At 68.3% G+C, this 54230-nt stretch carries 63 protein-coding genes and 1 tRNA gene (2 of these 64 cut by a window edge); 37 read left to right on the top strand and 27 right to left on the bottom strand.

Annotated elements, in window-relative coordinates; translation table 11 throughout:
- Together gfcR and G9C85_RS13330 are read right to left on the bottom strand one after the other, a co-directional pair.
- A protein-coding gene (gfcR, locus tag G9C85_RS13335; protein WP_166040724.1) for a transcriptional regulator GfcR crosses the window boundary here: on the bottom strand, positions 1–337 show its 5' portion. 311 nt of this gene lie to the left of the window's left edge; only the first 337 of its 648 coding nucleotides appear in the window; it begins with the start codon at positions 335–337; the stop codon falls past the left edge of the window.
- Positions 334–1401: a glucose 1-dehydrogenase gene (locus G9C85_RS13330; RefSeq protein ID WP_166040722.1), complete on the bottom strand. Its 1068-nt coding sequence runs from the start codon at positions 1399–1401 to the stop codon at positions 334–336. Before G9C85_RS13330 ends, gfcR begins: the two co-directional genes overlap by 4 nt.
- 186 nt (positions 1402–1587) lie before the next feature.
- Here G9C85_RS13330 and G9C85_RS13325 point away from each other — a divergent pair, with 186 nt between their 5' ends.
- The 8 genes from G9C85_RS13325 to G9C85_RS13290 all read left to right on the top strand — a co-directional run bounded on the left by G9C85_RS13325 (position 1588) and on the right by G9C85_RS13290 (position 5512).
- Entirely contained in the window at positions 1588–2892 is a 1305-nt protein-coding gene (locus G9C85_RS13325) for an HAD family hydrolase (RefSeq protein WP_166040720.1), read from the top strand.
- Between the two features lie 65 nt (positions 2893–2957).
- Positions 2958–3677: a DUF2103 domain-containing protein gene (locus G9C85_RS13320; protein WP_166040718.1), complete on the top strand. Its 720-nt coding sequence runs from the start codon at positions 2958–2960 to the stop codon at positions 3675–3677.
- A gap of 84 nt (positions 3678–3761) precedes the next feature.
- Positions 3762–3965 carry a hypothetical protein gene (locus G9C85_RS13315; protein ID WP_166040716.1) on the top strand — a complete coding sequence of 68 codons (204 nt, stop codon included), beginning with the start codon at positions 3762–3764 and terminating at the stop codon, positions 3963–3965.
- 114 nt (positions 3966–4079) lie between these two features.
- Positions 4080–4355 carry a 50S ribosomal protein L37ae gene (locus tag G9C85_RS13310; RefSeq protein ID WP_166040714.1) on the top strand — a complete coding sequence of 92 codons (276 nt, stop codon included), beginning with the start codon at positions 4080–4082 and terminating at the stop codon, positions 4353–4355.
- Positions 4352–4486 carry a DNA-directed RNA polymerase subunit P gene (locus G9C85_RS13305; RefSeq protein WP_166040712.1) on the top strand — a complete coding sequence of 45 codons (135 nt, stop codon included), beginning with the start codon at positions 4352–4354 and terminating at the stop codon, positions 4484–4486. Before G9C85_RS13310 ends, G9C85_RS13305 begins: the two co-directional genes overlap by 4 nt.
- A 13-nt stretch (positions 4487–4499) precedes the next feature.
- A complete protein-coding gene (locus G9C85_RS13300; RefSeq protein WP_166040710.1) occupies positions 4500–4784 on the top strand; it encodes a KEOPS complex subunit Pcc1 in 285 nt (94 codons plus the stop codon).
- Between the two features lie 91 nt (positions 4785–4875).
- Entirely contained in the window at positions 4876–5262 is a 387-nt protein-coding gene (locus G9C85_RS13295; protein ID WP_166040708.1) for a prefoldin subunit beta, read from the top strand.
- Positions 5263–5266: 4 nt separating this feature from the next.
- The gene (locus G9C85_RS13290) at positions 5267–5512 is read left to right on the top strand and encodes a DUF3194 domain-containing protein (protein ID WP_166040706.1); all 246 of its coding nucleotides are present in this window, start codon (positions 5267–5269) and stop codon (positions 5510–5512) included.
- A gap of 76 nt (positions 5513–5588) precedes the next feature.
- Here the strand turns inward: G9C85_RS13290 and G9C85_RS13285 are convergent, their stop codons facing one another.
- Positions 5589–7535 (bottom strand): DUF2070 family protein, encoded by a 1947-nt coding sequence (locus tag G9C85_RS13285; protein ID WP_166040703.1) that lies wholly within the window; start codon positions 7533–7535, stop codon positions 5589–5591.
- 96 nt (positions 7536–7631) lie between these two features.
- Complete coding sequence (locus tag G9C85_RS13280) at positions 7632–8189, bottom strand: GMP synthase subunit A (RefSeq protein WP_166040701.1); 558 nt, start codon at positions 8187–8189, stop codon at positions 7632–7634.
- Positions 8190–8346: 157 nt separating this feature from the next.
- On the opposite strand from G9C85_RS13280, the gene G9C85_RS13275 reads away from it, so the two are divergent.
- On the top strand, positions 8347–8487 hold the full coding sequence (locus G9C85_RS13275; protein ID WP_166040699.1) for a hypothetical protein: 141 nt from the start codon (positions 8347–8349) through the stop codon (positions 8485–8487).
- A gap of 11 nt (positions 8488–8498) precedes the next feature.
- Here G9C85_RS13275 and G9C85_RS13270 read toward each other — a convergent pair whose 3' ends face one another.
- On the bottom strand, positions 8499–9434 hold the full coding sequence (locus G9C85_RS13270; protein ID WP_166040697.1) for an alpha/beta hydrolase: 936 nt from the start codon (positions 9432–9434) through the stop codon (positions 8499–8501).
- A gap of 98 nt (positions 9435–9532) precedes the next feature.
- Positions 9533–10744 carry a proteasome-activating nucleotidase gene (locus tag G9C85_RS13265; protein WP_166040695.1) on the bottom strand — a complete coding sequence of 404 codons (1212 nt, stop codon included), beginning with the start codon at positions 10742–10744 and terminating at the stop codon, positions 9533–9535.
- A 217-nt stretch (positions 10745–10961) separates the two neighbouring features.
- On the opposite strand from G9C85_RS13265, the gene G9C85_RS13260 reads away from it, so the two are divergent.
- The 3 genes from G9C85_RS13260 to rad50 all read left to right on the top strand — a co-directional run bounded on the left by G9C85_RS13260 (position 10962) and on the right by rad50 (position 15633).
- Positions 10962–11240, top strand: coding sequence for a winged helix-turn-helix domain-containing protein (locus G9C85_RS13260; RefSeq protein ID WP_166040694.1), 279 nt, complete (start codon positions 10962–10964; stop codon positions 11238–11240).
- Between the two features lie 215 nt (positions 11241–11455).
- The gene (gene mre11, locus G9C85_RS13255) at positions 11456–12931 is read left to right on the top strand and encodes a DNA double-strand break repair protein Mre11 (protein WP_166040692.1); all 1476 of its coding nucleotides are present in this window, start codon (positions 11456–11458) and stop codon (positions 12929–12931) included.
- The gene (gene rad50 / locus G9C85_RS13250) at positions 12928–15633 is read left to right on the top strand and encodes a DNA double-strand break repair ATPase Rad50 (RefSeq protein ID WP_166040689.1); all 2706 of its coding nucleotides are present in this window, start codon (positions 12928–12930) and stop codon (positions 15631–15633) included. Before mre11 ends, rad50 begins: the two co-directional genes overlap by 4 nt.
- A gap of 65 nt (positions 15634–15698) precedes the next feature.
- Here the strand turns inward: rad50 and G9C85_RS13245 are convergent, their stop codons facing one another.
- The 3 genes from G9C85_RS13245 to G9C85_RS13235 form a co-directional block, all read right to left on the bottom strand.
- Entirely contained in the window at positions 15699–16127 is a 429-nt protein-coding gene (locus G9C85_RS13245; protein WP_166040687.1) for a hypothetical protein, read from the bottom strand.
- Between the two features lie 81 nt (positions 16128–16208).
- The gene (locus G9C85_RS13240; protein ID WP_166040685.1) at positions 16209–16595 is read right to left on the bottom strand and encodes a hypothetical protein; all 387 of its coding nucleotides are present in this window, start codon (positions 16593–16595) and stop codon (positions 16209–16211) included.
- Between the two features lie 57 nt (positions 16596–16652).
- Positions 16653–16832, bottom strand: a complete 180-nt coding sequence (locus tag G9C85_RS13235) for a hypothetical protein (RefSeq protein WP_166040683.1) — start codon at positions 16830–16832, stop codon at positions 16653–16655.
- Positions 16833–17007: 175 nt separating this feature from the next.
- Here G9C85_RS13235 and G9C85_RS13230 point away from each other — a divergent pair, with 175 nt between their 5' ends.
- The 7 genes from G9C85_RS13230 (at position 17008) to G9C85_RS13200 (ending at position 25064) form a co-directional block, all read left to right on the top strand.
- Complete coding sequence (locus tag G9C85_RS13230) at positions 17008–19755, top strand: DNA-directed DNA polymerase (protein WP_166040681.1); 2748 nt, start codon at positions 17008–17010, stop codon at positions 19753–19755.
- A gap of 157 nt (positions 19756–19912) precedes the next feature.
- Complete coding sequence (locus G9C85_RS13225) at positions 19913–20827, top strand: ABC transporter ATP-binding protein (RefSeq protein WP_166040679.1); 915 nt, start codon at positions 19913–19915, stop codon at positions 20825–20827.
- 33 nt (positions 20828–20860) lie between these two features.
- Complete coding sequence (gene sufB, locus G9C85_RS13220; RefSeq protein ID WP_166040677.1) at positions 20861–22291, top strand: Fe-S cluster assembly protein SufB; 1431 nt, start codon at positions 20861–20863, stop codon at positions 22289–22291.
- 16 nt (positions 22292–22307) lie between these two features.
- A complete protein-coding gene (gene sufD / locus G9C85_RS13215; protein WP_166040675.1) occupies positions 22308–23519 on the top strand; it encodes a Fe-S cluster assembly protein SufD in 1212 nt (403 codons plus the stop codon).
- 93 nt (positions 23520–23612) lie between these two features.
- The gene (locus G9C85_RS13210) at positions 23613–24053 is read left to right on the top strand and encodes an HIT family protein (protein WP_166040672.1); all 441 of its coding nucleotides are present in this window, start codon (positions 23613–23615) and stop codon (positions 24051–24053) included.
- Between the two features lie 94 nt (positions 24054–24147).
- A complete protein-coding gene (locus tag G9C85_RS13205) occupies positions 24148–24639 on the top strand; it encodes a ferritin-like domain-containing protein (protein WP_166040670.1) in 492 nt (163 codons plus the stop codon).
- Positions 24636–25064, top strand: coding sequence for a metal-dependent transcriptional regulator (locus G9C85_RS13200; RefSeq protein WP_166040668.1), 429 nt, complete (start codon positions 24636–24638; stop codon positions 25062–25064). Before G9C85_RS13205 ends, G9C85_RS13200 begins: the two co-directional genes overlap by 4 nt.
- 194 nt (positions 25065–25258) lie before the next feature.
- Here the strand turns inward: G9C85_RS13200 and G9C85_RS13195 are convergent, their stop codons facing one another.
- Positions 25259–25540 (bottom strand): PadR family transcriptional regulator, encoded by a 282-nt coding sequence (locus G9C85_RS13195; protein ID WP_166040666.1) that lies wholly within the window; start codon positions 25538–25540, stop codon positions 25259–25261.
- Between the two features lie 127 nt (positions 25541–25667).
- Here G9C85_RS13195 and G9C85_RS13190 point away from each other — a divergent pair, with 127 nt between their 5' ends.
- Positions 25668–26000, top strand: a complete 333-nt coding sequence (locus tag G9C85_RS13190) for a hypothetical protein (RefSeq protein WP_240148869.1) — start codon at positions 25668–25670, stop codon at positions 25998–26000.
- A 40-nt stretch (positions 26001–26040) separates the two neighbouring features.
- Here G9C85_RS13190 and G9C85_RS13185 read toward each other — a convergent pair whose 3' ends face one another.
- From G9C85_RS13185 to G9C85_RS13175, 3 genes are read right to left on the bottom strand one after another with little or no spacing between them, the layout of a single operon-like run.
- Positions 26041–26301, bottom strand: coding sequence for a C2H2-type zinc finger protein (locus tag G9C85_RS13185; RefSeq protein WP_193570713.1), 261 nt, complete (start codon positions 26299–26301; stop codon positions 26041–26043).
- Between the two features lie 4 nt (positions 26302–26305).
- Entirely contained in the window at positions 26306–27697 is a 1392-nt protein-coding gene (locus G9C85_RS13180; protein ID WP_166040664.1) for a hypothetical protein, read from the bottom strand.
- A 13-nt stretch (positions 27698–27710) separates the two neighbouring features.
- Complete coding sequence (locus G9C85_RS13175) at positions 27711–28586, bottom strand: heme-copper oxidase subunit III (protein ID WP_166040662.1); 876 nt, start codon at positions 28584–28586, stop codon at positions 27711–27713.
- Between the two features lie 147 nt (positions 28587–28733).
- Between G9C85_RS13175 and G9C85_RS13170 the strand changes: the two genes are divergently transcribed.
- Positions 28734–29273 (top strand): dual specificity protein phosphatase, encoded by a 540-nt coding sequence (locus G9C85_RS13170; protein WP_166040660.1) that lies wholly within the window; start codon positions 28734–28736, stop codon positions 29271–29273.
- A 59-nt stretch (positions 29274–29332) separates the two neighbouring features.
- Here G9C85_RS13170 and coxB read toward each other — a convergent pair whose 3' ends face one another.
- The gene (gene coxB, locus G9C85_RS13165) at positions 29333–30247 is read right to left on the bottom strand and encodes a cytochrome c oxidase subunit II (protein WP_166040658.1); all 915 of its coding nucleotides are present in this window, start codon (positions 30245–30247) and stop codon (positions 29333–29335) included.
- Between the two features lie 100 nt (positions 30248–30347).
- Between coxB and G9C85_RS13160 the strand changes: the two genes are divergently transcribed.
- The 5 genes from G9C85_RS13160 (at position 30348) to G9C85_RS13140 (ending at position 35492) form a co-directional block, all read left to right on the top strand.
- The gene (locus G9C85_RS13160) at positions 30348–31775 is read left to right on the top strand and encodes a heme o synthase (protein ID WP_166040657.1); all 1428 of its coding nucleotides are present in this window, start codon (positions 30348–30350) and stop codon (positions 31773–31775) included.
- Complete coding sequence (locus G9C85_RS13155) at positions 31776–32450, top strand: hypothetical protein (RefSeq protein WP_166040655.1); 675 nt, start codon at positions 31776–31778, stop codon at positions 32448–32450. It begins immediately after the preceding gene.
- A gap of 196 nt (positions 32451–32646) precedes the next feature.
- A complete protein-coding gene (locus G9C85_RS13150) occupies positions 32647–33459 on the top strand; it encodes a luciferase (protein WP_166040653.1) in 813 nt (270 codons plus the stop codon).
- A gap of 97 nt (positions 33460–33556) precedes the next feature.
- Positions 33557–34318, top strand: coding sequence for a creatininase family protein (locus tag G9C85_RS13145; protein ID WP_166040652.1), 762 nt, complete (start codon positions 33557–33559; stop codon positions 34316–34318).
- Positions 34319–34358: 40 nt separating this feature from the next.
- Positions 34359–35492 carry an FAD-binding oxidoreductase gene (locus G9C85_RS13140; protein WP_166040650.1) on the top strand — a complete coding sequence of 378 codons (1134 nt, stop codon included), beginning with the start codon at positions 34359–34361 and terminating at the stop codon, positions 35490–35492.
- 48 nt (positions 35493–35540) lie between these two features.
- On the opposite strand, the gene G9C85_RS13135 is transcribed toward G9C85_RS13140, so the two are convergent.
- A complete protein-coding gene (locus tag G9C85_RS13135) occupies positions 35541–36164 on the bottom strand; it encodes an Hsp20/alpha crystallin family protein (protein ID WP_166040648.1) in 624 nt (207 codons plus the stop codon).
- The gene (locus G9C85_RS13130) at positions 36161–36319 is read right to left on the bottom strand and encodes a hypothetical protein (RefSeq protein WP_166040646.1); all 159 of its coding nucleotides are present in this window, start codon (positions 36317–36319) and stop codon (positions 36161–36163) included. The genes G9C85_RS13135 and G9C85_RS13130 overlap by 4 nt, the downstream gene beginning before the upstream one ends.
- 158 nt (positions 36320–36477) lie before the next feature.
- On the opposite strand from G9C85_RS13130, the gene G9C85_RS13125 reads away from it, so the two are divergent.
- From G9C85_RS13125 to G9C85_RS13105, 5 genes are all read left to right on the top strand, one after another.
- Positions 36478–38235 (top strand): radical SAM protein, encoded by a 1758-nt coding sequence (locus G9C85_RS13125; RefSeq protein WP_166040645.1) that lies wholly within the window; start codon positions 36478–36480, stop codon positions 38233–38235.
- Between the two features lie 145 nt (positions 38236–38380).
- Positions 38381–38776 carry a TRAM domain-containing protein gene (locus G9C85_RS13120; RefSeq protein WP_166040643.1) on the top strand — a complete coding sequence of 132 codons (396 nt, stop codon included), beginning with the start codon at positions 38381–38383 and terminating at the stop codon, positions 38774–38776.
- A gap of 100 nt (positions 38777–38876) precedes the next feature.
- The gene (locus tag G9C85_RS13115; protein WP_166040641.1) at positions 38877–39635 is read left to right on the top strand and encodes a metal-dependent transcriptional regulator; all 759 of its coding nucleotides are present in this window, start codon (positions 38877–38879) and stop codon (positions 39633–39635) included.
- On the top strand, positions 39632–40378 hold the full coding sequence (locus tag G9C85_RS13110) for a TMEM165/GDT1 family protein (RefSeq protein WP_369680813.1): 747 nt from the start codon (positions 39632–39634) through the stop codon (positions 40376–40378). The genes G9C85_RS13115 and G9C85_RS13110 overlap by 4 nt, the downstream gene beginning before the upstream one ends.
- A 105-nt stretch (positions 40379–40483) precedes the next feature.
- On the top strand, positions 40484–41230 hold the full coding sequence (locus G9C85_RS13105; protein ID WP_166040640.1) for a LysE family translocator: 747 nt from the start codon (positions 40484–40486) through the stop codon (positions 41228–41230).
- Between the two features lie 35 nt (positions 41231–41265).
- Here G9C85_RS13105 and G9C85_RS13100 read toward each other — a convergent pair whose 3' ends face one another.
- Positions 41266–41964 carry an HD domain-containing protein gene (locus G9C85_RS13100; protein WP_166040638.1) on the bottom strand — a complete coding sequence of 233 codons (699 nt, stop codon included), beginning with the start codon at positions 41962–41964 and terminating at the stop codon, positions 41266–41268.
- Positions 41965–42092: 128 nt separating this feature from the next.
- Between G9C85_RS13100 and G9C85_RS19260 the strand changes: the two genes are divergently transcribed.
- Both G9C85_RS19260 and G9C85_RS13090 read left to right on the top strand, forming a co-directional pair.
- A complete protein-coding gene (locus tag G9C85_RS19260; RefSeq protein ID WP_166040636.1) occupies positions 42093–42899 on the top strand; it encodes an alanyl-tRNA editing protein in 807 nt (268 codons plus the stop codon).
- 90 nt (positions 42900–42989) lie between these two features.
- Entirely contained in the window at positions 42990–44018 is a 1029-nt protein-coding gene (locus G9C85_RS13090) for a DUF3179 domain-containing (seleno)protein (protein ID WP_166040635.1), read from the top strand.
- A gap of 136 nt (positions 44019–44154) precedes the next feature.
- On the opposite strand, the gene G9C85_RS13085 is transcribed toward G9C85_RS13090, so the two are convergent.
- From G9C85_RS13085 to G9C85_RS13055, 7 genes are all read right to left on the bottom strand, one after another.
- Complete coding sequence (locus tag G9C85_RS13085; protein ID WP_166040633.1) at positions 44155–44334, bottom strand: DUF5786 family protein; 180 nt, start codon at positions 44332–44334, stop codon at positions 44155–44157.
- A gap of 164 nt (positions 44335–44498) precedes the next feature.
- Complete coding sequence (locus tag G9C85_RS13080) at positions 44499–44852, bottom strand: HalOD1 output domain-containing protein (RefSeq protein WP_166040632.1); 354 nt, start codon at positions 44850–44852, stop codon at positions 44499–44501.
- A gap of 85 nt (positions 44853–44937) precedes the next feature.
- Positions 44938–45600 carry a helix-turn-helix domain-containing protein gene (locus G9C85_RS13075; RefSeq protein WP_166040630.1) on the bottom strand — a complete coding sequence of 221 codons (663 nt, stop codon included), beginning with the start codon at positions 45598–45600 and terminating at the stop codon, positions 44938–44940.
- A gap of 125 nt (positions 45601–45725) precedes the next feature.
- A complete protein-coding gene (locus G9C85_RS18935) occupies positions 45726–45995 on the bottom strand; it encodes a hypothetical protein (RefSeq protein WP_166040628.1) in 270 nt (89 codons plus the stop codon).
- Positions 45996–46159: 164 nt separating this feature from the next.
- Positions 46160–46366 carry a cold-shock protein gene (locus G9C85_RS13065; protein WP_166040986.1) on the bottom strand — a complete coding sequence of 69 codons (207 nt, stop codon included), beginning with the start codon at positions 46364–46366 and terminating at the stop codon, positions 46160–46162.
- 417 nt (positions 46367–46783) lie between these two features.
- Positions 46784–46856 (bottom strand) — tRNA-Gln (locus G9C85_RS13060).
- Positions 46857–46903: 47 nt separating this feature from the next.
- The gene (locus G9C85_RS13055; RefSeq protein WP_166040626.1) at positions 46904–48046 is read right to left on the bottom strand and encodes an acyl-CoA dehydrogenase; all 1143 of its coding nucleotides are present in this window, start codon (positions 48044–48046) and stop codon (positions 46904–46906) included.
- A gap of 145 nt (positions 48047–48191) precedes the next feature.
- Here G9C85_RS13055 and G9C85_RS13050 point away from each other — a divergent pair, with 145 nt between their 5' ends.
- Positions 48192–48812, top strand: coding sequence for a GNAT family N-acetyltransferase (locus G9C85_RS13050; protein WP_166040624.1), 621 nt, complete (start codon positions 48192–48194; stop codon positions 48810–48812).
- Between the two features lie 30 nt (positions 48813–48842).
- On the opposite strand, the gene G9C85_RS13045 is transcribed toward G9C85_RS13050, so the two are convergent.
- Positions 48843–49115: a hypothetical protein gene (locus G9C85_RS13045; protein ID WP_166040622.1), complete on the bottom strand. Its 273-nt coding sequence runs from the start codon at positions 49113–49115 to the stop codon at positions 48843–48845.
- Between the two features lie 132 nt (positions 49116–49247).
- Here G9C85_RS13045 and G9C85_RS13040 point away from each other — a divergent pair, with 132 nt between their 5' ends.
- Together G9C85_RS13040 and G9C85_RS13035 are read left to right on the top strand one after the other, a co-directional pair.
- Positions 49248–50930 carry a methylmalonyl-CoA mutase gene (locus G9C85_RS13040; protein WP_166040620.1) on the top strand — a complete coding sequence of 561 codons (1683 nt, stop codon included), beginning with the start codon at positions 49248–49250 and terminating at the stop codon, positions 50928–50930.
- Between the two features lie 158 nt (positions 50931–51088).
- A complete protein-coding gene (locus tag G9C85_RS13035; protein ID WP_166040618.1) occupies positions 51089–51757 on the top strand; it encodes a sensor domain-containing protein in 669 nt (222 codons plus the stop codon).
- Positions 51758–51791: 34 nt separating this feature from the next.
- On the opposite strand, the gene G9C85_RS13030 is transcribed toward G9C85_RS13035, so the two are convergent.
- Positions 51792–52739, bottom strand: coding sequence for a hypothetical protein (locus tag G9C85_RS13030; protein ID WP_166040616.1), 948 nt, complete (start codon positions 52737–52739; stop codon positions 51792–51794).
- A gap of 84 nt (positions 52740–52823) precedes the next feature.
- Positions 52824–53930 carry an aminotransferase class V-fold PLP-dependent enzyme gene (locus G9C85_RS13025; RefSeq protein ID WP_166040614.1) on the bottom strand — a complete coding sequence of 369 codons (1107 nt, stop codon included), beginning with the start codon at positions 53928–53930 and terminating at the stop codon, positions 52824–52826.
- 122 nt (positions 53931–54052) lie between these two features.
- Between G9C85_RS13025 and mce the strand changes: the two genes are divergently transcribed.
- Positions 54053–54230, top strand: partial view of a methylmalonyl-CoA epimerase gene (gene mce / locus G9C85_RS13020; RefSeq protein WP_166040612.1) — the 5' end (the start) only. It continues 209 nt past the right edge of the window; only the first 178 of its 387 coding nucleotides appear in the window; the start codon lies at positions 54053–54055; its stop codon lies off the right edge, out of view.

The following is a 54230-nucleotide window of genomic DNA, read 5'->3' as shown; positions in this document are numbered from 1 at the left end:
CGACGCTCGTCGCGATCGGCGCGCCGGCCTTCTCGATACCGATCGTGAGGTCCACGGACTCGCCCTCCTTCTCGAGGAGGTCCGCCATCGCGGCGGACATCGTCGACAGCCGCCAGGAGTCCCGGCCGATCGCGGACCAGTCGACGTGGATGTCGTGCGGGCCGTTCGGCGCGCTCGCGCCCGCCGCGTCGTCGTCGGCCGCCGACGCCCCGGATCGTTCGACGAGCCAGGACGCCGTCTCCCGGGAGACGTTCAGTTCGTCAGCGATCTCGCCCTTGCTCAGGCCGCGGTCGGCGAGTTCGGCCGCACTCTCGATGAGGTCGTCGACGTTCTTCATCTGTCCGCGAATTCGACGGCCGTTTTTATAGTGCTGTCGTCGGTGGCGAACGCCGCGTCCAGCTCGTCGAGTCCGTACACGCCGGTGACGAGGCGGTCGAGGACCGCATCGTCGAGCGCGAGCAGCGTCTCGACGCCGGCCTCGAAGTCGCTGACGCCGGAGTTGACGCTCCCGACGAGCGCCTTGTTGTGGAGGACGAGTTCGCGGTGGAGGCGGCCGCCGTCGACCTCGAACTCCCAGTCGCCGGGGACGCCCAGGAGCGCGCCGACGCCGTTCGGTGCGAGCGCGTCGATCGTCTCGAACGCGTGCTTCGCGTACCCGGTGGCTTCGTACACGAAGTCGACGGGTTCGACGTCCTCGGGGAAGGCGTCGACGGGGGACTCGCGCGAATCGACGTACGTGCCACCGATGGATTCGACGAGGTCGATGGTCGGGTCGGGGCGGTCGCGGCGGCCGAGGCAGTAGAGGCGCTCGAAGCGGTCGCCGGCGTCGAGCATCGCGAGCGTGAGGAGGCCGAGGCTGCCGTTGCCGAGGACGGCCGCGCTCTCTGGCTGCCAGTCGAACGCGGACCGGGAGGCGAAGGCGAGGTCGAACGCCTTCTCGCTGATGCTCGCCGGTTCGACGAGGAAGCCCAGGTCGGCGAGCGCGTCGGGGACCTCGACGAGGTACTCGGCGGGGCTGGTGAAGTACTCGCTCATGAAGCCGTGCGCGCCGACGATGCCGCGCTCGTGGTACTGGCCGTCGGGTGCGTAGTCGGGTTCGCCGCGATCGAAGTACTCGTTCTTGCCGTTGGGGCGCCGGCGGACGGTGGGGGCGACGACGTCGCCGACGTCGAGGCCGGTGCCGTTCGGGTCCTCGACGACGCCGACGGCCTCGTGGCCGAGGACGAGGTGGTCGTCGCCGTCGGGGAAGCGGCCGTGGCCGCCCGCGATGACCTCGTGGTCGGTGCCGTCGATGCCGACCCGGAGCGTGCGGACGAGCGCCTCTCCGGGTCCAGGCTCCGGACGGGGTTTCTCGAGGACGACCGGGTCGTCCTCGCCGCGGCGAACTGCAATTGCGTGCATACCGCGACCAATGAGGGCCACCGTCAAAAGATTTATTCTCAACCGAGTAAGTTCTGGTCTCGGGGCCCTGGGCCGTCGAAACCGGCCCCGAAGTCGGCGTCAACCCGCCTGGACCATGCGTAGCCCGTCGGAACACGCGTAGCCCGTCGGGACCACGCTTAACCCGTCGGCGGGCGCGATTCCGGTATGGAACGGTACGACCAACTGTACGCGCTCTACGACGAGTTCGACACCGGCACGCTCCGGGACTACCAGGAGTTCGTCGACGTCTTCCCCGCCGTCGACTCCCGCGTCGCGCTCGACCACTGGCAGACCGCGAACGACGAACTCGACCGCCGGACGGCCGAGGTGCGCGAGCGCTTCCCCGCCGGCGAGACGTTCGCCGAGGTCGCGGCGACGGCCTCCCGCGACCAGGCGTTCACCGCGCTCGACCTCCTCCAGAAGTACGACCGCGCGCCGAACGTCCTCGTCCTCGACGTCGACGAGACCCTCCGCTCGGCCGGCAGTACGGACAACGAGATCCCTCGCGACACCCTGCACGCCCTCACCGAGTTCCACGAACAGGGCGTCCCGATCGTCATCTGCACCGGCCAGACCCTCGAGAACGTCAAGGGGTTCATCACGCAAGGGCTCGGGAGCGAGATCGTTCACTCCGGCGACCTCTCCGTCGTCTACGAGGCCGGAACGGGCGTGTTCACGCCCGGGCACGGCGCGGACACCAAGCAACTGCTCTACGAGGACCTCGGCCCCGACATCCGCGCGGTGTTCGACGACGTCCGCTCGCGCGTGCTCTCGGAAGCCCCCGACCAGCTCCGCACGGGCACGCACCTCCAGGGCAACGAGTTCAACGTCACGCTCAAGCCGAACTTCGAGACCGGTAGCAAACAGGCCAGGGCGGTCATCGACGACGCACTCGCGTACGAACTCGACCTGCTCGGGGACGCCGTCGCCGACGTCGTCGACGGCCACCCCTCGCCCGCGGACGACGTCGAATCGTTCGACGACTGGACCGCTGACGCCGACGACCTCGCGCCGGCGGCGGCGTGGTCGCGGCGGTTCTACGCGGACGCCGACCCCGAGATCCGGAGCGTCCTCGAGGCCGTCGGCGGGTTCCCCGACGTCGACCGAGACGAGATCCCCGACGACGTCGTGGGCGTGTTCGAGCGCGTCGACGTGGCGTACTACGAGGCCGACGCCGCCGAGATCGGGAGCCTGGAACTGAACAAGGTCGTCGGCGTCGAGGCCGCGCTCGACGTCCTCGGCGTCGCGGACCCGTTCGCGCTCGTCATGGGCGACTCGAAGAGCGACCTGCGCGTGATGCAGTGGGCCGCGGAGAACGACGCGGGCATCGCGGCCGCACCGGAGCACTCCTCTGGCGACGTCCTCGAGCACGTCCTCGACACGGACGAACTCGTGTTCGACCAGGGCGCGAGCGCGGCGTTGCTGCGGACGATCTACGCGATGACGCTGCTCGCCCGGCTCGAGGACTGACCGGCCGCGTTCCGGGGACCGACGGGAACGCACTCCTTTTCAGTCCTACCCCCTAATTCGGGGGCATGCGCTGCACGCGGTGCGGGATGGAACTCGAGAAGCCGGGAGACTTCTGTCTCGAGTGCCGCACCGCGAACGCCGACGGCGTGGTGCTGGACGCGGAGCGAGACCGCGCGACTGTGGTCGTGCTCGACGAAGAGGAGATAGTGGGGGAGACGACGGTGACGACGACGCCGGAGGACGGCGAGGAGACCGCGGTAGTGGAACTCCGGAACTTCGCTGGCCGGGTCGCGGACGAGATCCAGCGCAAGCGCCCGGAAGCGGTGTACGCGGCCGGCGACCGGTCGGTCATCCAATCCGTTCGCTCGCAAAGTCACTTCGAGTTCTTCCGCGTCGACGGCGACGACCCCGTGCAGGCGGCGATCGGGAGTCGCGGCGAGAGCGCACTAGAGACCGTGGACGCGGCGCCGCTGGAGAAGATCGGCGGGTCGCACTCGACGCTCGTCGGCGGTCGGACGGGGATGGCCGCCATCCAGACGGTCGCGGCGTACCCACACGTCAAGAAGGTCATCCCGGGTCCAATCGACGCGAGCGGCCGCGGGTCGCAAGCGAGTATCACGGCGAAGGTGACTCGCGCGGACGCGAACGGGAACGTCCGCTTGCTTGTGCGGGACGGCTCCAGCGTGCAGGAGAACCGCATCGTGACGACGGCGGGCGACCGCGACACGGGCGAACGCGTCCGCGAGGACTTGAACGCGGCACTCGACGATGAGGGACTCCGGTAGTCCACTCGAGAACCGGTCGTCGAGCGCCACCAGGCACGTCGAGGCACAAAGCCTTTCACTCGTAATTACATCTAATTAGACGAGATGCGTCGAGCAGACGCCGTCCTCGCGGCCATCCCCGTGATCGTCGTCAGCGGCCTGTTCGTCGACCGCGCGGCCGCCGCCGTCGCCGCCACTCACGAGGCCGCGCCCGACGCCCTGGCCAGCGCGCCGCTGTTCGCGCTCGCACTCCTCGCCGCCCTCGCGCTCATCTGGTACGAGGTCGTCACCGCACGCGCCATCCAATAAGGGCTCCGGTCGCACGACTCCCGGTCACGCGGCCGCTTGCGGGTGGTTCACGCACCGTCGGCGCCGGGACGACTCAACAGGTTTAACTGTGCCACAGCGGTATCAGCGAGTATCATGGCCAAGAAGCAGGGACGTACCGGCAGTGCCGGCCGATTCGGCGCCCGCTACGGGCGCGTGGCCCGCCGCCGCGTCATGGAGATCGAGGGCGAGATGAACAAGGACCACGCCTGCCCGGACTGCGGCGCAGACGCCGTCGACCGGCAGGGCACCGGTATCTGGCAGTGCCAGCGCTGCGGGCACAAGTTCGCGGGCGGCACGTACAGCCCCGAGACGCCCGGCGGCCGGAGCGTCCGTCGCTCCATCCGCGCCGCCCTCGGCGAGGAAGAATGAGCTACAAGTGCTCGCGGTGCAAGCGCGACGTGTCGCTGGACGGCTACGGTGGCGTGCGCTGTCCGTACTGCGGGCACCGCGTCCTCCTGAAGGAGCGCAGTCAGGACGTCAAGACCGTCCCCGTCAACTGACCGCGTTCGGGCGATGACCGACGTCGCCCACGAGACCGTTCTGGAACTCGACTACGACGACGAGTCGCTGGCTCGCATCGTCGAGCGGAGCGTGGCGCGCGAGGTCGACGCGATCGACGACGACCGGTCGCGAACGACCGTCTCGCGCGACGCGTCCGTGGTCGCGTTCGAGGTTACCGCGCGAGACCTCACCGCGCTCCGGGCGGCGACGAACACGTGGCTCCAGCTCGCGGAGGTCGCCGAACGAACCGCCGCGCTCGGGCGACCCGTCGACCGCGCGAGCGGTCGCGAACCGTGACGCGTCGTCGAGTCGCCGACCCGCCCTCGACCGCGTATCGACCGAATACCGAAAGCGGGGGTTTTTCAGGCCGGACATTCTCCCTCAAGGTATGCAAGGCAATCTGCCGCCCGAGGCACAGGAGAAGATAGAGGAACTGCAGGACCTTCAGGAGACAGCCGAGCAGGTCGCTCGCCAGAAGCAGCAGGCCGAGTCCTCGCTCACGGAGGCTCAGACCGCGCTCGACGAACTCGACGACATCGACGAGGACACGACGATGTACCGAGAAGTCGGCGACCTCTTCGTCCAGACGGACTACGACGAGGCCGCGGACTCCCTCGACGAGAAGGTCTCCAGCCTCGAGATCCGCGTCGAGACCCTCGAAAAGCAGGAGGAGCGCGTCCAGACCCAGTTCGAGGAACTCCAGGGCGAGCTCCAGGAGATGCTCGGCGGCGGCCCCGGCGGCGGCGGCCCGATGGGCGGCGCCGGCGGCGCGTAAGCGCATGCCCAGCGACGAGGAGGTCGTGCAGACGGCCGCGCAAGCGGCGGAGGGACTGGTTTTCTCCCGGTTCAAGCGCTCGGCAGTCCGCGACTACGACGTCGAGGTGACGTTCGAGGACGGCGTGCTCGAAGTGGACGTGTGGATCAACGCGCCCGAGGCGGACGCCGACGCGGAGGTCGTCGCGGAGGACGCGACGCTCGCCGCACGCAGCGCGGTCGACGAGTTGTTCGAGGACGAGGACGCCTGAGGGCGTCCGCTTCGTTTCTTCGACGCGACGCTCCGTAGCGTAGCCGCGAGCGACGCCGTCGACCAGATCGACGGATTCAGAGGAACGCGCCGAGCGTGCCGCTCGTGACGAGGAAGATGAGGAGGCTGACGGTGATGGTGCCGATGGTGACGAGGAGTGCGAGCGCGCCGCCGAGGCTCACCATGACGTTCGCGTGACTGGCGAGGGTCTCGGTGCGGTCGTTCCCGAAGACGGTGACGGTCGCGCGCTCGGTCGCCATCCCGGCCTCGACGGGTTCGAGGTCGTCGATGGCGTCGTCGACGAGGCCGCCGACGACGCGGACGAGTTCGTCGGCGTCGAGCGCTTCGCCGACCTGGTTCGAGGCCTCGACCTGGTTCACGATGTGAGTGTCCGTCGTCATGACTTCGGCGTCGTCGACGCGGTCACCGAGTGCCTTCAGCATGCGCTCGCGGAGTCCGGGTTCCATGTTGTTGCCGTCGACGAGCACGTACGCGGTCCGCTGGTCGTCGACTTCGGTGACGGCGACGCGCACCCCGAGGGGGCCGATGCCGTCGAGTGGCTCCCACTTCGTCTCGTCCCACGCGGTCCCCATCCGGAGCGGGTACTGGTCGGCCTCGGCGAGCGCGTCCGCCGCGGCCTTCGACGCCTGCATCATGTCGAACGACCGCTCGCTCCCGGGCGTGACGTGCCCGAGATCCTCGCCCTGCAGGCCGTTGTTGCAGTTGTGCGCGTCGACGAGGAGGACGTTCTCGAACCCGCCAGCGCGGGCCTCCGCGGCGCAGGACAGGCCGACGGCGTAGTCGACGTCGTCCGCGAACTCCGGGCTGTGCGTGGAGACGAGAAGGACGTCGTCAGAAAAGGCTTGCCCGAGTACCTTCGCGTTCCCCTCGACGGTGCGGACGCTCTTCGCCGCCTCGCTCCCGTACTCGATGGCGTCGTAGGCGTCGTTCGCGCGCTCGATGATCTCGTCGACCTCGCGCTCGGTGACGAGGTTGAAGTCGTGTCCGGCGGTAGCGTGCGGCGGGAACGCGAGGCCGTCGGCCGACTCGGCGACGCGGAGCGGGAGGTTCCCGCCGCCGATCTCGCCCATCGGACCGGGGTGGATCATCGGGAGCACCCAGCGCGCCTTCTCGGTGCCGTCCTCACGCCGGAAGGACGTGACGGTGACGGGGACGACCGCCTCCTCGCCGACCTGCTCGAAGAAGTCCTCGAGTTCCGTCGACCCCTCCGCGATGTGTCCGATGAAGCCGGCGACGAAGTCGAGGACGGAGACGCCCATGTTCGCGCGCCACGGCCGGTCGATAGCGTAGAGGAACCCGACGACGGCGACGCCCTGAATGAGGCAGATGACCGCGAGGAGGACGAAGTCGGCGGGGATGACCGCGTACGAGATCTCGACGGGCGCTTCCTCGGGCCGGAAGAGGAACGCCTGGGCGAGCGTGCGGTCGGTGACGCCCCCGGCGGGACTGGATAGGTAGTAGAGCGTCCCGGAGTAGACGAACAGGAAGGCAGCGGCGGCGAGCGTCTGGATGGACGCGGGGATGGCGGCGACGAGCGGCCGATGCCGCGAGATGGCGGTGACGACGAGCAGTCGGAGCGCGAAGATGCTCGCCAGACCGAGGAAGAGGACGTCGAACACGAACCCGGCGCCGAGGGTCTCGGAGGCGAGCGCGATGGCGCCGCCGGCGACGAGGAACGCGACGACGATGACCTCGCAGAGCAACGCCAGGAGCGCGGCGCGATTGTGACTGAGTCGGCCGCCGAGGCGCTGGTCGACCCACGCGGTCCCGGCGCTCGCGAGGATCGTCGGAATGCCGACGAAGAACACGCCCTCGAACGCGTCGTTGAGCGCGACGAGCACGCCTTCGTCGGTGACGAAGTTCGTGCCCGTCGGGTCGATGCCGAACGCACCGAATCCGATGAGTGCGCCGACGACGATGGCGAACGTCCAGCTCGTGTACCAGCGCGGCGCCCGGAAGATGAACCGGGACATGCTCGCGAGGTCGCCCTGCGTCGCCGTCATGTGTTCCCGGAGAAACGTCAGAACGGGATAAGCCTAACTAACCACCGCTTCCCGACGATAGTTGCCTCGAGAGGCACGGTATCGGCCGTTCCGGCCTCAGTCCTGCTCGCAGATGGCGACGAAGTTCTCGAACACTTCCTCGCCCTCCTCGGTGTGCGCGACCTCGGGGTGCCACTGGACGCCGTAGAGGTCGCGCTCGGGGTCGCTCATCGCTTCGACGCCGCAGACGTCGCTCTCGGCGGTCCGCGCGAACCCGTCGGGGACCTCCTTGACTTCGTCCGCGTGGCTCGCCCACGTCCGCGTGTCGGGATGGAGGCTCCCGACGAGCGCGTCGTCGGCATCGAGGATGTCGACGGTGACGTCGGCGTACCCGCCGTACTCGCCGCTCCCGACGCGACCGCCGTCGAGCGCGTGCGCCATGACCTGCATCCCGAGGCAGATGCCGAGGACGGGTCGGTCGTCGTCCAGGTAGTCGTCCGAGCGCCCGCGCCGGTCCATCTCCGGGCCGCCCGAGAGCACGATGCCGTCCGCGTCGACCTCGCCGGGCGGCGTCTCGTTGTCGACGATCTCGACGTCCACGCCCATGTCCCGCAGGGCGCGATGTTCGAGGTGCGTGAACTGTCCGTGGTTGTCGACCACGACGATCCGAGTCATATCGGTCGTAACCGCCCCCCGGTCAAAAGCCGTCCGGAACGCGCCAGCGTCGGCCCCGGGAGCGTCGACAACCGCTCCTGCCCCGCCTAAGACGACAACCGCTCCTGCCCCGCCGAAGACGACAACCGCTAAGGTCCCCGCGTCACACGGTACTTGCATGAACGTCGACCGCTCCGAGTTCGACCATCCGACGTGGATCTCCGCTGGCGCGACCGCCGCCGGCTACGCCGTACTGCTCGCCGTCATGACCGTCCTCCTGTTCGGCGTCCCCTACCTGCTCTTCCTCGCGCTCGGCTGAGCTGTAACGTCTCAGGTTTCTCGCGCTCGGTACTGGCCAGCGGCAGCGTCGAGCGCGTTGCCGGCGTGGTCGAGGACTAGTTCGAGGTGGTCGACGGCGTGCTCGTCGACGTGCGCGTCGGGTAGCACGCGCTCGTAGTACCTCGCAGCCTCGACCGGGACGTTGTCGTCGTCGCGGCCGTGGAGGACTTGGACCGTTGGCCCGACGGTGTACGGGTCGAATCCCCAGTCGGTCGCGAGCGCGTGGTACTCGGCTGCGAGCGCCCGGTGCCCGCCCTCGAGCGCGATCGCGGCCTCGGTCGCGAGGACCTCCGGAACCGTCGCATCGTCGACGACGACGTCGTGCGCGACGGGCGCGTCCGTGAACAACTCGAGCAGGCCGTCGGGGTCCGCGCGGGAGAGGAGCGCGGTCTGGACGCGCGCGGCGAGTGACAGTCCGACGCTCGTCCGGCGAGCGAGGCCGTGCATGACGCGAGCCATCGTCGCCTCGGGGACGTCCGCGTCCGGCGGTGCGAGGCCGGCGAGCAGCGCTGTCCCGCGGACGCGTTCTGGGACGAGCGCCGTGCACGCGAGCGCGTGCGGGCCGCCGGCGGAGAACCCGAGGACGCCCGCCGCATCCACGTCGAGGGCGTCGAGGAAGCCCGAGAAGAGGTCCGCGCTGTCCGCGACCGATCGTTCCGGCCAGGGCTCGGACCCGCCGACGCCCGGCCGGTCCGGCACGAGGACGCGAACGCCGCGCTCGCGAGCGGGCGCGTCGAGGAACGCCCCGAACGCACGCGACCCCGGCAGGCCGTGGAATCCCACGACCGGCACGCCATCGGGGTCACCGAAGGACGCGTACGTCACCGTCCGGCCGCGGACCTCCACGGTCTCGGCCGGACACGAGGCGTCGGCGGCGGCGGTCTCGCGCGTCGTCTCCGCGTCAGCGTCCGCGGCGTCCGAACTCATGACTCGACGTGTCGCGTCAGCAACCAAAAAGCGGTCGGAATCGAGTCGAACCGGACGCGGTCAGGCGAACGCGGTCGCGGGAACCAGGACGAGACTGGTCAGGCGAACGTCTTCGAGACTTCGTCGTCCTCGTCCTCGGCCTGGATCTTCGCCCAGGCCTCCTCGAAGTCGCTGCGCTTCACCGTGGTGCGGTCGTCGCGGATCGCGAACATCCCGGCTTCCGTGCAGATGGCCTTGATGTCCGCGCCCGAGGCGTTCTCGGTGTCCTCGGCGAGCGCCGAGAAGTCCAGGTCGTCCGCGACGTTCATGTTCCGCGTGTGAATCTGGAAGATGAGCTCGCGACCGTCCGCGTCCGGCTTGGGCACCTCGATGAGGCGGTCGAAGCGCCCGGGGCGGAGGATGGCGCGGTCGAGCATGTCGAAGCGGTTCGTCGCGGCGATGATGCGGATCTCGCCGCGGTCCTCGAACCCGTCCATCTCCGAGAGCAGCTGCATCATCGTCCGCTGGACCTCCGCGTCCCCGCTCGTCTTCGACTCCGTGCGCTTGGACGCGATCGCGTCGATCTCGTCGATGAAGATCACGGCGGGCTCGTGCTCGCGAGCGACCTCGAACAGGTCGCGGACGAGCTTCGCGCCCTCGCCGATGAACTTGTGAACGAGTTCGCTCCCGGCCATCTTGATGAACGTCGCGTCCGTCTCGTTCGCCACGGCCTTCGCGAGCATCGTCTTCCCGGTGCCCGGCGGCCCGTACAGCAAGACGCCGCTCGGCGGCTCGATCCCGACGTCGACGAACATGTCGGGGTGCTCGAGGGGCATCTCGACGGTCTCGCGGACCTCCTGCATCTGCTCTTCGAGTCCACCGATGTCCTCGTACGCGACCTCCGGGCTCTGCGTCACTTCCATGACGCGAGCGCGGACGTCCGTCTCGCTGGAGAGTTCCTTGACGATGGAGAGAGAGTTGTTGACGGCGACGCGGTCGTCCGGCTCGAGACCCTCGGACATCTCGTCGGTGACCTCGGTGAGCGCCTCCTGGTTGTTCCCGTGCTGCTTGATGATGACGCCGTCGTCGTTCACTTCCTGAACGGTGGCGACGAACAGCGGGGACTGCTTGAGCTTCTTGTTCTCGTGCGTGAGACGCTCGAGTTTCTGCTGGTACTTGTTGTTCTCGGCGTTGGCGTCGAGGAGCTTGTCCCGCATCTCCTCGTTCTGCGCTTCCAGGACTTCGAGCCGCTCCTGCAGGGCCTGGATCTTCTCCTGCTTGGACGCGTCTTCCGCGTACGGGAAGTCCACGTCTTCCACGGTGTCGGTCATCACCCACTCGTAAGGTACTGATTCTTAAGAGGCTTCGGGTCGGGTGAGAATCCCCGGCCGAGCCCCTGTCGTCGGTGGATAGCGGGGCGAACTGCAGTCGGCCGATCGATGAGCGGGACGCCACCTGAATCCCCACCCGACCATACTGGATAATAACTCAGAAGAATAATCTTACATAGTTAGTATTATTAGGGAGCATTGGTTACTGTGGTGTACGATGAGCACGAACGTGTACGACCAGCGCGAAGACGACGCCGACGAGGAACCCACGGGCTCGTGGGACGACGTGACCGACCTGCCGCCGAGCGCGAAGCTCGTCGCGAAGGTACTCGAGTACGAGGACTCCCTGACCCAGAGCCAGCTCGCCGAGGAGACCCTCCTGCCCGCCCGCACCGTCCGGTACGCACTCAACCGCCTCGAGGACGAGCACGTCGTCGACTCGCGGTTCTCCTTCTCGGACGCCCGCAAGCGCATCTACACGCTCAACGTCGAGTGAATCGACTCCCGGCTCGAGTAAATCGACTGCGAGGAAGAGGAACCAACTGCGCGTAACTGGCCTCGGTCGACCCATAGCACCCTCCTCCCCGGAAGCCCACGCCGCCCAGTCGCGCCCTCACGCCGCCCAGTCGCCTCGCTCCCGACACTCCCGCGATCCTTCACTTCCGCCGTGCTCTGCAAACCCCTTTAGGGGATGCCGGCCAAGGCCGGGGTATGACACGGGTGATTCACACGGGCGACACCCACGTCGGTTACCGCCAGTACCACTCGCCCGAGCGCCAGCGGGACTTCCTCGCGGCGTTCGAGGCGGTGGTCGCCGACGCCATCGACGACGACGTCGACGCTGTCGTCCACGCCGGGGACCTCTTCCACGACCGACGCCCCGGCCTCCGAGACCTGCAGGGGACCGTCGCCGCGCTCCGCGAGTTGCGGGACGCGGGCGTGCCGTTCCTCGCCGTCGTCGGGAACCACGAGAGCAAGCGCGACGGCCAGTGGCTCGACCTCTTCGAGGACCTCGGGCTCGCCGAGCGCCTCGGCGACGAACCGCGGGTCGTCGGCGACACCGCGTTCTACGGCCTGGACTTCGTTCCGCGCTCGCGCCGCGACGACCTCGCGTACGAGTTCGCCGACACCGACGCGACCCACGCGTCGCTCGTCTCGCACGGCCTCTTCGAGCCGTTCGCGCACGCCGACTGGGACACGAAGCGACTGCTGGACGAATCGACGATCGACTTCGACGCCCTCCTCCTCGGCGACAACCACGCCCCCGGCACCGAGCGCGTCCGGGACGCGTGGGTGACGTACTGTGGGTCGACCGAGCGCGCGAGCGCGAGCGAGCGCGACGACCGCGGGTACAACATCGTGAGCTTCGACGCCGACGCGAAGGCCGATGCGGAGAGCGCCACCGACGGCGGGGACGCCGACGCGACCGGCGAGGGCGTCGCGATCAGTCGCCGCGGTCTGGAGACGCGCGAGTTCGTGTTCGTGGACGTCGACCTGGAGCGCGGCGAGGGCACGGACCGCGTCCGCGAGGCCGTCCGCCAGTACGACGCCGACGACGCCGTGGTCGTCGTCACGATCGACGGCGACGGCGAGCCCGTCACGCCAGCGCCGGTCGAGGAGCTCGCGAAGGACGACGGCGCGCTCGTCGTCCGCGTGAACGACCACCGCGACGTCGCCGTCGACACCGAAGCGAACGTGTCGTTCGCGGACCCAGACGAAGCCGTCCGCGAGCGCGTCCGCGACCTCGGCCTCAGCGACGCCGCCCGCAGCATCGACGAGACCGTCCGCGAGAGCAAGCTCGCCGACTCGAACGTCCGCGAGAGCGTCGAAGAACGCGTGCAGGGAATCGTCGACGACGACGACCTCGACGCGTTCGCGCCCGCCCCCGAGGACGCCGACGACCTCGACGTCGACGAAACGGACGACGAACTGGTCGACGCAGGCACCGACTTGGACGACGCCGAAACAGACGACGACGATCCGGACGACGCCGAAACAGACGACGACGATCCGGACGACGCCGAAACAGACGACGAACCGGACGACGACGGCGACGAGTACGCCGAGAGCGAGCCTGCTGCGGCCGCAGCTGCGCCGGCAGCCGACGGCGGTGACGGCGCCTCCGACGGCGACGGCGACGGCGATGGCGACGGCGACGGGCAGTCCTCGATGGGTGAGTTCCTGTGAGGTTCGAGCGCGTCGCCCTCGAGAACTTCAAGTGCTACGCGGACGCAGACCTGTCGCTATCGTCGGGCGTCACCGTCGTCCACGGCGTGAACGGGAGCGGGAAGTCCTCGCTCCTCGAGGCGTGCTTCTTCGCGCTCTACGGGAGCGCGGCCATCGACGGCCCGCGCGAGAGCGTCATCCGCACTGGCGAGGAGGAGTGCGCGGTCGAACTGTGGTTCGAACACGCTGGAGGCCGATACCACCTCGAGCGGTCGCTGAAGGACTACGGCGACCGCGTCAGTCACGACTGCGTGCTCGAGGGGCCCGGCGAGGAGACGTGGGAGGGCGCGACCGCGGTCGACGGCGCGATCGCGGACCTGCTGCGGATGGACGCGTCAGCGTTCGTGAACTGCGCGTACGTCCAGCAGGGCGAGGTGAACAAGCTCATCCACGCCACGCCGACCGAACGCCAGGACATGATCGACGACCTCCTCCAGCTCGGGAAGCTCGAGGAGTACCGGGAGCGCGCGAGCGAGGCGCGCCTCGGCGTGACCGACGTCCTCGACAACGCGACGGGGCGACTCGACGAGCTGGCGTCCCAGGTGGAGGCGAAGGAATCGAAGGACCTCCACGAGCGACTGAACGCACTGGAGTCCGACCTCGGCGAGACGACCGCGGAGATCGAGCGGCTGGAGGACCAAGTCGACACCGCGCGGGAGACGCGCGACGATGCCCAGGCGGTGCTCGACGAGCACGAGGAGAAACGCGAGCAACTCGACGAGATCGAGGCGGACGTCGAGGAGCTCGAATCGACTGTCGCGGCGACGGAGCGCGAGCGCGACGCGTTGAAAGAGAAGATTGCGCAGCGTCGCGAGGCCGTCGAGGAACACGAGTCCGTACTCGAGGACCGACTCGCGGAGTCCGAGCTGGACGCAGAGACCGTGCGGAACGCGGACGGGACGGTCGACGTGGACGCGGTGGCGGTCGAGCGCGACGCGCTCGGCGAGCGCGTGGACGAGCTCCAGGAGCGCATCAACGAGCTCTCCGTCGAGATCGGCTCGGCGAGCGACGAGGCCGAGCGCCTCGCCGAGCGCGCGGACGAACTCGAGGCGGAAGCCGAAGCCGACCGCGAAGAGGCCGACGAGCTCGCGGAGGCGGTGGAGGCGGCGGAGTCGGAGCTGGCCGACCGCCGGGAGAAGGTCGAGGAACTGGGCGACGAGATAGCCGAGGCGAAGGCGGCTTTCGAGGACGCGCCGGTTTCGTTAGGGGAGGCCGAATCGCTCGTGGCCGACCGCCGCGAGGAGCGCGAGGACTTGCGCGGGGAGCGCGAGGACCTGCGCGCGACGGTGGAGTCGCTCCGGGACCGAATAGAGGAGGGCGAGCGGCTGCTCGAGGCGGGGAAGTGTCCCGAGTGCGGGCAGTCCGTGGACGGATCCCCGCACGTCGACTCGCTCGACGAGGACCGCGAGCGACTCGCGGAGAAGGAGTCCGCGCTCGAGGACGTCGAGGGGGCGCTCGAGGACCTCGCGGACGCCCTGGAGGACGCGAAGGCGCTCCGGGAGTCCGAGCGCGAGGTGTCCTCGCTGGAGGACCGCCGGGAGAACGTGCAGCAACTGCTCGAAGAGAAGGAGTCGACGATCGCGGAGAGGCGCGAGCGTCGAGAGTCCCTGCTCGCGGACGCCGACGAGCACGAGGAGGCGGCCGAGGACAAGCGCGAGGCAGCGGCAGCGAAGCGGGAAACCGCCGACGACCTTCGGAGCGACCTCGGGTCGGCGAACGCCGAGAAGGCGGAAGTGACCGATCGCATCGAGACACTAGACGCGGTCGTCGACGCGAGCGAGGCGCTCGCGGACGCTCGCGAGGACGTCAGGCGGTTGCGCGAGGACCGCGAGCAGAAGGCGGAGTTGAACGACGAGCGCCGCGAACGCCTCGCGGAGAAACGCGAGCGGAAGAAGGAACTGGAGGCGGCGGTCGACGAGGACACCGTCGCGGAGGCGCGGGCGGAGAAGGAGCGTGCGGAGACGTACATCGAGAAGGCCGAGGGGGAACTCGACGACCTCCGCGCAACGCGCGACGACCTCCAGAGTCGGCGGGGTGCCGTCGAGAACGAGATCGAGGCGCTCGAGGACCTCCGCGAGCAGCGCGAGGCCGCTCGCGAGCGCGTGGAGGCGCTGGAGTCGCTGTACGACGAGGCCCAGGACCTACAGGAGATGTACGGCGAACTCCGCGCGGAGCTCCGCCAGCAGAACGTCGAGACTCTGGAGCGGATGCTGAACGAGACGTTCGATCTCGTGTACCAGAACGACTCGTACAGTCACATCGAGCTCTCCGGGGACTACGAGCTGACGGTGTACCAGAAGGACGGGGAGACGCTCGACCCGGACCAGTTGTCGGGCGGCGAGCGCGCGCTATTCAACCTCAGTCTGCGCTGTGCGATCTACCGTCTCCTCGCGGAGGGCGTGGAGGGGACGGCGCCGATGCCGCCGCTCATCCTCGACGAGCCGACGGTGTTCCTCGATTCGGGACACGTCACGCGACTGTTGACGCTCGTCGAGACGATGCGGACCGAGTACGGCGTCGAGCAGATCCTCGTCGTCAGTCACGACGAGGAACTCGTCGGCGCGGCGGACGAGCTCGTGCACGTCAGGAAGGATTCGACGACGAACCGGTCGACGGTCGAGGTCGGCGAGGCGCCGACCGCGGACCTGCTCGCGGACGACTGACCGGACTTACTCGCGGACGACTGACCCCGCTCGCTGCCTCGGAACCCACTGGGGGTTCCGGTACCTCAGTTCGCGCCGCGGAGCACGGCGACGCCGTCGCGCGCGAGCTCGGTGGCGTCGTAGCCGCGTTCCCCGGCGACGGTCGCCTCCTCGACGAGGCCGGCGGCGCGGAACTCCGCGACGAGGCCGTAGAGGTCGCTCTCGCAGTAATCGTATTCGTCGAGGAGCGTGCGTGCCGCGAGCGGGCCGCGGTCGACGAGTTCGAGGAGGAGGCCGACGCTCTCGTCGTCGTGGACGGCAGTGAGGACGCGCCGCGTCGGCGCGGGGACGGCTGACGCGGCGACCGCGAGCGCGGACTCGCCGTCGAGTTCGGAGACGGCATCGCGGTCGACGTACCGCTCCTCGCCGGTGTCGGGGTCGGCGACGAGCAAGGAGTCCCCGGAGGCCTTCCGGACGAGGACGTGATTCCCGTCTGGAGTCTCGACCGTTCGCATGACTCGGCGTTGGCGGTGCGAGCGGTTAGGCGTCACGGTCCGAGCCGTTCGCGACCGAGGGATTGGCGCGGCAGTTCGGACTTAGGGAGTGTGCTGTCGGTTCAGGTACCGGTAGAGGAGGAACGCTGCGGCGAGCGCGCCGACGAGCAGCGAGAGCGCGCCGAGGGGGACGTTCTCGTCGAACGCGACGAGCATCGCGCCTAGCGAGAGCCCGAACAGCGCGACGTTCGCCGCGAACACGAGCTCCCAGAACTCCGCGCGCAGGCCCTCGGGGATCTCGTCGGGTTCCGGTGCGTCGGGTGCCTCCGGCTCGATCGAGGGCACTTCCGGCGTCGGGACGTTGTCGGCGGGGTCCTGGAGGGCGTCGCTCGGATCCCGCAGGCCCTCGTCGTCGCCGGCGAGCCGGTCGTCGACGCCGTCGCTCGCCGCGTCCTCGGCGGGGTCGTCCGACGCGTCCTCCGATGGCACTGTTAGTCGCGTCGGCACAGAGTACGAAAAGCGTGTTCGTTGGTGGACGTCGAGCTGTCAGGCTCGCTCTCGGAGCGAGCAGGTCTCGTTGGCTTCCAGCCACGCGAGCGGGTTCTCGGCGTCGTAGAAGACGACCCCGTCGTTCGTCTCGTATGTCTCGATGGACGTCATCTCGTCCGCCTCGGGCTCACGGTCGTCGGCCTGCTGTTCGTCACCGTCTGATGCGTGGTTGGTCAAGCCCGTTCACCTCCAGCTATGGCAAGAACTCACATGCATAAAGGTCTTGTTGCCATCGTCGGGCGGGGACCCGCAAGACGGCGCGGCGATTGATCCGGCGCTACCCGGGGTTCGGTGACCCGCTCGACGGCGCGAAACACGTGAGTTTTTACCGGCGAACGCCGAGAGTGTGGACATGACAGATTCGGACGCCGGACAGCTGTCGTTGACCGACGCCTGGTCGGGCGACGACGACGGCGACCGGCCGGACGAGGAAGCGCAGGTCGTCGCCGACGACGTCTCCAGCGGCGCGTCCGTCGTCGACGCCGAACGCGAAGGCCTGCCGGACGCCGACGAGTACCTCGACGTCGCCGTCACGCAGGTCGACTACACCGTCGACGGCCGCGGCGAAGACGAGGAACCCGTCATCCACGTCTTCGGTCGCGAACCCGAGAACCGCGACGCCGTCCACGTCAAGGTCTACGGCTTCCGGCCGTACTTCTACGCGCCCGTCGAGAACGTCGACGACGAACGCATCGCGGCGTTCGACGGCCTCGTCGACTACCGCGTCGAGGACGACGACGGCGAGCCCTTCGAGAGCATCCGCGGCGACCGCCTCGCGCAGATCTTCGGCCGCACGCCGCGGGACGTCGGGAACGTCCGCGACCACTTCGACCACTACGAGGCCGACATCCTGTTCCCGAACCGCTTCCTCATCGACAAGGACGTCAAGAGCGGCCTCCGCGTGCCTGCCGCCTGGAACGACGACGAGACCGCGATCCGCGTCCACCACGAGGACGTCGCACCGACCGAGGCGACCGTGACCCCGCGCGTGAACACGTTCGACATCGAGGTGTACGACCGGAACGGGTTCCCAGAGGACGGCGAGCAGGAGATCGTCTGCATCACGAGCCACGACTCCTACCGCGACGAGTACGTCTGTTGGCTGCAGATCGCCGACGAGACCGGGGCAACGACGAGCACCGACGCCCTCGACTACGACCCCATCCCCGACGAGATGGACTACCGGGTCGAGACCTTCCAGGAGGAGGAGGCGATGCTCGAGGCGTTCCTCGACTACGTCGTCGAGACCGATCCAGACATCGCAACGGGCTGGAATTTCGAAGATTTCGACGCGCCGTACTTCCTCGACCGTCTCGACGTCCTCGCCTCGCCGACGCACGACTTCGACCTCGACGCGAACCGGCTGTCCAGGGTGAACGAGGTCTGGCGCTCGGGCTGGGGCGGACCGGACGTCAAGGGCCGCGTCGTCTTCGACCTCCTGTACGCGTACAAGAGCCGGCAGTTCACCGAACTCGACTCGTACCGACTCGACGCCGTCGGCGAGACCGAACTCGGCGTTGGCAAGGAGCGCTACTCGGGCGACATCGCGACGCTCTGGGAGGACGACCCCGCGCGCCTGCTGGAGTACAACCTCCGCGACGTCGAACTCTGCGTGGAACTCGACCGCAAACAGGACATAATCGCGTTCTACGACGAGGTCCGCACGTTCGTCGGCTGCAAGCTCGAGGACGCCCCCACGGCAGGCGACGCCGTCGACATGTACGTGCTGCACAAGGTCAACGGCGACTTCGCGCTCCCCTCGAAGGGCCAGCAGGAGTCCGAGGACTACGAGGGTGGCGCGGTGTTCGATCCGATAACGGGCGTCAAGGAAAATGTCACCGTACTGGACTTGAAGAGCCTCTATCCGATGTGCATGGTGACGGTCAACGCCAGTCCCGAGACGAAGGTCGACCCCGATTCCTACGGCGGCGACACCTTCGTCGCGCCGAACGGGACGCACTTCCGGAAGGAACCGGACGGCATGATCCGCGAGATGGTCGACGAACTCCTCGGCGAACGCGAGAACAAGAAGGCGCTCCGGAACGAGCACGAACCCGGCACCGTCGAGTACGAGACCTACGACCAGCAACAGGCCGCTGTCAAGGTTATTATGAATTCGTTATACGGCGTGCTCGGGTGGGACCGGTTCCGACTGTACGACAAGGAGATGGGTGCTGCAGTGACTGCAACGGGGAGAGAGGTCATAGAATTCACGGAGCAGTCGGCGAACGAACTCGGCCATCATGTCGCATATGGTGACACCGACAGCGTCATGATAGAACTGGGTCCGGAGGTGGACACCGAGACGGCCATCGAGCAGTCCTTCGAGATCGAGGAGTACATCAACGCGTCCTACGACGACTTCGCGCGCGACGAGTTGCACGTCGATCTCGACGCCGGCGAGGAGCACCGCTTCCAGATCGAGTTCGAGAAGCTGTATCGGCGGTTCTTCCAGGCGGGGAAGAAGAAGCGGTACGCGGGTCACATCGTCTGGAAGGAGGGGAAGGACGTCGACGACGTCGACATTACGGGGTTCGAGTACAAGCGCAGCGACATCGCGGCGGTGACGAAGGAGGTCCAGAAGGACGTCATCGAGCGGATCGTGTACGGGGAGGACACGGAGAACATTCGCGCGTACGTGAGCGGGGTGATCGACGACTTCCTGGCTGGCGAGTACAGTTACGACGAGATCGCGATCCCGGGTGGGATCGGGAAGCAGTTGGACAACTACGAGACGGATACGGCGCAGGTCAGGGGGGCGAAGTACGCGAACCTCCTGTTGGGGACGAACTTCGCGAGCGGCTCGAAGCCCAAGCGGCTGTACCTGGAGTCGGTGCATCCGTCGTACTTCGAGCGCGTGGAGGACGAACTCGGGCTCGATCCGCGGGAGGATCCGCTTTACGGTGAGTTCAAGCGCGACCCGGACGTGATCTGTTTCGAGTACGACGACGAGATTCCCGAGGAGTTCGACGTGGACTACGAGAAGATGCTGGAGAAGACCCTACAAGGACCGATCGAGCGCGTGATCGAGGCGCTGGGGATGTCGTGGGACGAGGTGAAGACGGGCCAGGAGCAGACCGGGCTCGGGTCGTTCATGTAGCCGGGGACGGCAGCGCGACCTGGAGCGTGCTAGACTATCACGCACTTCGTTTGCTTTTCGGGAAAGATTATTTCTGAGCGAGCAAGCAGAACTGGGTGCGTTACGAAAGCTTGATGGGGCGCACCCACCTGGCTAGACACGATAAGAGGTTCTACAAATGGCACGACTCCAACTCTCACAACTCCACGCGAAAGTGGCGGAGGACGACGGCGAGCAGATCCTCGACGGTGTCGACCTCGAGGTCGAATCCGGCGAGATACACGCCCTCATGGGCCCGAACGGCTCCGGGAAGTCCACGACGGCGAAGGTCATCGCCGGCCACCCCGCCTACGAGGTGACAGACGGCGACGTACTCCTCCACCTCGAACAGGGTGACTTCGGCGAGGACTTCGACATCCCCGAGGACAAGCGCACGTGGGACCTCCTCGAGATGGAGCCCAACGAACGCGCGGCGCTCGGCATCTTCCTCGGATTCCAGTACCCCGCGGAGATCGAGGGCGTCACGATGACGAACTTCCTCCGCACGGCACTCAACGCGAAGCTCGAGGAGCGCGAGGAGCTCTTCGAGGACGACGACGAGGCCGAGGAGGCAGCAGAGGAGGACGTCGGCTACGAGACCTCCCCGATGGAGGGGAACGTCGAAGAGGGCGAGATCGGCGTCGCAGAGTTCCAGGGTCTCCTCCAGGAGAAGATGGAGCAGCTCGACATGGACGAGAAGTTCGCGCAGCGGTACCTGAACGCGGGCTTCTCCGGCGGCGAGAAGAAGCAGAACGAGGTCCTGCAGGCCGCGATTCTCGAACCGTCGATCGCGGTGCTGGACGAGATCGACTCCGGCCTCGACATCGACCGGCTCCAGGACGTCTCGAAGGGCATCAACGCGCTCCGCGACGAGCAGGGCACGGGCGTCCTCCAGATCACGCACTATCAGCGCATCCTCGACTACGTCGAGCCCGACCACGTGCACGTGATGCTCGACGGGAAGATCGCGGAGTCCGGCGGTCCGGAGCTGGCGGAGAAGCTCGAGGACGAGGGCTACGACTGGGTTCGCGAGCAAGCCTACGAGACGGCTTAACCGTATGGGACCCCAAACAGGAATACATCAATCATGAGTTCAGATCAAGACCACCTGAAGGAGACCGACACCGAGGCTCGCTTCGAGTTCAAGAAGGAGGAGAGCTCCGCCTTCCAGACCGAGAAGGGGCTGACCGAGGAGACTATCCGTCTCATCTCGGAGGACAAGGACGAACCGGAGTGGATGTACGAGCGGCGCAAGCGCGCGCTCAAGCAGTTCCAGGAGATGCCGATGCCGACGGACTGGCCCGGCCAACCCGACCTCTCCGAGGTCGACATCGAGGAGATCGTTCCCTACATCCGACCCGACATCGAGACGCGCGGCGGGGCGGAGAACTGGGAGGACCTCCCCGAGGAGATCCAGGACACGTTCGAGAAGCTCGGCATTCCGGAAGCCGAGCGCGAGGCCCTGAGCGGGGTCGGCGCGCAGTACGAGTCCGAGATCGTCTACCAGAACATGCAGGAGCGCTGGGAGGAGAAGGGCGTCATCTTCTGCGACATGGACAAGGCGGTCCAGGAGCACGAGGAGCTCGTCAAAGAGCACTTCATGACGAAGAACGTGCCGCCGAGCGACAACAAGTTCGCGGCACTCCACGGTGCGGTCTGGTCCGGTGGGTCGTTCGTCTACGTCCCCGAGGACACGACCGTGAACATGCCCGTGCAGGCGTACTTCCGGATGAACTCCGAGGGGATGGGCCAGTTCGAGCACACGCTCATCATCGCCGAGGAGAACTCCGAAGTGCACTACATCGAGGGCTGTTCCGCGCCGAAGTACTCTGCGTTCAACCTCCACAGCGGCGGCGTGGAGGTGTTCGTCGGCGAGAACGCGCACGTCCAGTACTCGACCGTGCAGAACTGGTCGAAGAACACGTACAACCTGAACACGAAGCGCGCTATCGTCGAGAGCGAGGGGACGATGGAGTGGGTTTCGGGTTCGATGGGGTCGAAGGCGACGATGCTCTACCCCGCCACGATCCTGAAGGGTCGTGGCGCGACGGACAACCACATCACGATCGCGTTCGCCGGCGAGGACCAGGACATCGACACGGGCGCGAAGGTCTACCACAACGCGCCTGACACGAAGTCCACGATCGAGTCGAAGTCCATCAGCAAGGACGGCGGCCGCACGAACTACCGCGGCCTCGTCCACATTAGCGACGGAGCGGAGAACTCTTCGACGTCCGTGGAGTGCGACGCGCTCATGTTCGACAACGAGTCGACGTCGGACACGATGCCGTACATGGAGATCCAGGAGTCGAAGGTCGACGTCGCCCACGAGGCGACCGTCGGGAAGATCGGCGACGAGGACGTCTTCTACCTCCAGAGCCGCGGCCTGGACGACGACGACGCCAAGCAGATGATCGTCGCGGGCTTCATCGAGCCGATCACGGAGGAACTGCCGATCGAGTACGCGGTCGAACTGAACCGGCTCATCGAACTGGAGATGGAGGGTAGCCTCGGGTAACTCCCGGGAGGAGACAATGAGTACGCAGGTACACGCAAACCTCACACGAGAGCAAGTACAGGAGATCTCGGCCGACCTCGACGAGCCGGAGTGGCTCACCGAGCACCGGCTGGAGGCGCTCGACGCGCTCGACGAACTCGACATGCCGGACGTCATCCGGACGCCGGGTCGGGACTGGACGAACCTCCACGCGCTCGACTTCGAAGCGCTCGTCGACCCGCTGAACGCGGCCGAGGACAAGGATCGCGTGAGCGACGAGGGCGTCGAAGTCCTCGAGTGGTCCGAGGCGCTCGCCGAGCACGAGGACCTCGTTCGCGAGCACTTCGCGACCGTGGTCGACCCCGAAGAGAATTACCTCACCGCGCTTTCGACGGCGCTGTTCTCGGCGGGCACCGTGATCTACGTCCCGGAGGGCGTGGACGCGGAGGACGTGAAGATCCGGACCGCGATGAATTCGCGGTCGCTGTTCAACTACACGCTCGTCGTCACCGAGGAATCCTCGTCGGTCACCATCCTCGAACGCCAGAGCACGGGTGACGCCGTCGAGGGCGAGCGCTACTACAGCGGCGTCGTCGAGGTCGTCGCGGGCGAGAACTCTCGCGTCCAGTACGGCGCGCTCCAGAACCTCGACGAGGAGACGTACAACTACACGCTGAAGCGCGGGCACGCGGACACGTACGCAACGGTCGACTGGATCGAGGGCAACATCGGCTCGCGGCTCACGAAGTCCAGCGTGGAGACGTACCTCAAAGGCGACGGTTCGGAGACGAAGACCGTCGGCGCGTTCTTCGGCCACGAGGACCAGCACTTCGACGTCGCGGCGCGCGTCTGGCACGAGGGCGAACACACGACCGCGGACCTCGTGACGCGCGGCGTCCTCGACGACCACGCGCGCTCGGTGTACGAGGGCGTGCAGGACGTCGGCCGCGACGCGTGGGACACGAGTTCCTACCAGCGAGAGAACACGCTGATGCTCTCCGACGAGAGCGAGGCGGACGCGTCCCCGAAGCTCATCATCAACAACCACGACACGGAAGCGTCCCACAGCGCGACCGTGGGGCAGGTCGACGCACAGGAGATGTTCTACATGACCTCCCGCGGCGTCGACCCGCAGACGGCGAAGAACATGCTCGTCGAGGGCTTCTTCGTGCCCGTGCTCGACGAAGTCGACGTGGACGAACTCCGCGAGGACCTCAGCGACCTCGTCGCCGAGCGCCTCCGCGAGTAACGCACTCGCCGCGTTCTCACTTCGACCGGAAGTTCTTGCGAATCTCTCTCACGCCACCCCAAGCGTGAGGTGTTCCGTCGTCGTGTATCTCGCATGACCGACGCCGACTGCGTGTTCTGTGGCATCGTCGCGGGCGACGCGGACGCGCTCGTCGTCGAGGCGCGCGATGGCGACGAAGAGCAGCCAGGCACGCTCGCGTTCTCGCCGCTCGACCCGATCGCGCCCGGGCACGTGCTCGTGATTCCGACCGCTCACCACGAGACGTTGTTCGACGTGCCCGAGGACGTGCTCGCGGCCGTGATGGAGCACACTCGGTCGCTCGCGTCGCGGATGCGTGGCGATGGGAACGACGAATGCGGATTCGACGGCGTGAACGTACTCAACGACAGCACCAGCTACCAGTCGGTCCCCCACCTGCACGTGCATCTCGTGGGGCGCCACGAAGACGACCGCGACCTGTTTCCCGACTCGGACTACGACGGCTCGAAGCGCGACGCACACGACGCCGTCGTTTCGGCGATCGACGGCGCGTGACTGGGCCGGCGGTGCTCGGCCGGACTTGACACGGGGTCGTGGCCCGCAACCGGAGAGGGAGAGCGTTAAGTGACCGGCTCTCGGACGTGTCTCTATGAGTTTGGGACAGCGCGTCACCGACGACCACCAGCTCGCGCGTCTCCTCCAGATCGGCGTGGTGCTGGAGGAGGTCGTCGAGTCGCGCGCGTATCATCACCTGGAGTCCTTCGACGCCGGGGAGCGCGATCCGGCGGTCGAGGCGCTCCTGGAGGACGCCGCCGTGGAGTCCGCGGACCACCGCGACCGCCTGGAGGCACTCGTCGCGGATCTGAACGCGGAGACGGTCGCGTACGAGGAGATCAACGCGCTCGTCGAGGCGAAGTACGCCCAGACCGCGCCCGAGGACTTCGACGACTTGCTCTACGACCAGCTCTGTAACGAGGAGACGGCGTACAAGTTCTACGACGACCTGATCGAGGCGATCGAGGCGAGCGACACGGAGTTCAGTATCGATCGCGAGCGCGTCCTGGAGGTGCTCGCGGCAATCCGCGAGGAGGAAGCGGAAGGCGTGGAAGAGGTCACGGACCTGATGGAGGCGCACGAATGAACACCGCAGAACAGTACCTGAAGGCGATCTATCTGGCCCAGCGCCTCGAGGACGGGCCGGCGGCGACCGGGACGCTCGCGGACATGCTGGAGGTGTCGCCCGCGAGCGTGAACGAGATGATCGGGAAGCTAGAGGAGCGCGAGCTCGTCGATCACGAGAAGTACAAGGGCGCGCGCCTGACCGACGAGGGCATCCGGCGGGCGGAGGACGCGCTCCAGACGTACTGCATCATCGAGCGGTTCCTCGCGAACGTCCTCGAGGTCGAGGACTTCCGCGGGGAGGCGACGGCGCTGGAGGCCGTCATCGACGACACGGTCGCAGAACGCCTCGACACGATCATCGACCGCCGCGGCGAATGCCCGGACTGCTTCGACGCCGAGTCCGACAAGTGCGAGTATCTGGAAGTGCCAGCGGACGCGGATTGAATTGACTCAGCAAGCGTCCGGCGGCCGCCAGGCCGCCGGTTCCGTGCGGGGCTGTGCGATGGTGAACTGACTGCGCGAGCGTCCGGCGGCCGCCAGGCCGCCGGTTCCGTGCGGGGCTGTGCGATGGTGAATTGACTCAGCAAGCGTCCGGCGGCCGCAAGGCCGCCGGTTCGTCTGGTTCTGCGCGTGGTCTGTTAGTCGTCGGGCTCGACGGTGTCGTGGAGCCAGCGGGCGTGTTCTTCGAGCATTCGTCGGCCGCCGGGCGTGAGTCGGTAGACGTCGTGGACGCCTTCGGTTTCGGTGGTGACGTGGCCGGCGTCGGCGAGGGCGTCGAGGGCGCCGTAGAACGTCTTGGGTTCTATGTGTTCGTCGTAGTGGGCTTCGAGTGCGGTCTTGAGTTGTTGACCGCGGCGTGGGTCGGCGGCGAGGAGTGCGAGCACGTCGCGACGCATCCCGCTCTGGACGTACTTCGTCATGGGGCAGGATTCACGGTGGGCGGTGGTGGGGTTTGCGGTCGCCTCGCGGCCGGTAGTGGGGGCGTCGGTCGCTCGCAGGCGGTGCGGGACCGCTGGGGTTTCGTAGTCGTGGGTCGAAGACGTGGGTATGACCGACGACGACGATGGAGCGACGGCGGAGGCGACGGGCGACGAGACGACTGTGGACGGGGAGACGGCAGCGTCGGCGAACGGGATTACGGCACGGTACTCGCTGACCGATAGCGAGCGCGTGCTGGCGTTCGAGCGCGACGGCCGGACGGCGGTGGTCGCGCAGAACCGAGACGGGTACGCGATGCTGAAGGTGCGGACGGCGGTGGACGGCGACGAGCTGGAGCGCTACTACGGGTTCGACATGGCGCTCGATCACGTCGCGGAGCGACTGGGCGTGCGCGAGCACGACCTCCCGATCCCCGAGGCGAGCGCGGACATGGGGATGTGAGCGCGCCACGTCCGACTCCGTAGAGTGCGGTCGCGTGCGGTCACGCGAAGAACGCGTACACCATCAGGAACCCGAAGTAGAGGAGGACGATGGCGGCCGTGGCCTTCAGGCGGTACAGGCGTATCATCTCGTTCTCGCCGGTGTAGGCGTCCTCGAACGCCGCGGCTTCGTCGTCGTCGCAGACGTCGTAGTGCTTGAGGCCGACGTGGAGGTCGACGCGGGCCGGGTCCGCGAACGGCCGCGAACAGTACGGGCAGCGGTGCGCGTCGGCGTCGTCGGGGATACTTGTGTCGACTGGCATCGGTTCAGAGGAACGGTGGGGTGACGGTCGGTTGGGAGACGATCCAGAGGCTGAGGGTCGTGTACGCGATCATGACGGCGACGAACGCGTACTGGGCGCGGACGGCCTGAAGGCGCTCGGGGAACAACTCGAATCCGATGGCGTGCGCGACCCAGACCGCGACCAGGTGCCCGACGAGGACGGCCGTGATCGCGATCGCGCCGACGAACGACGGGAGCACGAGTAGTCGCGGTGACGGTGGGGCCGTCGGTGCGAGCAGTGCCTCCGCGAGCGGGAGCGAGAGCGAGACGAAGAACCCGAGGTAGTGCGCGAGGTGGTAGCCGGCAGCTATCGCGAGCAGCGGCGGCGCGAACCGCCGTGCGAGTTCGTCGACGGCGACGAACGTATCGCCGGTGCGGCGACTCGCCCGCGCCGCCCACCGGTAGACGGCGACGAACGCCGCGAACCCCACGAGGTACGCGCCGGCGTAGATCGCGAGGCCGGGGACGCCGACCGCGTGCACGGCTTCGGCGACGGCTCGCCACGCCGGCGTGCCGACGAAGCCGTCGTACGTCGTCGCGAACACGAGCGCGACGACGAACGCGACGCCGCCGGCGTCCGCGAGCGGGCCGTCGTCGACGTCCGCCATCGACACCAGTCCCGCGCCGGGCGCGCGGACGCCGACGCCGTCGTCGGTGCGGGCGAGCGGGGCGACGCGACCGTAGTGGTCGAACGCGCGCGCCACCGGGTCTGCGCGCTCGAACCAGTCGTCGACGCCGTAGACGACGGCGCCGCCGACAGTGAGCGCGCCGTACGCGGCAACGGCGGTAGCGAGCACGACCGGGTCCTCGACGAGCGGGAGTGTCACCTCGACGAACACGAGGGCGAGCAAGCCGGCGACGGCGGGCCACGCGCCGACGCTGTCGGGGTACTCGCGGTCGAGCGACGGGAGGACGCGAGCGACGGTCCGGAACGGGTCGAGCGCCGGCCACGTGTTCCCGACGAGGTAGAGGGTGAGGACGTACCCCGCCCACCAGCCGACCCAGACGACGAGGACCGCGAGGTTCCGTCGTGGCTCCGTGGGCGCGAGGCCGGTTGCCGCACCGAACCCGAACGCGAGCACTGCGAGCAATCCCACGAGGCCGACGAGCGGCCCGACCCACTCGCGGAGGACTCGCGGGACCGCTCGCGTGCGCCGTCCCCAGTCGTGACTCCGGCGGACGAACGACCGGTCGGTCGCGAACGTCGCCAGGAGGAACGAGGCGCCGACGACCGCCCCGCCCGTCGAGAGGAACAGCCACGTCGGGATGGACAGCGACCCGGACGAACCGCGGAGCGCGGCGCCGTGTGCGCGAACCGACCCGGCGGCTGCGAGCAGCACGCCGACCGCCAGCACGGATCGACGAACGCGGGACATCGACGGGACGGACCTACAGTGCGGTCGCGCCGATGTAGACGGCGGCGACGAGGAAGATCCAGACCACGTCGACGAAGTGCCAGTACAGTGCTGCGGTCTTCACGGAGACGTGGCGGTCCGCGGAGTACTGGCCGCGGAGCCCGCGCACGAAGACGATACCGAGTAGGACTGCACCGAGCGTGACGTGCAGGCCGTGCAGGCCGGTCAGCGCGTAGAACGCGCTCGCGAACGGGTTCGAGAACTCGACAGCACCCTCGCCGATGAGTGCCGCGGGCCGGAACCCGTCGACGACGAGGAACTCGTAGTACTCGTACACCTGTCCGGCGATGAACACGGCGCCCAGGAGGAGCGTGACGCCGAGGAGCGTGAGGAACCGGTCGCGGTTCCCGTTCCGGAGTGCGACCTCGGAGAAGTGCAGGGTGAAACTGCTCGCGATCAGGATGAGCGTGTTGACGATGACGAGACTCCCGAAGATGTGCGGGACTTCGCCGAGGCCACCGGCCTTGATGAAGAAGAAGTAGATGAACCCGGCGCTGAACGTCGCGATCTCGCTCCCGAGGAACGCGTACATTCCCCAGACGAGCTTCGATTCGCTCTGCTCGGACTTGTGGCGCTCCCAGAAGCTCGCGACGAAGCCGTGGTAGAGCCAACCGAACAGGCCGAACACGAACAGGCCGATGCTCCCGATGGTGATCGCCGCGGCCGTCGACATCCCGACGATGCCGCGGGCGGCGAGGAGGAACAGTGCCGCGCCGACGTAGATTCCCGACCCGCCGATCGCGCTCAGTATCGGCCACCAGGAGGCTTCCCCGAACCCGCGCGGGAAGTCCTCCACGGCTGGGAGGTGGCCGCCGTGGCCGTGGTCGCTCGCGTCTTCCGTCGTTGTCATAGCCGAGGCTTACGAGTCCACTACTAAAAATCCATCCAACCGCGGGCGTCACCTGTGGTCGGTAGCGGGATTCGGTCGAGTATCGGACACCCTGACTCCCGGGCGGGTCCGTGTCGTACAAGATGCTCCGTCGGATACTCCGAGGGCATGCCGGGAGACGAGAGCCCCAGCGGTCGACCACCGACGTCCGGTCAGCCGTGGACGGTCGCGGACGAGGACGTCCTCGTTCGGCCGTTCGGGTACGTCCACGACGAGGCGGTCGTCGTTCGGGTGGACGACCGCGAGGCGTACATCGGGAACGTGCACGCCGCCGACCCGAGCGCGCACGAGCACGCCTTCGCGCACGTCCTCACGCTCACGGACGACCCACAGCCGTCGACGACCCACCATCGTCCCTTCGAGGACAGCCTCGACCACGACGCCGCGGCGTTCCGCGACGCCGTCGACACTGCCCGCACGCTCCTCGCGCGCGACGGCGCGACGCTCGTTCACTGTCGCGCCGGCGTCTCCCGGAGCAGCGCCGTCCTCGCAACCGCCATCGCCGCGACCGGCGACCGACGCTTCCGCGACGCGCTCGACGACGTCCAGACGGCCCGCCCGTTCGCGATGCCGAACCCCGCGCTCGTCGAGTCCGCGGTCGTCTACCTCGCCGCCGACGCCGATCGGGAACCGAACAGGTCGACGTGAGCGAGCGGATCGAAGAGAACAGTCCCGCGGTCAGTGCGAAAGGATCGCGTCGACGCCGATTACGCGTCGGCCGCGACGACGGCCGGCGGCGTCCGATCGGTCGCCGGACCGCTCAGCGACGGCGTCGCGTCCGCGTTCGCGTTCGCGCTCCCGGACGCCGAGACGCTCTCGTTCGATGCGGACGAGTTCCCGTTCGAACCGGACGAGTCAGGCGCCCACTCGCACGTGTTCGTCTCGCCGTTCCACTCCTTGTTCGCCGCCTCGTCGCACAGCGACTCCATCTGCGAGACGAGCGCCTCGCGGTCCTCGAGGACCTGCACTTCGAACATCATCCCCGAGTGCCCGACGCCACAGTACTCCGCGCAGTACCCCTGGTACGTCCCGACCTGCGTGGGCGTCGTCTTCAGCCACGCGATCTTCCCGGGGACGGCGTCGTGCTTCAGGCCGAGCGTCGGGACGTGGAACGCGTGCAACCAGTCGTCCGTCGTCAAGCTGAAGTACGTCGCCTGTCCCTGCGCGACGTACAGTGGCTGGTTCGGTGGTTCGGTCGAGACGTTGTACTCGGGGTAGTCGAACGTCCACCCGTACCGGTACGCCGTCACGTTCACCTGCTCTTCGGTGTCGGCAGATATCTCGGGATCGTCGGGCGTGATGACGGAGTCGTCGGCCATCGTGATGCTCGCGGAGATGCCGACGAACAGGAGTACCGCAGCGGTCGCGATCGTCCACGTGATCTCGAGTCGGCGGTTCTCGCGCGTCGGCTTCGCTTCGTCCTGGTCCTTGTACTTGAGGACCGTGTAGATGAGGACGGCCTCCACGAGGATCGTGATGGGGATGGCCACGACGAGGAGTTTCTCGTTGAGGCCCGTGATCGCCGCGTCCGAACTCGACGCCTGCGCCGCGACCGGCTGCGCGGCGAGCGCCAGCCCGGCGACGCCGGCGAGGAGCGTCGACGTGATCCGCTCTCTATCCATGTATACTCGTGCTTTGGATTTGGGGGTTAAATATGTGGCTAATGCCCCGCGGAGGCGGGAAGCGGCGGGTTGAAATACGCGGAGTCCGAGGGTTCGGCTAGTGAGTCGACGGTATTCGAACCCGGTCGGTTCGCACGGCCGTTTCAGTGGGTTGCTCGCCGCGTCGGCGGTGGGCGTCTACCTGCTCGTCGTGGTCGGTGCGACGACCACCTTGACGGACGCCGCGGCGTCGTGCCAGACGTGGCCGGCGTGCAACGGCCAGTTCCTGCCGTCGCTGTCCGACCCCCTGCTGGTTGTGGCGTGGGGGCATCGCGTCGTCGCGCTCGCGGTCGCGGCCCTGATGCTGACGTCCGCCGCGGTCGCCTGGCTCGGCGATGCCGAGACGCGCGTTCGCGTCGCGGTGCTCGCCGCCGCAGTGGCGTACCTCGTGCAGGTCGGCATCGGTGCGGTGACGGCGACGTCCGGAACGCCGACAACGCTGTCCGCGATCCACCTCGTCCTCGGCGTCGGTATCTTCGGGACGATGATGCTCGCGCTCTCGTGGACGCTGGAGACGGAGACGGCGACCGACGGCGACTGGGAGCCCCTGCCGGAGCCGGAGCCGGTCGCTGCCGACGAGGGCGAGCGCCCGCCGGTCCCGACCGCGTTCGTCCCGCGGGCGGCGGCGACGGCGCGAGCGTACTTCCGGATGACGAAACCCCGCCTGATGTGGCTGCTGTGTCTCGTCGCCGCGGCGGGGATGGCGCTCGCGTCGGCGTTCGAGGGAACCGCGTTGACGGTCGAGACGGTCGTCCTCACCCTCGGCGGCGGCGTCCTCTCCATCGGCGCTTCGGGGACGTTCAATCACGTGCTCGAACGGGACGTGGACGAGAAGATGGCGCGGACCGCGGACCGCCCGCTCGCCGCGGACCTGATCCCGGTCGGTCACGCGCTCGCGTTCGGCGTGGCGCTGGGCGCGGGGTCGCTCGCGATGTTCGCGAGCGTGAACCTCCTCGTCGCCGTCCTCGGGTTCACCGCGATCGGATTCTACAGCGTCGTGTACACGCTCGTCTTGAAACCGCACTTCGTCTCGAACACCGTCCTCGGCGGGGCCGCGGGCGCGCTCCCGGCGCTCATCGGGTGGGCGGCCGTCACCGGCGACCTCGGCGTGCCCGGCGTCGTCCTCGCCGGCGTCATCTTCCTGTGGACGCCCGCGCACTTCTACAACCTCGCGCTCGCGTACAAGGAGGACTACGCTCGCGGCGGGTTCCCGATGCTTCCCGTCGTGAAGGGCGAAGCGCCGACGCGGAAGAAGATCATCTGGTACATCGCGGCGACGCTCGTCGGCGCGGGCGCGCTCGCGGTCGTCGCCGACCTCGGCGTCCTCTACGCCGTGACGAGCGCAACGCTCGGCGGCGTGTTCCTCTACTACGCGGTGCGCTTGCACTACGAGCAGACCGAAGCCGCGGCGTTCCGCGCGTTCCACGCGTCGAACGCGTACCTCGGCGCGCTCCTGCTCGCCGTGGTCGTCGACGCGCTGGTCCTATAGATGAATCCCGAGCGCGTGGCACGGCGACTTCCCGGCGTTCGCGGGCTCTCCGTCGGCGTCGCCGTCCTGACCGCAGAAGCACTCGTCCTCGGGCTCTACCTGGCGGACGCCTCCGGGTCGTACACGGATCCGGTCGCGCTCCTCTATCCCTTCGCGTGGGCGAACGCCGCCATCCTCGGCCTCTGGCTCGTCGACGTCCCCGAAGCGTCCGGGCGACGTCGCTGGATCGCCACCGCCATCGCCGCCGGCTACCTCCTCGTGCTCGCGTACTTCGGCGGGGTTCTCGCCCCCGGGTACGCGTTCGGCGACCCAAGCACGAGCTCTCCGGGCTGGTACGTCTCCACCGGCCTCCCGCCCGGCTACGGGCCCGCCGCCGTCTACGAGGGCGCGCTCGCCACCGTCGTCCTCGTTCCCTACAAGCTCCTGGGGTACGCCACGCTCGCGGTCCTCGTCTACGCCACCGTCGTCGACGCCGCCCGCACCGCCGTCTCTGGCGTCCTCGGCCTCCTCTCGTGCGTCTCCTGCTCGTGGCCCGTCCTCGCCGCCGTCGTCTCCGGCGTCGCCGGCAGCGGTTCCGCGCTCGCTGCCGCCACCACCGACCAGTCCCTCGGGCTCTCTACTGTCGTCTTCGTCGTCACCGTCGCCCTCCTCGCGTACCGCCCCAGCTTCGGGTGACGGCGTGCGCGCCGCACCGAGCGTCCGTAACTCGATGGGGAGGGGGCGGACTCGCAGGTCGGTGCGGCAGTTCTTCGCGCGGTCCATCACGCTTATTGGGACCGATGACTTCCCGGTCAACATGGTCGCACAGACGATGGATCGAGTTCCGCACGAGCTGTTCTAGAACGATTCTCGACGCTGGAGGTGTTCGTTGATGTCGGTGACGGAGTCGACTGGCGAGACGCAGCTGTCGCGGACGGGCGTGGACGCGCTGGCGTTGAAGCCCGCCGAGTGCGACGTCTCGCGAGCGCTCGCCGCCGACGTCGACGTCGTGACGATAGACTACGAGGGCCGCGACCACGTCCCGAACGGAGCGACGCTCCGCGAGCTCGCGGCCGAGAAGACGCTCCGGATGACGACGCCGGTGCGCGCGACGGGCTACGACCCGACGGGCGACGATTCGCTCGACGACGCCATCCCGGCCGGCGTCGGGCGGGTGCTCGTCGCCGGCCACGGCGCGTACCTGGACGACGACGAGCAGGCGCGCGCGGTCGCGCCACGACTCGGCGAAGCCGTGCAGCGCCATCCCGAAGCGTGGGTGGGGACTGAAGCGGTCGAGCGCGTGGCGCTCGCGACGGGCGCGACCCAGTTCGAGCTCCTCTCGCGGAGCACGCACCGGGACGTCCGCGCGCTCCGCGCGGCCGGGTTCGACGGCGAGGTGGCGGTGTACGCACCGACCGTGCTGACCGACGACGAGGACGACGTCCTCGACGCAGTCGGCGCCTACGCCGCGCGGCGCGGCCCCGTCCGCCGGGCGCTCCCCGACGCCGCCGCCGACGGCGAGTCCGTCGCCACGGACGCGTCCGCGACCGGGCGCGCTCGCGACGTGCTCTCGAAGGCGGTGAGGGACTACGCACTCGTCGGCGACGTCGCGACGGTCCGCGAGCAGGTCGCCGGCCTCCACGACGTCGGCGTCGACCACGTCGTCGCCTACCCCGCTCGCGGCCTCGACGCCGCGCTCGCGTAACCGCGGACGCGTCGTCGAGGTTGCGTCGCACCGCTCCCGGCGGCGCTGGCGCGGCGACACCGAGCGTTTTTCGGCACCAGCTCTCCCAGGGGCGGGTATGGAACTCGCGACGCACACGACGACGACGGCCGCGGACGCGCTCGACGACGTCGAGGTCGCGGTCGTACCGACGGGGAGCGTCGAACAGCACGGGCCCGCGCTCCCGCTTGGCACCGACCTGTACTCGGCGACCGAGGTGGCGAGCGCGGTCGCGGACCGCGACGACGTGGCGCTCGCGCCACCGATCCCGGTGGGCGTGAGCTCGCATCACCGGCAGTTCCACGGGACGCTGTCGGTGACGCCGGAGACGTTCGAGGACTACGCGCACGACGTCGTCGCGAGCCTCGCCGAGCACGGCGTCCGGAAGGCCGTGTTCGCGAACGGCCACGGCGGGAACACCGACGCGTTGACGCGTGCTTCCCGACGGCTCCGCGAGCGCGACGTCGCGTTCGCGACGCCGTGGAACTGGTGGTCGAACCTGGAGGGTCTCGAGAGCGAGCTGTTCGACGTCGATGGCATCACGCACGCGGACGCGATGGAGACGAGCATGATGCTCTACTTGACCGAGCACGTCCGCGAGGGCGCGCTCGAGGACGCCGAGGCGGGCGCGTCGGACGCGTGGGGCGAGTCCGTGCACGGCGCCCCGGTCGGGTTCGACGCCGCTGACTTCTCGAACTCGGGCGCGGTCGGCGAACCGACGAAGGGGAGCGTCGAGGCCGGCGAGCGCCTGTTCGAGAAGGCGACGAGCGAACTCGGCGCGCTCGTGGACTGGCTCGCGGCGCAGCCGTACGCGGACCTGCGACCGGAGGCGCACCGATGACGCCCGAGCGAGCGCGAGCGCCGCCGGGGGTGCGGGTGCGGTGACGCGCGACGTCGCGGTCCTCGGCGCGGGCGCGCTCGGGACGACGGTCGCGTTCGACCTGGCGTTCGCTGGCGAGGACGCCGACGGCGGAGACGTCTCGGTGACGCTGTTCGAAGCGGGGTCGGTCGCGGACGGGTCGACGGGCCGCGCGGCGGGCGTCTGCTACGACGCGTTCGCGGAGGACGTCGACGCCGAGGTCGGAGCGCGCGCGATCGAGCGGTTCCGGACGTTCGACGAGACCGGCGAGTTCGAGTTCCACGAGTCGCCGTACGTGTGGCTCGCGCGCGAGGGCGACGCCGACCGCGAGCGCGCCATCCGCGAGCAGCTTCCGCGAATGCAAGCCAACGGCGTGACGGCGGTCCGGATGGAGCGCGACGAGTTCGCGCAGCGGTTCCCGAGCCTGACGAGCGACGACGTCGCGGTCGCCGCGGTCGCTGGCGCAGCCGGGTACACGACCCCGCGGTCGTACGCGCGGACGCTCGCGGTGCTCGCGAAGCGCCAGGGCGCGACGCTGCGCCAGGACGAACCGGCCTCGGTCGCCGTCGACCCGCTACGCGTGAACGGCGAGCGTTTCGACGACGTCGTCGTCGCGACGGGCGCGCACACGAAGCAGGTGCTCGCGGGGGCCGGGTTCGAGATCGCGACGAAGCCGTATCGCGTGCAGGCGGCGACGTACGCGACCGCGTACGACGGCCCGATGGTGTACGACGCGACGGACGGCTTCTACTTGCGGCCGCACGCCGACGGCGTGCTCGCGGGGAACGGCACGGAGGAGCGCGAGGCCGATCCGGACGCGTACGACCGCGAGGCGAACGATGGGTTCGCCGAGTCCCTCCGGGAGCGCGCAACGGCGCGCGCACCCGACGTTGAGGATGCTCGCATCACGGAAGCCTGGGCCGGACTGTGCACGGCCACGCCGGACCGCGACCCGCTCGTCGGCGAACTCGCCGAGAACGTCTACGTCGGTACCGGCTTCCAGGGCCACGGCTTCATGCGCGCTCCCGCACTCGGGGAGACGCTCGCAGAACAGGTCCTCGGCGAAGACGACGGCATCGATGCCTTCGACCCCACGCGATTCGACGGCGACGAGGAGTTCGACGTCGTCGAAGGCATGCTCGTCGACGACCGATAGCCAGAATCGTTCGCCCGCGCTCTCGTCGACCGGGCGGTCGCCGTGCGCCTACCGCTCGTCGTCGACGTCGTCGGCGTCGTCCGCGTCCTCGACGTCGAAGTCCCCGGGGTCCTCCCCCGTCCCCGACTCGAGCGGGTCGGTGTCGTCGCCGACGTGGACGTCCTCGTCCTCGTCGCTGAACTCCACGGCGTCCTCGTGTTCGTCCGCCGCGTCGCCGTCCGCTTGCTCGTCGTCGCCCTCGTCGTCGTCGGGCGTCGAGATCTCGACGGTTCCGGCGCTCGCATCGGATTCGGTTGGTTCGCGCTTCGGGACGACGACCTCGAGCGTGCCGTTCGCGCGCAGCGTGGCGTTCGCGGACTCCGGGTCGACGAGCGCGTCCGCGGGCAGTTCCGCGCGGCCGTCGAGGCTCATGCCGCGGCCGGGGATGCGCATGTCGTAGTCGTCGTAGAACTCGCGGAACCGGTCGATGCGGACTTCGATCGCGTCGTCCGCGTACCGCACCTGGACGTCCGTCTGCGTCGCGCCCGGCGCGTCGAACACCACGAGGTAGGCGTCGTCGCTCTCCAGGACGTCCGTGGACAGCCCGCGGCTCTCCTGGACGCGACTCGCGGCTCGCCCGACCGTCTCGAGGACGCGGTTCCCGACCGAGCGCCCGACCTCGCCGAAGTTCATACCTCGATCTCCTCCAGGCAGTCGGTCCCGCCGCAGAGCGGGCACGACAGGTCCGCGACGCTGTGGTCGTCGGCGATGTCGTACGTGTAGTGGTTCTCGAACATGTCGAGGTCACACGATCGACTCGTGCAACGGACCTCCTTCGTGGCGGGCATACCGTAACGTACGCAGGCGACCGGAAAGGGGCTTTCGGAGAGGGAAGTCGGCCACGAACGGACGGAGCGTCTTCGGGCAGCGACGAGCGAATCGTGCCGTCCGCGACTGACCGAGCGGTTCCGCACGCGTTTTACCGCTCGGGCGTCAATCACGGCGTATGACTGACCCCGAGACCGTCGACGTCACGCTCGTGGACGGCTACGTCGACGAACCGGCGCACTTCGGGGTGCCGCCGTACGTCTCGACGTACCCGCGCTACACCGCCGGCGCGCTCGTCGACGCCGGGGTGCCAGAGGAGCAGATTACGTACCACACGATCGACGAGTTGCGCGAGGACCGCTCGAAGTGGCTGGACGTCGAGGAAGCCGACCTCATGGTGTACATCGGCGGGATGACGGTTCCCGGGAAGTACGTCGGTGGGACGCCCGCGGAACCGGACGAGGTCCGCGAGCTGGCGTGGACCGCGAACGGGACGAGCGTGATGGGCGGGCCGGTCCGGTTCGGCGTCGGCGAGGAGAACGCGGGGGCGACCGAGACCGAGCGCAAGAACCTCGACTTCGACTTCCTCGCGATGGCGGACGTCGAGGCGGCCGCGCACGACCTCGTCCGGAGTGGGCTGGAGGGGTTCAACGACCGCTACCGGGACGTCGCGGAGGTCGACCGGTGGGCGAGCATGGGCGCGTTCGTCGTCGAACAGCACCCGAACCACCCTCACTACCTCATCGCCGAACTCGAGACCTCCAGAGGGTGTGCGTACCGGTGTTCGTTCTGCACGGAACCGATGTACGGCGACCCGGACTTCCGGACGCCGCCGAGCGTCGTGAGCGAGGTCGACGCGCTCAGCGACCGCGGCGTCGCGCACTTCCGTATCGGTCGGCAGGCTGACATCCTCGCGTACGGCGGCGACGGCGAGAAACCGAATCCGGCCGCTCTGGAGCAGCTCTACGCGGGCATCCGCGAGGTCGCGCCCGACCTGGAGACGCTGCATCTGGACAACATGAACCCGATCACGGTCGTGAAGTGGCCGGAGCTGGCCAGGGAGGGCATCCGGACGATCGCGAAGTACAACACGCCCGGCGACACGGCCGCGTTCGGACTGGAGTCCGCGGACCCCGTGGTCCAGGAGGCCAACGAGCTGAACGTCACCGCCGAGGAGTGCTTCCGGGCGGTCGAGATCGTGAACGAGGAAGCGGGCTGGCGGCCCGGCAAGGAACCCGGGACGGGGCCGTCGACGGACGTCGCGACCGGCGCGGACGCGGCTGGCGCGAGGAGTCCGCGGCTCCCGAAGCTCCTTCCCGGCATCAACCTCCTGCACGGGCTGGACGGCGAGACCGAGGAGACCTACGAGCTGAACAAGCAGTTCCTCGAGCGCGTGCTAGATGAGGGCCTGATGCTGCGGCGCGTGAACATCCGGCAAGTGATGGCGTTCGAGGGAACGGACATGGCGGAGACGGGTGCGAGCATCGCGCTCGACCACAAGCGCCAGTTCAAGGCGTACAAGCGCGAAGTCCGCGAAACCGTCGACAACCCGATGCTCCAGCGCGTCGCGCCCGTCGGCACGGTCCTGCCGGACGTCCACTTCGAGTACCATCAGGACGGTCGGACGTTCGGTCGCCAGCTCGGCACGTACCCGCTCCTCGTCGGGATTCCGGGCGAGCGCGAACTCGGTCGGGTCGCGGACGTCGCGATCGTCGACCACGGCTACCGGTCCGTGACGGGCGTCCCCTACCCCCTGGACGTGAACGCGGCGAGCATGGACGAGCTGACCGCGATCCCCGGCATCGGCTCGGGGACGGCGGGGGACGTCCTCGTGAACCGACCGTACGAATCGACCGCGGACCTGCCCGTCGACGCCGACGTCGGCCTCGAGGGGTTCGCGACGACGTCGCGGTCGGAATCGAGCGGGTCGCCGTGACTGCGCGGTGACGAGGTCGACGTCAGGTGAGGCGCCGGGACGCTGGGGCGGGACGGCCGTCGCCGCTGGCTCGCGTGCCATATTCCGCGGTCGTTGGCGGTAGTTCTAAGGTGTCGCCGGACGCAGGTCCGGCCGAGGGTTCATTGTGGAAATCTCTGATAAGCTCCTGTGTCTGTTCAGCGCCGAAGTGACCGACGACGGCGACTCATATACGGTCGAGATCCCGAAGCGAGAGGTAGAGCGGGGGACGGTCGACCCCGGCGAGACGTACCGAGTGGCGCTCATCCAGCGCGAGCGCGCCACGTCGAGCGACGACGGCCCGGAAACGGCCCCGTCGGAGCCCCAGCCGCCAGTCGAGCGCGGGGAGACGCGGTACGTGGAGATCGAGGACATCGGGAAGCAAGGCGACGGCATCGCGCGCGTCGAACGCGGGTACGTCATCATCGTGCCCGGGGCGGACGTCGGCGAGCGCGTGAAGGTGGAGATCACCGAAGTGAAGTCGAACTTCGCGGTCGGCGAGATCCTCGACGAGGACATCTGAGACCGTCGACTCCGCATCCGCCGGCTTCGACGCCGGTGACTTCGAGGGTTCGCTAGCGTTCCTTTTTTACATTAGACGCATCTAATCTCGTGTAGGAGTCATGCTCAGCGACGTGATGGAGGACTACCTGAAGGCGATCTACGAGCTACAGGACGAGTACGGACCGCCGGTGGGGACGTCCGCCATCGCGGAGCACCTCGACGTGACGTCGCCGACGGTGACGAGCATGCTGGAGAAGCTCGCGGATCGCGGGCTCGTCGACCGCGAGAAGTACAAGGGCGTGGAGCTCACCGAGGAGGGGAAGACGGTTGCGCTCGAGGTCCTCCGGCATCATCGCCTCCTGGAGACGTACCTCACGGAGCACCTCGAGTACGACTGGACGGAGGTTCACGACGAGGCTGACGTCCTCGAGCACCACATCAGCGAGGAGTTCGAGCGACGGCTCGCGGCCGCGCTCGACGAGCCGACCGTCGACCCCCACGGCGACCCGATCCCCGGCGCGGACTTGAGCGAGCCGGAGGCGAGCGAGCACACGCGTCTGGCGGACCACGAGGCCGGGGACGAGGTCGAGATCGCTCGCGTGAGCGACCGCGACGACGAGGAGCTCCGGTACCTCCAGGACGCGGGACTCACGCCGGGGACGATAGTCGCCGTCGTCTCCGTCGCGCCGTTCGGGATGGTGACCGTCGACGTCGACGGCACCGAGCAGAGCCTCCCGGAGGCGGTCGCGGCGTCGATCGAAGTCCGGGAGCCGACTGTCGTCGACGCCGACGCCGACGAGGAGACGGAAGTCGACGAGACCACCACCGAGGACGCCGACGACGCCACGGACGACGTGGGGGAGGTGCCGGACGCGTGACGGCCGTGCCGTTCTGGGAGCTCGTCGCGATCGCCGCCATCGCGCAGCTGACCGTGCTGCCCGGCGAGAAGGTCCAGTTCATCATCGCGGGGCTGTCGACGCGGTACAATCCGCTCGTCGTCGTCGCGGCCGCCGGGAGCGCGTTCGCGCTCTGGACGATAGTCGAGATCCAGGCCGGCCAGCTCATTCAAGCGGTCCTGCCGGGCGCGTGGCTGGAGGTGTTCACGGGCACGATGTTCCTCGTGTTCGCGTACCTCCTCGCTCGCTCCGCGCCCGAGCCCGGCGAGGGCATCGGTGACGGCGCGGTCGACACGGAGACGGACGGCGGCGTCGCGAGCGTCGAGGAGGCGGGCGGACTGCTCGCGGGTGACGTCGACGACGCGACGGTGTTCGGTCGGGACGTCCCGAACGTCCTCGGCGGGTTCGTCCCCATCTTCGCGATGATGCTCACCGGCGAGTTCGGCGACAAGACCCAGATCATCACGATCACGCTCGCCGCGGAGTACGGCGCACGCGCCGGCATCTGGGTCGGCGAGATGCTCGCGATCGTCCCCGTGAGTCTCGCGAACGCGTACTTCTTCCACACGTTCTCGCATCGCTTCGACGTGCGGAAGGCCCACTTCGTCGGCGCGGCCGTGTTCGCGTTCTTCGCGTTCGACACCGCGCTCTCCCTCGGGTTCGGGGTCTCCGTCTGGGAGATGCTCGTCGGCGCAGTCACCGAGGCGCTCCCGCTCGCAGTCTGAACGACCGTACGCCAACTATCGATCGCGGGCGGAGGAAGCAGGGACGAGGCGGCGTTCGCCGACTGCGGTGGACTTTTCGTGCGGTCGCGTCCTACGTTTCGAGGAATGCCCTCGCTCGTCGCGTCGCTCGCCGTCGGCACCGTGTTCGGCCTGGCGCTGGCCGCGCCGCCCGGACCGATGAACGCCGTCATCGCCCAGGAGAGCGTCGTCCGCGGGTGGCGGGCCGGCGCGAGCGCCGGGATGGGTGCGTTCACGGCGGACGCGACGTTCTTCGTGCTCGCCGCGGTCGGCGTCGTCGAGTTCGTCGAGACCGCGCCGACGCTGAAAGCCGCGATGGTCGCGGCCGGCGGCGTCCTCATGCTGTACTTCGCGTACGGCGCGTTCGCCGAAGCGCGCGCCGGCACCGCATTCGGCGTCGAACGAACGACTGACAGCGAGACGCCCGCGAGTGACGGTGACGAACCGATCGACGACTCGGTTCCCGACGTCGGCGACGACCAGCGCGGGTTCACGAAGGCGTTCGCGCTCGCGATCACGAACCCGTACCAGATCGTGTTCTGGCTGACCGTCGGCGTCCGCATGCTCCGTCCCGGAACCATCGACGTCCTCTCGCACGCGCCCTACGTCGGCGGTGCACTCGACGGCGTGCTCGTCGTCACGACCGGCAGCCCCGCACTCCTCGTCGGGTTCTTCCTCGGCATCCTCCTCTGGGTCGCGGGGTTCCCCGCGACGCTCGTCGCCGCCGGGAAGCGCGTCGACGACTTCGCACCGGCGGTCGCCGGCACGAGCGCCGTCGTCCTCGCCGGGTTCGGCGTCGTCTTCGTCGCCGACGCTGTCGGCGCCTTCCTCTAAACGGACGCGACCCGTCGACAGATTGAGTCGACGACTCAGTGCAGGTCGATGTCGGGGTCGTCGACGGTCATCTCCGCGACCTCGGCCTCCAGCCACTCGCGGAACCACTTCACGCGCTTCAGGCGCTGGTACGCGATCGACTCCGCGGTATCGGACTCGATGCGGTCGACGGCGTCCTCGCCGCGGTCGAGGACGCGCTCGACCATCTCCGCGCTGTCCATGTGCGTGCGCGCCTCGTACCCCATCCGGAGGAGCATGAGCGCGGTCCCGTTCGCGCCGACCTTGTCGAGGATGTCCGCCTCGATCAGGCACTGGGTCTCCATCGGGAGGTCCGACAGGTCGTCCTGGTAGGAGTGGCGCTCGATGGAGCGACACACCTCGTCGACGAACGACCGCGGGAACTCCCCGTGGGTCTCGAGGTACTCGCGGGCGACGCGCGCGCCCTCCTCGGCGTGCACGTCCTGGTCGGCGTCGAGCTTCGCGATGTCGTGGAAGAGCGCGGCGACGCGCGTCACGTCCACGTCCGCGCCCTCGCGGTCGGCGATCTTCGCCGCGAGGTCGACGACGTTCAGGATGTGGTTGTACCGGTACTCCGCGGAGTGCCAGGGATACCAGCGCATCCGCCCGCCTTCCTCTTCGTTCTCGACGCTCGCGGCGAGGTAGTCGTACACGAACTGCTTCATCGCCGCGTACTCCTCGTCGGTGACGCGCCCCTCCTTTATCTCGACGCCCACGCGTTCCCACCTCGGAGAAGAACCGCAATCGAACTGTGCTTGGTCATTGTTGTGTCTAGAGACGCCCGTTCAACTCTTAGGCGTTTCGACACCCTACACTTACGTGCTGTGGCGTCCTCCCGGCGACCGTGACCGAGCGACGTTACCTCCAGGATGCGAGCGTCCGCGAGTTCGACGCGACAGTGACGGCCGTCCGCGGGGACGCGGTCGTCCTCGACGCGACCCACTTCTATCCGACTGGCGGCGGCCAGCCCCACGACACGGGCGTGCTCCGCACCGACGACGACGCGTACGACGTCGTCGACGTGGATCTCACGGACGAACTCGAGCACCACCTCGACCTCGACGGATCCGACGACGACGGCGGCGGAGCCGACGCCGACCGCGACGACGCGAAACTCGACCTCGCGCCGGGCGATACCGTCGTCGGCGTCGTCGACGACGCGCGCCGGAGCGCGCACTCGCGGTACCACACCGCCCAGCACCTGCTCTCGGCGGTGCTCCTCGACGAGTACGACGCCCGGACCACCGGCAATCAGCTCTACGAGGACCGCGCGCGGCTGGACTGCGAGTACGAGCGCTTCGACGACGACGACCTCGACGCGATCGAGTCCCGGCTCAGCGAACTCGTCGCGGCCGACCACCCCGTGCGATGGTACGAGATGGACCGCGACGTCGCCGACGCGGAACTCGACACCGACCGGACGCGCATCGACCTGCTCCCCGAGAGCATCACCGAACTCCGCATCGTCGAGATCGGCGGCGACGGTCCACGCGGGCACTGCGAGCCCGCCGACGCCGCCGACGAGCCCATCGATCGGACGGCGTGTGCCGGCACGCACGTCACCGGCACCGGCGAGATCGGCGACGTGACCGTCACGGGCCGCGAGACCGCCGGAAGCGGCGAGGAACGTATCCGGTTCGTACTCGAGTAGATCCGGGCCGGGCGCGCCCGCGTCGCTCGCGGTCCCGCACTCCCCTCGCACATCCGAACGCTTTCAGCGGCGGCCGCACGACGAACGGACATGAACGTCATCGACGTCCTCCCGCGGGACGCCATCCCGAGCGTGGACGACCCGACGTACGAGCCGGTCGCGGAGTACGCCAACGACCGCGACGACGAGGTCGTGGTCGTCGACAGCGTCGCGTCGGCGACGCGACGAGCAGACGGAACCGCGAGCGGCGGTTCCGTCGACGGCGACCCGGTGCGCGCGTACCCGGTCCGATACCTCCACTACCACGAGATCTGTAACGCCGAGGTCGACGGCCGGGCGATCGCGGTGACGTGGTGTCCGCTCTGCGGGAGCGCCGTCGTCTACGACAGGACCGTCGAGACGCCCGACGGCGAACGCGTCCTCGAGTTCGGCGTGAGCGGGACGCTCGCGGACGACGACCTCGTGATGTACGACCGCGAGACCGACAGCGAGTGGAAGCAGTCGGCGGGCGTCGCCATCTCGGGGGCGCTCGAGGGCACGGAACTGGACGTCCTCCCGGCGGCGATGACGACCGTCGGCGCGTTCGCGGACGCGAACCCGGACGGCGAGGTGCTCGTCGCCCCCGGCGGGGAGAGCGAGGCCGCGAGCGACACCGACGACCCCGCCGCGATCGACTACGACGCCACGCCGTACGAGTCGTACTTCGAGATGGACGGGTTCGGGCTCGCCGCGCACCGCGGAACCGGCGACGAACGCGACTGGGAGCGCGAGGACCTCGACCCGAAGACCGTCGTCATCGGCGTCGAACGCGACGGCGACGCACTCGGGTTCGCGCTCGACCGCCTGGAGGCGAACGGGAGCGTCGCGCACGCCACCGTCGGCGACGCCGACGTCGTCGCGTTCGCCACCCCCGACGGCGTCCACGCCTACGAGAACCCCGGATTCGGATTCGACCGCACCGCCGAACCCGGCACGTACCGCGCCGACGGTGCACGCTGGAAGGGAGCGACAGGAAAGAGCGACGACGCCCGCGAACTCGAGCGCCTCCCAGCGCGCCGCCTGTTCGCGTTCGCCTGGCAAGACGACCACGGCCCCGACGCCTTCTGGACGGCCGGCTGACGCCGCAACCGTCGTTGTGACTTCGGACGCACCGACTGCTAACGGCCGTCGTGTTCCACAGATCGAAAGAGACTCCCTCGAAGCCAGCCGGTTCGCGTCGGCGACGACGCCGACCGACGATACCGACCGACGACCCTTACTCGTCGTCGCCGTCCTTCATGTGCGAGAGCTGATCGACGAGCTCCTCGTTCGAGAGGTCGGACTCGAAGGAGACGTCGCCGTCGTGCTCGCTCTCGTGGACGTTGACCGCGTCGTTCTCCTCGATGTCGGTGTCGTCGTCCTTCTGCTCGGATTCGTCGTAGCTACCAAAACCCATACTGGGTTCGTCGAGCGCAGCGCGGAAAAGCTAGCCGATTCCCCGACAGTCACGACACGCGCTCACGCGCCACAGCGACGCGGGCCGCGACACGCATCCCACGGTCGACACGCACCCGACGTCGACGGTGACCCCGAACGACGCGTCCCCGAGGGCGTCCCGGCCTACACGTCCTCGACGGTGCCATCGACCTCGACGAGGAGGTCGCCCGAGCCACTCACCGAGATCGCACACCCCGCGTACTCGAACGCCGTCCGCCCGAACCGGAGCCGCTCCCCGGGAATCGCCGCGAACAGTCCGTCCAGTGCATCGGCGTCCACGACGGAGTGAAGCGGCGGGAGCGAGAGCACATCCGTCCGCGTCGCCGCCGCGACAGCCTCCACGACGGCCTCGCTCGTCGACCGCTCGGCCGGGTCGAAATCGGTCCGGTACGCGTCCGCTTCGGGGTCGTACTCCACGTCGACCGCCAAATCCGCGGTCTGTAACGGCTCGAATGCGACGTCGTTCCCTGAATGCATTAGTTCGATTCACGCGACCGACGGCGTTCATCGTTCGTCCTTCAAGTGAACGCCGTTCAAGTACCGACCAATGGGTCGGCGACGGTCACGTCTCGTCCGGGCCGTCGACGAGCGTGTGCTCGACGAGTCGATGCGTCCCGCGCCGGAGCCGCGACCCGAACGACTGCCCGGTGATGCCGACCTCGCTCGCGAGGTCCGCGAGCGAAACCTCGCTGGGACTCCGATAGTACCCGTTCTCGTACGCGAGCACGAGCGCCTCGCGTTGCTCGTCGGTCAACCCGTACGACTGCCCGGGCGTCACCTCGGAGAGGTGATGGAGGCGCACGAGCGACGCCCGGACGTCGGTGGCGTCGCAGGACGCCTGGAACGCGGAGAGCTGGTCGGCCGACTGCGCTCGGAGCTCGAACCGCCAGCCGTCGAGACTGCCGGTCGCTGACACGACCGTGAGGTCGGACGTCGCGATCGCGCGCATGATCCCCAGGTACTCCGGGTTCCACTCAGCGCGGAACAGTCCGCGGTCGCCGAGGTCCTCCATCAGCGTCACCGACCGGAGCTCGGGGAGGTCCGCGAACGCCCTTGCGAAGGCATCCAGGTCCGACTCGGGGTCGTACACCCAGAAGTACGGCATCACCGTATCCTCGTTCGGCACTACGCGGTCGAGTTCGAGCGTCGCGTCCGGCCGCACCTCGAACGCGACGCCCAGCGGGAATTCCGACGTCGGGAGCGCGAACTCGGCGATTCTCGTCACGGCTCGGCACTTGGACTGCAACCAAAATAAACGTAGGTTACCTGGTACCAACGCGTCGGGCGCTGGCGCGGGACCGTCGAAGCCCGAGTTCGTACCGTGTGGGCTCCGCGGTCGAACTGACCGAATCAGGTCGACATCGTGTCGCACTGCCATCCGGGATCCTGCCCCGTCCGCTCGATGAGGTCGGAGCGGCACGCCGGACAGTAGTCCGGCCGGGAACTCGCCGACCGGGGGACGTAGACTGCGCCGCCACACTCCACGCACGCATCGTCGACGACCGTCGCACAGTCGACGCACACGTTGAAGTCGTCGACTGTGAGATCGCGCAGCGGTTCGAGTTGTTTATCCAACAAATACTCGTCGATGGGCGCCTGACAGTTGTGACACGGTTGCATCTCTATGCAAGAACAACCCATGAGATACCGTCACAAATACCTGCCGGCACCCCACACTCCCTCGAGTCCCGCAACCACTCCCGAACCAACGCAGTAGCTCTCTGGCGTGAAAATGAAAGAACGAGAAATCGCCAATCGCACCGGACGACCGACGAAGACCGTAGTTACTTGCGAACGAGGTTCGTCGCGCGCGGTCCCTTCGGCGAGGACTCGATATCGAACTCGACCTCCTGCCCCTCCTCGAGGTCAGGCCCGCCAACGTCCTCCATGTGGAAGAAAACGTCCTCGTCGTCGTCGACGCTGTCGTCGTCAGTCGAAATGAAACCGTAGCCGCCCGTGTCGTTGAAGAAGTCAACCTTACCTTCTGCCATTACACCCATACACAGGACCGCCCCGCGGATAACCCTTGCGAGAGTCGAGTTACCACGACCCGCCACCACCGACACGACCGACAACGAGGCGACCACCACCCCGTGCGAATATCGACCCCAGACCGCTCCGTTCGTCCCGCTTTCCGCCTCGAACACGCCGGATTACCTACCGGCACTCACCTTCGTTCGAAGTCGAACAGTCCCGGGCGGATATCGAACCACGGTCGCAGCAAGCTGCTCCCTGCTTCGAATCCGCCGGATGGACTACCTGCTGCTCACGTTCGTTCGCAGGAGGATAGTCCCGGGCGGATATCGAACCTTCACCAGACGTGCTCGCTCACTTCGTTCGCTCCGCGCGACTGGTGGGATTCGAATCACGCAGTGGGCGACTCGCTCGTCACCTTCGTTCCTCGCGAGTAGTCCCGGGCGGATTCGAACCGCCGTCAATGGCTCCAAAGGCCATTATGATTGGCCACTACACCACGGGACTGCGGGCGGGAGTTCTCCGCGGACGGTAAAGAGGGTTACTTTCCAGTGCTACTGCTGGACGTGGTCGCCGATGGTGTTTCGGAGGATCTCGCTCGTGCCCTCGTAGATCTCGTTGAGTTTCGCGTCCCGGTAGAAGCGCTCGGCGGGGAAGTCCTTCGTGTACCCGTAGCCGCCGTGGATCTGGATGCCTTCGTTCGCGACCTCGCGACTGATCTCGCTCGCGTACAGCTTCGCCTGCGCGGCCTCCTTGATGAAGTCCTCGCCGCGGATCTTCTTGTCCGCGGCTTTGTGCATGAGCATCTTCGCGGCCTGGACCTTCGTGTCCATGTCCGCGAGCTTGTGCTTGATGCTCTGGAACTCGCCGATGGGCTGGTCGAACTGCTCGCGCTCCCCGGCGTAGTCGACGGCCTGGTCGAGGGCGGCGCGCGCGATGCCGACGCCGCGTGCCGCGATCGTGATGCGGCCACCGTTCAGCGTCTTGAGTGCCTGCACGAACCCGCGGCCTTCGTCGCCGATGAGGCGGTCCTCGGGGACGTAGCAGTCGTCGAAGCGGAGTTCGGCGGTCGGACAGCCCTTGTCGCCGAGTTTGTCCTCCGTGCCCTCGACGACGAAGCCGTCGTCCTCCTCGGGGCGGACGACGAAGGAGGAGATGCCCTTGTTGCCGGCGTCGGGGTCCGTCTTCGCGAAAACCGTGATGGTGTCGGCGACGGAGCCGTTCGAGATCCAGAGCTTCCCGCCGTCGATGACGTAGCCGTCGCCGTCGCGCTCGGCGGTCGTGTCCATCGCGGGGACGTCGCTCCCGGCGCCGGCTTCGCTGAGCGCGAACGCGCCGACGTCTTCGCCTTCGGCGAGCGGCGTCAGGTACTGCTCCTTCTGGGCGTCGCTCCCGAACTCGTAGAGCATATTCCCCGCGAGCGAGATGTGCGCCGCGACGACGGTGCCGAGGCCGCCGCTGCCCCGCGAAATCTCCTCGATGCCGATGGCGTAGGAGTGATAGTCCAGGCCGGCGCCGCCGTACTCCTCGGGGAACGGCATCCCCATCAGGCCGAGTTCCGCCATGTCGTCGACGAGGTCCCGCGGGAACTCGTCGGTCTCGTCGATCTCGGCGGCCTGCGGGACGACCTCCTCGTCGACGAACTCCGAGACCATGTCTCGGATCTGCTTCTGCTCCGGGGAGAGACTGAAGTCCATACGCGGACGGTCGGTCGGCCGTTCCTTTACTTTTCCCTTCCCCGAGTGCGTTCGGAACGCGCGGCACTCGCCGTCGGCGGGTTCGAGCAGCGCGTCGCCTCGATGGGGGACAACTTCTATTGTCGGCGACGGCGTACGTTCCGCCATGTACGTCCGGGACGCGAAGAACAGGGACGAGGTCTGGTTGCTCGACCGCATCGAGGAGATGGGGCTCGACGACACGGCGTTCCGGTCGCGCGACTACGTCATCGCGGTCGACGAGGGGTCGGACGAGCGCGCGGGCTTCGGACGCATCCGCGTGCACAAGGCCGACGAGCGCGAGCGCACGCAGAGCGGGCGGACGGACCGGGCGCCCGCGGACGTCTGCGAGATGACGAGCATCGGCGTGCTCGACGGCTGGCGCGAGCAGGGCGTCGGCGCGCACGTCGTGGAGCGCCTCGTTGAGTACGCGAGCGACGAGGAATTCGAAGTGGTGTACGCGTTGACGGACGAGGCGTCGTACCTCGCGCAGTTCGGGTTCGAGTCGATGCCCGCCGAGGAGCTACCGGAGGCGCTCGGGGAGCGGCTGGCGGAGAAGCGCGATGGCGTGGCGCCGGACGCGACGCCGATGCGACTCGACGTCGACGCGTTCTCGGTCCCAGAGTCGTTCCGCGAGCGATTCAAGACCGCGAACAAGGACGAGGAGCCGCCGGACGCCGACGAATCCGCGGAGGACTTCGGGATCGACGAGGAGACGGCGACGTACAAGTACGACACCGGCCGGTAACGCGTTCGGTCGTCGTGGTGTCGCGAACCGTCAGAACTGCGTGCCGTCGTTCGTCTCGTCGTCCTCGTCGCCGTATCGTTCTTCGCCGACGTTGCGGATGAACCCGTACTTGAATCCGATGTACCCGAGGATGGATATGGTGAGGATGGGTGGCAGGATCATGAACCCCCAGAGCGGGTCGATCCCCCACCAGAGCAGGAGCAGCACGTTGGCGAGCCCGATGACGACGAACGGCGAGACGTAGAGCGCGGCTCGTGCGCGACTGGTGCCGGCCGTCTCCTCGTTCGTCGGGAGCGCGTCCATACTCGACGGTGAGGTGCGTACGGGCAAAAACGGCGTGGTCCGCGAGTCGGATCGCTCCGTGCCGCGAGACTGACGCGTCCGGGCGTCGCGTTATCGCGGTGATTTAAGACGGACGTCACCCTCGGTTCTCGTATGTTCGACCAGGACGACCTCGAAGCGATACGGGAGGGCCGCGAGGACTGGGCGGCGGAGGACGTCGACCCCGTCCTGGATCGCTTCGGCGAGCGAAAGGACGCGTTCACGACGGACACGGGCGGGCACGAGGTCGATCGGCTGTACACGCCGAACGACGTCGCGAATCTCGACTACGAGGAGGACCTCGGGTTCCCGGGCCGGGAGCCGTACACGCGCGGCGTGTACTCGACGGGCTACCGCGGGCGCCTGTGGACGATGCGGCAGTACGCTGGGATGGGGACGCCCGCGGAGACGAACGAGCGCTTCAACTACCTCATGGACGAGGGCCAGACGGGGCTGTCGATGGCGTTCGACCTGCCGACGCAGATGGGGCGGGATAGCGACGACGAGATGGCCGCGGGCGAGGTCGGGAAGTCCGGGGTCGCGATCGACACGCTCGCGGACATGGAGACGGTGTTCGAGGGCATTCCCCTCGACGAGGTGTCGACGTCGATGACGATCAACGCGCCCGCGTCGGTCCTCCTGGCAATGTACATCGCGGTCGGCGACCAGCAGGGCGTCGACCGCGAACAGCTCCGCGGAACCATCCAGAACGACGTGCTGAAGGAGTACATCGCGCGGAACACGTACATCTATCCGCCGGGGCCGTCGATGCGGATCATCACGGACATCTTCGAGTTCTGCGCCGCGGAGACGCCGAAGTTCAACACGATCTCCATCTCCGGCTACCACATCCGCGAGGCCGGGTCGACGGCCGCCCAGGAGCTCGCGTTCACGCTCGGGGACGGCATCGAGTACGTCGAGGCGGCGCTCGACGCGGGCCTGGACGTCGACGAGTTCGCGCCCCAGCTCTCCTTCTTCTTCAACGCGCACAACAACGTGTTCGAGGAGGTCGCGAAGTTCCGCGCCGCCCGTCGGATGTGGGCGAAGATCATGGAGGAGCGCTTCGACGCGGACAGCGAGAAGTCGAAGCAGTTGAAGTTCCACACGCAGACCGCGGGGTCGATGCTGACCGCCCAACAGATCGAGAACAACGTCGTCCGCGTCGCCTACCAGGCGCTCGCGGCCGTCCTGGGTGGGACCCAGTCGCTACACACGAACGGGAAGGACGAGGCGCTGTCGCTGCCGACGGAGAAGTCCGTGCGGACCGCGCTGCGCACCCAGCAGATTCTCGCGCACGAGTCCGGGGCGGCGGACACTATCGACCCGCTCGCTGGCAGTTACTACGTCGAGAGCCTGACGGACGAGATCGAGGCGGAGGCGTTCGAGCTCCTCGACGAGGTCGACGAGCGCGGCGGGATGCTTGACGCGGTGGAGTCCCAGTGGGTGCAGCGCCAGATCCAGGACGTGGCGTTCGACCGCCAGCAGGAGATCGAGAGCGGCGAGCGCATCATCGTGGGCGTGAACGAGTTCGAGGTCGACGAGGAGCCCGAGATGGACGTCGAGGAGGTCGAGCCCGAGCAGGAACGCCGGCAGGTCGAGAGCCTGGCGGAGACGAAGGCCGCGCGCGACGACGAGGCGGTCGACGCCGCGCTCGCCGCACTGGAGGACGCGGCGGCGAGCGACGAGAACGTGATGCCGTACATCGTCGACGCCGTGAAGGCGTACGCGTCGGTCGGCGAGATCTGCGACGTGATGCGCGGCGTCTTCGGCGAATATCAACCCGGGAGCGCGCTTTGAACTGACTCAGCGGGCATACGGCGACCGCCAGGTCGCCGTTTCTGCGGGGGACTGACTCAGCGAGCATACGGCGACCGCCAGGTCGCCGTTTCCACCCGCTGACTCTTCGAGCATGCGGCGAAACGTTTTCGTCCCGGGTCTCGGTACGTGATCGCAAGATGACTGAAAGGGCGGACGCTACTGGGTGGAGAGGGCGCTCGCTCGCGGGCGTCGTCGCCCCCGTTGCAGACCCGCAGACCTACCGGAACGTCCTGTACCTCTTCCTGGCGTTCCCGCTCGGGCTCGGCTACTATTTCCTGCTCGTGTTCGGGTTGGTACTCGGCGTCGCGCTCGCGGTGGTCGTCGTCGGCCTCCTCGTCCTGCTGGGGGTGGTCGTCGGCTCGCGGTTCCTCGCGTCGTTCGAGCGGTCGCTAGCGAATCGACTGCTCGGGACGGAGATCGCCGACCCCGACGACGTCGATCGCGATGCGAGCGGCGTCGTGGAGACCGCGAAGGCGTACCTCCGCGCCGGCTCTACCTGGGGCGGGCTCGGCTTCGTCGCGCTGAAGTTCCCCGTCGGAGTCCTCTCGTTCGTCCTCCTGGTCTCGCTCCTGGGGACGGCGATCGAACTCCTCCTGCTGCCCGTCTACCCGGGTGGTGCGTTCAACGTGGAGGTGGCCGGATGGGTGGTCGCCCGGAGCTTCGAGACGACCACCGAGCGGCTTCTCGCCGTCCCCGCCGGTGCCGTGCTCGGGGTCGTTGCCGTCAACGTCCTGAACGCGTTCGCCGACGCGAACGCGTCCATCGCGTCGTCGCTGCTGGGTTCGAACGCCGACGCCTGCGAGTAGACGGCGTCGAACCGGGTCGTGGGAGGACTCCCGGTCAGGCCTCGCCGTTCCGTCTGCCGGTCGCGACGACGTCCTCGGCGCCGTCGATGTCGCGGTGCACGACGACGACCTCCTCGGGGAGGTCGCGGTCGTACTTGATGTTCGCCGCGTACTCGATGGCGCCGACGCAGTCCTGGCAGGCTTCGCCGTCGGGCGCGGTGGCGTCGAGGACGAGCGTGGCTGTCCGGGATTTCTCGTCGTAGCCTGCGTCGGCGATCGCGAGTTCGTGGCAGGGGTTGGAGGCGACGAACGTACCGTCGACGCGGACGCGTTCGCCGTCGTACGCGATGGTCGCGGTGTCTTCGTCGTCGCTCGCGCAGCCGCGGTTGGTCGCGTCGACGCTCGTGCTCGCCACTTCCGGTCGCGCGCAGTAGACGAGCGTGCTCGCGGTGCCGTAGTCGACGATGTCTGTCTTCCCGAGCGCGTAACTGGTGCCGGAGTCGTTGCAGTCGAACCACTGGCGGCCGACGGTGACGGTCCCGAAGGACTCGCCGTCGACGGAGACGGTGAGCGCGTACCGGGTCGGCACCCGGAGTTCGACCGCGAACGTGTAGCCGGCGGGGACGGTCACGGATCCGATGGCTTCGGCCTCCTCGGTCGCGCCGTCGGCGTACGCCATTCGAACCTCTCGCTCGCGGTCGACGCGGTTCCAGAACGTCAGGTCGTGTGGCTGGTTGCTGTTCGGGAACGCGACGGAGTCTCGGTCGCCTACCGCGAACGTCTCGACCGGGCCGCCCTCGGGGTTCCACTCCGGGTCGAATTCGCTCTTCTCGCGGGCGTCGTCGGAGTCGGTCGTCCGCGTCGGCGGGTCCGTCGTCCCGTCGTCGGCCCCGTTCGGTGTCGTCCCGGTTCCGCCACCGGTGCCGAGCGCCTGGAGGCAGCCGGCACCGCCGACCGCAGTCCCGGTCGCGGAGAGCGCGGCAAGGAGCGTGCGTCGCTTCATGCCCGAGTGGACGCGTCCCCCGGGTGACTCTCTTGTGCTAGGTGAAAGCTCCGTTTCAGCGGACTCGACGGGCGAGTATCGCGCCTAGACGACGTCGAGGAGTCTGTCGACGTCGTCTTTCGTGTTGTAGACGTGGAGGCTCGCGCGGACGACGCCCGCGGTCGGGATCGAGCGAATCTGGACGCCCGCGTCGGCGGCGCGCTCGACGGTCGCCTCCGGGTCTGGGTCGTGCCAGGAGACGAGGCCGGAGTGGTACTCGCGCGGGGAGACGAGGCGGTCGTCGCCGAGTTCGGCCTTGAGGTAGTCCGTGAGGTCGGCATTGTGGGATTCGACGACGTCCAATCCGACCGCTTCCATCATCTCGATGGCTTCCTTGAGGCCGGCGTACGGTGCCGGTGCGACGGTCCCGAACTCGAAGCGCTTTGCGCCCGCTTCGTACTCGTAGGGGTCCGCGTAGGGGTCGACGAGGTTCCGGTAGCCGAGCTGGACGGGTTCGAGCGTCTCCGCGAACGATTCGTCGACGTAGAGGTAGCCCGCGCCCCACGGCCCGAGCAGCCACTTGTGCGCGGAGCCGGCGACGGCGTCCGCGCCCCACTCGTGGACGGAGAAGGCGTGCTGGCCGGTCGACTGGACGGCGTCGACGAGCACGCGCGCACCGGCGTCCTGCGCGATCTCGGTCAGTTCTCTGACGGGCGCGAGCACGCCGCTCGTCCAGCAGATCGAGGAGAACGTCGCGAGCGTCGCGCCGTCGACTGCCGCGGCCCACTCGTCGGGGTCGATGCGGCCGGCGTCGGTCTCGACGACGCGCACTTCGACGCCGTACTCGTCGCGGAGCCGGCGCCAGGGGAGGATGCCGGCGGCGTGCTCGGCGTCAGTTCGCACCACGACGTCGTCGGAGTCCCAGTCCATCGCGAGCGGGAGTCGACCGATGCCGTCGGTCGTACTCCCCGTGAGCGCGACCTCGACGGGGTCCGCGTCGACGTGTGCGGCGACGGTCTCGCGGACGTCCTCGAATAGCGCGAACGCGGGTTCGTACATGCCGTCGGTCGCTGGCGTCTCGAACTCGTGGTGCTCGTAGGACGCCTCGACGGCGTCCACGACGCGACGCGGGCTCGGGCCGCTCGCGCCCGTGTTCAGGTACGTCGTCTCCCGCAGCGCCGGCGTGTCCTCGCGGATCGCGGAGGGATGCATGCCCAAAACCTCGAACGCTGCGGACAAATCGCTGTGGGTCCCATCGACCGACGCTCGCACACGCGGAACGCGCGAACGTCCGACCACACGAACTTACGTCGCCGCCGGCCGCACGCCCGGACATGCACTTCGACCACGCCGGCATCGCGACGACCGACGCGAACGACCTCGCCAGCCTCTACGTCGACCTCCTGAACGCCGAGCGCGTCCACCGCGAGGAGTTCGACGGGATGCGCGTCGTGTTCCTCGACACCGGCGACGGCTACCTCGAACTCCTCGAACCCCTCACCGACGAGGGCG

Source organism: Halorubellus sp. JP-L1 (assembly GCF_011440375.1).
In the GTDB taxonomy this organism is placed as follows: Archaea; Halobacteriota; Halobacteria; order Halobacteriales; family Natrialbaceae; genus Halorubellus.
This window is presented reverse-complemented; position numbering and strand designations above follow the sequence as displayed.

Excerpts from the sequence above, each read along its gene's own strand:
- G9C85_RS13330 (WP_166040722.1), bottom strand. The coding sequence starts at position 1,401 with ATGCACGCAATTGCAGTTCGCCGCGGCGAGGACGACCCGGTCGTCCTC.
- G9C85_RS13325 (WP_166040720.1), top strand. The coding sequence starts at position 1,588 with ATGGAACGGTACGACCAACTGTACGCGCTCTACGACGAGTTCGACACC.
- G9C85_RS13320 (WP_166040718.1), top strand. The coding sequence starts at position 2,958 with ATGCGCTGCACGCGGTGCGGGATGGAACTCGAGAAGCCGGGAGACTTC.
- G9C85_RS13315 (WP_166040716.1), top strand. The coding sequence starts at position 3,762 with ATGCGTCGAGCAGACGCCGTCCTCGCGGCCATCCCCGTGATCGTCGTC.
- G9C85_RS13310 (WP_166040714.1), top strand. The coding sequence starts at position 4,080 with ATGGCCAAGAAGCAGGGACGTACCGGCAGTGCCGGCCGATTCGGCGCC.
- G9C85_RS13305 (WP_166040712.1), top strand. The coding sequence starts at position 4,352 with ATGAGCTACAAGTGCTCGCGGTGCAAGCGCGACGTGTCGCTGGACGGC.
- G9C85_RS13300 (WP_166040710.1), top strand. The coding sequence starts at position 4,500 with ATGACCGACGTCGCCCACGAGACCGTTCTGGAACTCGACTACGACGAC.
- G9C85_RS13295 (WP_166040708.1), top strand. The coding sequence starts at position 4,876 with ATGCAAGGCAATCTGCCGCCCGAGGCACAGGAGAAGATAGAGGAACTG.
- G9C85_RS13290 (WP_166040706.1), top strand. The coding sequence starts at position 5,267 with ATGCCCAGCGACGAGGAGGTCGTGCAGACGGCCGCGCAAGCGGCGGAG.
- G9C85_RS13285 (WP_166040703.1), bottom strand. The coding sequence starts at position 7,535 with ATGACGGCGACGCAGGGCGACCTCGCGAGCATGTCCCGGTTCATCTTC.
- G9C85_RS13280 (WP_166040701.1), bottom strand. The coding sequence starts at position 8,189 with ATGACTCGGATCGTCGTGGTCGACAACCACGGACAGTTCACGCACCTC.
- G9C85_RS13275 (WP_166040699.1), top strand. The coding sequence starts at position 8,347 with ATGAACGTCGACCGCTCCGAGTTCGACCATCCGACGTGGATCTCCGCT.
- G9C85_RS13270 (WP_166040697.1), bottom strand. The coding sequence starts at position 9,434 with ATGAGTTCGGACGCCGCGGACGCTGACGCGGAGACGACGCGCGAGACC.
- G9C85_RS13265 (WP_166040695.1), bottom strand. The coding sequence starts at position 10,744 with ATGACCGACACCGTGGAAGACGTGGACTTCCCGTACGCGGAAGACGCG.
- G9C85_RS13260 (WP_166040694.1), top strand. The coding sequence starts at position 10,962 with ATGAGCACGAACGTGTACGACCAGCGCGAAGACGACGCCGACGAGGAA.
- mre11 (WP_166040692.1), top strand. The coding sequence starts at position 11,456 with ATGACACGGGTGATTCACACGGGCGACACCCACGTCGGTTACCGCCAG.
- G9C85_RS13245 (WP_166040687.1), bottom strand. The coding sequence starts at position 16,127 with ATGCGAACGGTCGAGACTCCAGACGGGAATCACGTCCTCGTCCGGAAG.
- G9C85_RS13230 (WP_166040681.1), top strand. The coding sequence starts at position 17,008 with ATGACAGATTCGGACGCCGGACAGCTGTCGTTGACCGACGCCTGGTCG.
- G9C85_RS13225 (WP_166040679.1), top strand. The coding sequence starts at position 19,913 with ATGGCACGACTCCAACTCTCACAACTCCACGCGAAAGTGGCGGAGGAC.
- sufB (WP_166040677.1), top strand. The coding sequence starts at position 20,861 with ATGAGTTCAGATCAAGACCACCTGAAGGAGACCGACACCGAGGCTCGC.
- sufD (WP_166040675.1), top strand. The coding sequence starts at position 22,308 with ATGAGTACGCAGGTACACGCAAACCTCACACGAGAGCAAGTACAGGAG.
- G9C85_RS13210 (WP_166040672.1), top strand. The coding sequence starts at position 23,613 with ATGACCGACGCCGACTGCGTGTTCTGTGGCATCGTCGCGGGCGACGCG.
- G9C85_RS13205 (WP_166040670.1), top strand. The coding sequence starts at position 24,148 with ATGAGTTTGGGACAGCGCGTCACCGACGACCACCAGCTCGCGCGTCTC.
- G9C85_RS13200 (WP_166040668.1), top strand. The coding sequence starts at position 24,636 with ATGAACACCGCAGAACAGTACCTGAAGGCGATCTATCTGGCCCAGCGC.
- G9C85_RS13195 (WP_166040666.1), bottom strand. The coding sequence starts at position 25,540 with ATGACGAAGTACGTCCAGAGCGGGATGCGTCGCGACGTGCTCGCACTC.
- G9C85_RS13190 (WP_240148869.1), top strand. The coding sequence starts at position 25,668 with ATGACCGACGACGACGATGGAGCGACGGCGGAGGCGACGGGCGACGAG.
- G9C85_RS13185 (WP_193570713.1), bottom strand. The coding sequence starts at position 26,301 with ATGCCAGTCGACACAAGTATCCCCGACGACGCCGACGCGCACCGCTGC.
- G9C85_RS13180 (WP_166040664.1), bottom strand. The coding sequence starts at position 27,697 with ATGTCCCGCGTTCGTCGATCCGTGCTGGCGGTCGGCGTGCTGCTCGCA.
- G9C85_RS13175 (WP_166040662.1), bottom strand. The coding sequence starts at position 28,586 with ATGACAACGACGGAAGACGCGAGCGACCACGGCCACGGCGGCCACCTC.
- G9C85_RS13170 (WP_166040660.1), top strand. The coding sequence starts at position 28,734 with ATGCCGGGAGACGAGAGCCCCAGCGGTCGACCACCGACGTCCGGTCAG.
- coxB (WP_166040658.1), bottom strand. The coding sequence starts at position 30,247 with ATGGATAGAGAGCGGATCACGTCGACGCTCCTCGCCGGCGTCGCCGGG.
- G9C85_RS13155 (WP_166040655.1), top strand. The coding sequence starts at position 31,776 with ATGAATCCCGAGCGCGTGGCACGGCGACTTCCCGGCGTTCGCGGGCTC.
- G9C85_RS13150 (WP_166040653.1), top strand. The coding sequence starts at position 32,647 with ATGTCGGTGACGGAGTCGACTGGCGAGACGCAGCTGTCGCGGACGGGC.
- G9C85_RS13145 (WP_166040652.1), top strand. The coding sequence starts at position 33,557 with ATGGAACTCGCGACGCACACGACGACGACGGCCGCGGACGCGCTCGAC.
- G9C85_RS13135 (WP_166040648.1), bottom strand. The coding sequence starts at position 36,164 with ATGAACTTCGGCGAGGTCGGGCGCTCGGTCGGGAACCGCGTCCTCGAG.
- G9C85_RS13130 (WP_166040646.1), bottom strand. The coding sequence starts at position 36,319 with ATGCCCGCCACGAAGGAGGTCCGTTGCACGAGTCGATCGTGTGACCTC.
- G9C85_RS13125 (WP_166040645.1), top strand. The coding sequence starts at position 36,478 with ATGACTGACCCCGAGACCGTCGACGTCACGCTCGTGGACGGCTACGTC.
- G9C85_RS13115 (WP_166040641.1), top strand. The coding sequence starts at position 38,877 with ATGCTCAGCGACGTGATGGAGGACTACCTGAAGGCGATCTACGAGCTA.
- G9C85_RS13105 (WP_166040640.1), top strand. The coding sequence starts at position 40,484 with ATGCCCTCGCTCGTCGCGTCGCTCGCCGTCGGCACCGTGTTCGGCCTG.
- G9C85_RS13090 (WP_166040635.1), top strand. The coding sequence starts at position 42,990 with ATGAACGTCATCGACGTCCTCCCGCGGGACGCCATCCCGAGCGTGGAC.
- G9C85_RS13085 (WP_166040633.1), bottom strand. The coding sequence starts at position 44,334 with ATGGGTTTTGGTAGCTACGACGAATCCGAGCAGAAGGACGACGACACC.
- G9C85_RS13080 (WP_166040632.1), bottom strand. The coding sequence starts at position 44,852 with ATGCATTCAGGGAACGACGTCGCATTCGAGCCGTTACAGACCGCGGAT.
- G9C85_RS18935 (WP_166040628.1), bottom strand. The coding sequence starts at position 45,995 with ATGCAACCGTGTCACAACTGTCAGGCGCCCATCGACGAGTATTTGTTG.
- G9C85_RS13065 (WP_166040986.1), bottom strand. The coding sequence starts at position 46,366 with ATGGCAGAAGGTAAGGTTGACTTCTTCAACGACACGGGCGGCTACGGT.
- G9C85_RS13055 (WP_166040626.1), bottom strand. The coding sequence starts at position 48,046 with ATGGACTTCAGTCTCTCCCCGGAGCAGAAGCAGATCCGAGACATGGTC.
- G9C85_RS13050 (WP_166040624.1), top strand. The coding sequence starts at position 48,192 with ATGTACGTCCGGGACGCGAAGAACAGGGACGAGGTCTGGTTGCTCGAC.
- G9C85_RS13045 (WP_166040622.1), bottom strand. The coding sequence starts at position 49,115 with ATGGACGCGCTCCCGACGAACGAGGAGACGGCCGGCACCAGTCGCGCA.
- G9C85_RS13040 (WP_166040620.1), top strand. The coding sequence starts at position 49,248 with ATGTTCGACCAGGACGACCTCGAAGCGATACGGGAGGGCCGCGAGGAC.
- G9C85_RS13035 (WP_166040618.1), top strand. The coding sequence starts at position 51,089 with ATGACTGAAAGGGCGGACGCTACTGGGTGGAGAGGGCGCTCGCTCGCG.
- G9C85_RS13030 (WP_166040616.1), bottom strand. The coding sequence starts at position 52,739 with ATGAAGCGACGCACGCTCCTTGCCGCGCTCTCCGCGACCGGGACTGCG.
- G9C85_RS13025 (WP_166040614.1), bottom strand. The coding sequence starts at position 53,930 with ATGCATCCCTCCGCGATCCGCGAGGACACGCCGGCGCTGCGGGAGACG.